The 56,983-nt window shown below is 74.8% G+C and carries 47 protein-coding genes (2 of these 47 only partly in view); 22 read left to right on the top strand and 25 right to left on the bottom strand.

The genetic code is table 11. The features are described 5' to 3' along the window. Positions 1-1,072, top strand: the 3' portion of a protein-coding gene (locus ABTY56_RS01855) for an MFS transporter (RefSeq protein WP_350625445.1). The gene continues 311 nt to the left of window position 1, outside the view; the window shows 1,072 of its 1,383 coding nt (coding positions 312-1,383); the start codon falls outside the window, past its left edge; its stop codon occupies positions 1,070-1,072. On the opposite strand, the gene ABTY56_RS01850 is transcribed toward ABTY56_RS01855, so the two are convergent. Together ABTY56_RS01850 and ABTY56_RS01845 are read right to left on the bottom strand one after the other, a co-directional pair. Further along, positions 1,059-1,586, bottom strand: coding sequence for a DinB family protein (locus ABTY56_RS01850; RefSeq protein WP_350625443.1), 528 nt, complete (start codon positions 1,584-1,586; stop codon positions 1,059-1,061). The genes ABTY56_RS01855 and ABTY56_RS01850 overlap by 14 nt on opposite strands. Before the next feature lie 167 nt (positions 1,587-1,753). Continuing rightward, positions 1,754-3,202, bottom strand: coding sequence for an MATE family efflux transporter (locus tag ABTY56_RS01845; RefSeq protein WP_350625441.1), 1,449 nt, complete (start codon positions 3,200-3,202; stop codon positions 1,754-1,756). Positions 3,203-3,355: 153 nt separating this feature from the next. Between ABTY56_RS01845 and ABTY56_RS01840 the strand changes: the two genes are divergently transcribed. Next, positions 3,356-3,907, top strand: coding sequence for a PadR family transcriptional regulator (locus tag ABTY56_RS01840; RefSeq protein ID WP_350625440.1), 552 nt, complete (start codon positions 3,356-3,358; stop codon positions 3,905-3,907). A gap of 213 nt (positions 3,908-4,120) precedes the next feature. Continuing rightward, complete coding sequence (locus tag ABTY56_RS01835; RefSeq protein WP_350625438.1) at positions 4,121-4,990, top strand: class I SAM-dependent methyltransferase; 870 nt, start codon at positions 4,121-4,123, stop codon at positions 4,988-4,990. A gap of 58 nt (positions 4,991-5,048) precedes the next feature. Here the strand turns inward: ABTY56_RS01835 and ABTY56_RS01830 are convergent, their stop codons facing one another. Beyond that, the gene (locus ABTY56_RS01830; RefSeq protein ID WP_350625436.1) at positions 5,049-6,443 is read right to left on the bottom strand and encodes an MFS transporter; all 1,395 of its coding nucleotides are present in this window, start codon (positions 6,441-6,443) and stop codon (positions 5,049-5,051) included. Positions 6,444-6,565: 122 nt separating this feature from the next. On the opposite strand from ABTY56_RS01830, the gene ABTY56_RS01825 reads away from it, so the two are divergent. The 4 genes from ABTY56_RS01825 to ABTY56_RS01810 all read left to right on the top strand — a co-directional run bounded on the left by ABTY56_RS01825 (position 6,566) and on the right by ABTY56_RS01810 (position 10,189). After that, a complete protein-coding gene (locus ABTY56_RS01825) occupies positions 6,566-7,645 on the top strand; it encodes an Lrp/AsnC family transcriptional regulator (RefSeq protein WP_350625434.1) in 1,080 nt (359 codons plus the stop codon). A gap of 194 nt (positions 7,646-7,839) precedes the next feature. Continuing rightward, positions 7,840-8,727 carry an isocitrate lyase/PEP mutase family protein gene (locus tag ABTY56_RS01820; protein WP_502893005.1) on the top strand — a complete coding sequence of 296 codons (888 nt, stop codon included), beginning with the start codon at positions 7,840-7,842 and terminating at the stop codon, positions 8,725-8,727. Beyond that, positions 8,724-9,041, top strand: a complete 318-nt coding sequence (locus ABTY56_RS01815; protein ID WP_350625432.1) for a hypothetical protein — start codon at positions 8,724-8,726, stop codon at positions 9,039-9,041. The genes ABTY56_RS01820 and ABTY56_RS01815 overlap by 4 nt, the downstream gene beginning before the upstream one ends. Positions 9,042-9,136: 95 nt before the next feature. After that, on the top strand, positions 9,137-10,189 hold the full coding sequence (locus ABTY56_RS01810; RefSeq protein ID WP_350625430.1) for a bile acid:sodium symporter family protein: 1,053 nt from the start codon (positions 9,137-9,139) through the stop codon (positions 10,187-10,189). Here ABTY56_RS01810 and ABTY56_RS01805 read toward each other — a convergent pair. The 6 genes from ABTY56_RS01805 to ABTY56_RS01780 all read right to left on the bottom strand — a co-directional run bounded on the left by ABTY56_RS01805 (position 10,155) and on the right by ABTY56_RS01780 (position 15,864). Beyond that, the gene (locus ABTY56_RS01805) at positions 10,155-10,715 is read right to left on the bottom strand and encodes a hypothetical protein (RefSeq protein ID WP_350625428.1); all 561 of its coding nucleotides are present in this window, start codon (positions 10,713-10,715) and stop codon (positions 10,155-10,157) included. The genes ABTY56_RS01810 and ABTY56_RS01805 overlap by 35 nt on opposite strands. Positions 10,716-10,746: 31 nt before the next feature. Continuing rightward, a complete protein-coding gene (locus ABTY56_RS01800) occupies positions 10,747-11,406 on the bottom strand; it encodes a ribonuclease FAU-1 family protein (RefSeq protein WP_350625426.1) in 660 nt (219 codons plus the stop codon). Beyond that, entirely contained in the window at positions 11,403-12,245 is an 843-nt protein-coding gene (locus ABTY56_RS01795) for a hypothetical protein (RefSeq protein ID WP_350625424.1), read from the bottom strand. Before ABTY56_RS01795 ends, ABTY56_RS01800 begins: the two co-directional genes overlap by 4 nt. Next, a complete protein-coding gene (locus ABTY56_RS01790; RefSeq protein WP_350625422.1) occupies positions 12,242-14,044 on the bottom strand; it encodes a GMC family oxidoreductase in 1,803 nt (600 codons plus the stop codon). Before ABTY56_RS01790 ends, ABTY56_RS01795 begins: the two co-directional genes overlap by 4 nt. Beyond that, complete coding sequence (locus tag ABTY56_RS01785; RefSeq protein WP_350625420.1) at positions 14,041-14,469, bottom strand: hypothetical protein; 429 nt, start codon at positions 14,467-14,469, stop codon at positions 14,041-14,043. The genes ABTY56_RS01790 and ABTY56_RS01785 overlap by 4 nt, the downstream gene beginning before the upstream one ends. Positions 14,470-14,817: 348 nt before the next feature. Next, on the bottom strand, positions 14,818-15,864 hold the full coding sequence (locus ABTY56_RS01780) for a TIGR03617 family F420-dependent LLM class oxidoreductase (protein WP_350625418.1): 1,047 nt from the start codon (positions 15,862-15,864) through the stop codon (positions 14,818-14,820). Between the two features lie 285 nt (positions 15,865-16,149). Between ABTY56_RS01780 and ABTY56_RS01775 the strand changes: the two genes are divergently transcribed. Next, the gene (locus ABTY56_RS01775; RefSeq protein WP_350625416.1) at positions 16,150-17,640 is read left to right on the top strand and encodes a carboxylesterase/lipase family protein; all 1,491 of its coding nucleotides are present in this window, start codon (positions 16,150-16,152) and stop codon (positions 17,638-17,640) included. A 39-nt stretch (positions 17,641-17,679) separates the two neighbouring features. Here the strand turns inward: ABTY56_RS01775 and ABTY56_RS01770 are convergent, their stop codons facing one another. Both ABTY56_RS01770 and ABTY56_RS01765 read right to left on the bottom strand, forming a co-directional pair. Continuing rightward, positions 17,680-19,254 carry an adenosine deaminase family protein gene (locus tag ABTY56_RS01770; protein ID WP_350625414.1) on the bottom strand — a complete coding sequence of 525 codons (1,575 nt, stop codon included), beginning with the start codon at positions 19,252-19,254 and terminating at the stop codon, positions 17,680-17,682. A gap of 165 nt (positions 19,255-19,419) precedes the next feature. Continuing rightward, the gene (locus ABTY56_RS01765) at positions 19,420-20,091 is read right to left on the bottom strand and encodes a type 1 glutamine amidotransferase domain-containing protein (RefSeq protein ID WP_350625412.1); all 672 of its coding nucleotides are present in this window, start codon (positions 20,089-20,091) and stop codon (positions 19,420-19,422) included. Positions 20,092-20,273: 182 nt separating this feature from the next. On the opposite strand from ABTY56_RS01765, the gene ABTY56_RS01760 reads away from it, so the two are divergent. Beyond that, positions 20,274-21,182 (top strand): LysR family transcriptional regulator, encoded by a 909-nt coding sequence (locus ABTY56_RS01760; RefSeq protein ID WP_350625410.1) that lies wholly within the window; start codon positions 20,274-20,276, stop codon positions 21,180-21,182. 132 nt (positions 21,183-21,314) lie between these two features. Here the strand turns inward: ABTY56_RS01760 and ABTY56_RS01755 are convergent, their stop codons facing one another. The 8 genes from ABTY56_RS01755 to ABTY56_RS01720 all read right to left on the bottom strand — a co-directional run bounded on the left by ABTY56_RS01755 (position 21,315) and on the right by ABTY56_RS01720 (position 29,796). Then, the gene (locus ABTY56_RS01755; protein ID WP_350625408.1) at positions 21,315-22,151 is read right to left on the bottom strand and encodes an ABC transporter permease subunit; all 837 of its coding nucleotides are present in this window, start codon (positions 22,149-22,151) and stop codon (positions 21,315-21,317) included. After that, positions 22,148-23,170 (bottom strand): ABC transporter ATP-binding protein, encoded by a 1,023-nt coding sequence (locus ABTY56_RS01750; RefSeq protein ID WP_350625406.1) that lies wholly within the window; start codon positions 23,168-23,170, stop codon positions 22,148-22,150. The genes ABTY56_RS01755 and ABTY56_RS01750 overlap by 4 nt, the downstream gene beginning before the upstream one ends. A gap of 226 nt (positions 23,171-23,396) precedes the next feature. Next, positions 23,397-24,833, bottom strand: coding sequence for an RtcB family protein (locus ABTY56_RS01745; RefSeq protein WP_350625404.1), 1,437 nt, complete (start codon positions 24,831-24,833; stop codon positions 23,397-23,399). Positions 24,834-24,925: 92 nt separating this feature from the next. After that, on the bottom strand, positions 24,926-25,399 hold the full coding sequence (locus ABTY56_RS01740; RefSeq protein ID WP_350625403.1) for an archease: 474 nt from the start codon (positions 25,397-25,399) through the stop codon (positions 24,926-24,928). A gap of 223 nt (positions 25,400-25,622) precedes the next feature. Next, entirely contained in the window at positions 25,623-26,867 is a 1,245-nt protein-coding gene (locus tag ABTY56_RS01735) for a styrene monooxygenase/indole monooxygenase family protein (RefSeq protein WP_350625400.1), read from the bottom strand. A 96-nt stretch (positions 26,868-26,963) separates the two neighbouring features. Then, positions 26,964-27,716 carry a thioesterase II family protein gene (locus ABTY56_RS01730; protein ID WP_350625398.1) on the bottom strand — a complete coding sequence of 251 codons (753 nt, stop codon included), beginning with the start codon at positions 27,714-27,716 and terminating at the stop codon, positions 26,964-26,966. A 317-nt stretch (positions 27,717-28,033) separates the two neighbouring features. Further along, positions 28,034-28,624, bottom strand: coding sequence for a ricin-type beta-trefoil lectin domain protein (locus tag ABTY56_RS01725; RefSeq protein WP_350625396.1), 591 nt, complete (start codon positions 28,622-28,624; stop codon positions 28,034-28,036). 152 nt (positions 28,625-28,776) lie between these two features. After that, positions 28,777-29,796, bottom strand: coding sequence for a helix-turn-helix domain-containing protein (locus ABTY56_RS01720; RefSeq protein ID WP_350625772.1), 1,020 nt, complete (start codon positions 29,794-29,796; stop codon positions 28,777-28,779). A 227-nt stretch (positions 29,797-30,023) separates the two neighbouring features. On the opposite strand from ABTY56_RS01720, the gene ABTY56_RS01715 reads away from it, so the two are divergent. Further along, the gene (locus ABTY56_RS01715) at positions 30,024-30,230 is read left to right on the top strand and encodes a hypothetical protein (RefSeq protein ID WP_350625394.1); all 207 of its coding nucleotides are present in this window, start codon (positions 30,024-30,026) and stop codon (positions 30,228-30,230) included. Positions 30,231-30,232: 2 nt separating this feature from the next. Here the strand turns inward: ABTY56_RS01715 and ABTY56_RS01710 are convergent, their stop codons facing one another. Further along, entirely contained in the window at positions 30,233-30,880 is a 648-nt protein-coding gene (locus ABTY56_RS01710; RefSeq protein WP_350625392.1) for an AAA family ATPase, read from the bottom strand. Positions 30,881-31,125: 245 nt separating this feature from the next. Between ABTY56_RS01710 and ABTY56_RS01705 the strand changes: the two genes are divergently transcribed. Both ABTY56_RS01705 and ABTY56_RS01700 read left to right on the top strand, forming a co-directional pair. Beyond that, a complete protein-coding gene (locus ABTY56_RS01705; protein ID WP_350625390.1) occupies positions 31,126-32,754 on the top strand; it encodes an AMP-binding protein in 1,629 nt (542 codons plus the stop codon). Between the two features lie 150 nt (positions 32,755-32,904). Beyond that, a complete protein-coding gene (locus tag ABTY56_RS01700) occupies positions 32,905-33,087 on the top strand; it encodes a hypothetical protein (RefSeq protein ID WP_350625388.1) in 183 nt (60 codons plus the stop codon). A gap of 24 nt (positions 33,088-33,111) precedes the next feature. Here the strand turns inward: ABTY56_RS01700 and ABTY56_RS01695 are convergent, their stop codons facing one another. The 3 genes from ABTY56_RS01695 to ABTY56_RS01685 all read right to left on the bottom strand — a co-directional run bounded on the left by ABTY56_RS01695 (position 33,112) and on the right by ABTY56_RS01685 (position 40,383). Further along, entirely contained in the window at positions 33,112-34,101 is a 990-nt protein-coding gene (locus ABTY56_RS01695; protein ID WP_350625386.1) for an ABC transporter ATP-binding protein, read from the bottom strand. A gap of 193 nt (positions 34,102-34,294) precedes the next feature. Further along, entirely contained in the window at positions 34,295-37,102 is a 2,808-nt protein-coding gene (locus tag ABTY56_RS01690; RefSeq protein ID WP_350625384.1) for a hypothetical protein, read from the bottom strand. Continuing rightward, entirely contained in the window at positions 37,099-40,383 is a 3,285-nt protein-coding gene (locus ABTY56_RS01685) for an ABC transporter permease (protein WP_350625382.1), read from the bottom strand. The genes ABTY56_RS01690 and ABTY56_RS01685 overlap by 4 nt, the downstream gene beginning before the upstream one ends. Positions 40,384-40,789: 406 nt before the next feature. Here ABTY56_RS01685 and ABTY56_RS01680 point away from each other — a divergent pair, with 406 nt between their 5' ends. Beyond that, the gene (locus ABTY56_RS01680; RefSeq protein WP_350625380.1) at positions 40,790-41,530 is read left to right on the top strand and encodes an ABC transporter ATP-binding protein; all 741 of its coding nucleotides are present in this window, start codon (positions 40,790-40,792) and stop codon (positions 41,528-41,530) included. Between the two features lie 283 nt (positions 41,531-41,813). Here ABTY56_RS01680 and ABTY56_RS01675 read toward each other — a convergent pair whose 3' ends face one another. Together ABTY56_RS01675 and ABTY56_RS01670 are read right to left on the bottom strand one after the other, a co-directional pair. Continuing rightward, positions 41,814-43,430 (bottom strand): alpha/beta hydrolase, encoded by a 1,617-nt coding sequence (locus ABTY56_RS01675; protein WP_350625378.1) that lies wholly within the window; start codon positions 43,428-43,430, stop codon positions 41,814-41,816. A 250-nt stretch (positions 43,431-43,680) separates the two neighbouring features. Then, the gene (locus ABTY56_RS01670; RefSeq protein WP_350625376.1) at positions 43,681-44,271 is read right to left on the bottom strand and encodes a TetR/AcrR family transcriptional regulator; all 591 of its coding nucleotides are present in this window, start codon (positions 44,269-44,271) and stop codon (positions 43,681-43,683) included. Positions 44,272-44,510: 239 nt separating this feature from the next. Between ABTY56_RS01670 and ABTY56_RS01665 the strand changes: the two genes are divergently transcribed. From ABTY56_RS01665 to ABTY56_RS01625, 9 genes are all read left to right on the top strand, one after another. Next, positions 44,511-45,686, top strand: coding sequence for an FAD-dependent monooxygenase (locus ABTY56_RS01665; RefSeq protein ID WP_350625374.1), 1,176 nt, complete (start codon positions 44,511-44,513; stop codon positions 45,684-45,686). A 105-nt stretch (positions 45,687-45,791) separates the two neighbouring features. Then, positions 45,792-46,313, top strand: a complete 522-nt coding sequence (locus ABTY56_RS01660; RefSeq protein WP_350625372.1) for a MarR family winged helix-turn-helix transcriptional regulator — start codon at positions 45,792-45,794, stop codon at positions 46,311-46,313. A 212-nt stretch (positions 46,314-46,525) separates the two neighbouring features. Next, a complete protein-coding gene (locus tag ABTY56_RS01655) occupies positions 46,526-47,014 on the top strand; it encodes a hypothetical protein (protein ID WP_350625370.1) in 489 nt (162 codons plus the stop codon). Further along, the gene (locus tag ABTY56_RS01650) at positions 47,011-47,877 is read left to right on the top strand and encodes an NmrA family NAD(P)-binding protein (protein ID WP_350625368.1); all 867 of its coding nucleotides are present in this window, start codon (positions 47,011-47,013) and stop codon (positions 47,875-47,877) included. Before ABTY56_RS01655 ends, ABTY56_RS01650 begins: the two co-directional genes overlap by 4 nt. A 418-nt stretch (positions 47,878-48,295) precedes the next feature. Continuing rightward, complete coding sequence (locus tag ABTY56_RS01645) at positions 48,296-52,186, top strand: Pls/PosA family non-ribosomal peptide synthetase (protein ID WP_350625366.1); 3,891 nt, start codon at positions 48,296-48,298, stop codon at positions 52,184-52,186. Then, positions 52,183-53,559: a M1 family metallopeptidase gene (locus tag ABTY56_RS01640; RefSeq protein WP_350625364.1), complete on the top strand. Its 1,377-nt coding sequence runs from the start codon at positions 52,183-52,185 to the stop codon at positions 53,557-53,559. The genes ABTY56_RS01645 and ABTY56_RS01640 overlap by 4 nt, the downstream gene beginning before the upstream one ends. A gap of 65 nt (positions 53,560-53,624) precedes the next feature. Further along, complete coding sequence (locus tag ABTY56_RS01635; protein WP_350625362.1) at positions 53,625-55,028, top strand: serine hydrolase domain-containing protein; 1,404 nt, start codon at positions 53,625-53,627, stop codon at positions 55,026-55,028. Positions 55,029-55,455: 427 nt separating this feature from the next. Beyond that, on the top strand, positions 55,456-56,307 hold the full coding sequence (locus ABTY56_RS01630) for a GNAT family N-acetyltransferase (protein WP_350625360.1): 852 nt from the start codon (positions 55,456-55,458) through the stop codon (positions 56,305-56,307). Further along, positions 56,304-56,983 carry the 5' portion of a lysophospholipid acyltransferase family protein gene (locus ABTY56_RS01625; protein WP_350625358.1) on the top strand. The gene runs 238 nt beyond the window's last position, so 680 of the gene's 918 nt are visible here — the first part of the coding sequence; its start codon is at positions 56,304-56,306; its stop codon lies beyond the right edge, outside the window. Before ABTY56_RS01630 ends, ABTY56_RS01625 begins: the two co-directional genes overlap by 4 nt.

Genomic DNA, 56,983 nt, shown 5'->3' with positions numbered 1-56,983 from the left:
GGTGGTGCAGGGCGTCGCGGGCGCCCTGCTGCAGCCGGCCACCCTCGGCATGCTGCGCGCCGCCTGGCCCGCCGACCGGCTGGCCGGCGCGATCGCGGCGCGCACGGCGGCGATCGGGCTCGCGGCCGCGGCCGGGCCGCTGGTCGGCGGGGCACTCACCGCGCACTTCGGCTGGCGGTCCGTCTTCGTGTTCGGCCTGCTCCCGGCCGGCGCCGCGCTGCTGGCGGCCCTCGCCGTGCCGGCCGCGGCACGTCCCGAGGCGGCCGTCCGGGGCGGCGGGCTCGACCTGCCTGGTGCGGCCCTGCTCGCGCTGGCACTGGCCTGCCTGGTGCAGACCCTGGTCGCCCTCCCGGACTCCGGCTGGTCGGCCGGCACGGCGCTCGGCCTCGCGGCAGCCGCCGCCCTCGCGGTGGCCCTGGCCCGGCACGAGCGGCGCACCGCCCGTCCGCTGCTGCCGCCCGCCCTGCTCCGCTCGTCGGCGGTCGCGCCGCCGCTCGGCGTCCTGCTCGCGGCCTCGGCGGCACTCCAGGGCGTGCTCTTCCCGGCGACGTACTACCTGCAGGACGTGCTGGGGCTCGACCCGCTGCAGAGCGCCCTGCGGGCGGCGCCGCTCGCGGTGGCGATGATCCTGACGGCGGCGACCTCGGCCCGGGCGGCGCGCCGGCACGGCGAGCGGGCCGTGGTGCTGGCGGGAACGGCCCTGGTCACCTCGGGTACGCTGCTGACCGCCCGGCTCGGGCCCGGTTCGGGGACCGTCGCCATCGCCGGCTGCTTCCTGCTGCTGGGCGCGGGCTTCGGCGCGGTGATGGCCACCGCCACCGCGTTGGTGGTCCGGGGTGCGGCCGCCGCCGAGGCGGGCGTCGCGGGCGGACTGCAGCAGACCATACTGAACATCGGCCCCGCCCTGGGCATCGCGCTGGCCACCACCGTGGCCGGCCGTGCGGAGCCCGGCGCGGCGCTGACGCCCTCCGCACTGGCCATGGCCGCGGTGGCGGCGGTCGGCATCCTGCTCGCGGCCCGGCTGCCGGGTCGGACGGCCGATCGGCAAGGGGAGTTCGTCACACGCCCGTGACCCCGTCGAGGCACTCGCGGAGCAGGTCGGCGTGGCCGTTGTGGCGGGCGTACTCCTCGATCAGGTGGACCAGGATCCAGCGCAGCGAGACGGTCTCCGAGCCGACCGCCGCCGCGGCCTGCGCGGAGAGCGGGCCGGCCGCGTCCAGGGACGCCCCGGCGGTCAGCTCGCGCCCGTGCTCGACCTCCGCCTGCCAGCGCGCGAGCGCCTCGGCCAAACCCCGTGCCCGGTCCAGTCCGTACCCGTCCGGGTTGTCCGCACCGTAGACCGGCGACACCTCCCGGCCGGCGAACACCCGCTGGTACCAGGTGCGTTCGACCTCGGCGAGGTGCTGGACCAGGCCCAGCAGGGTCATCGTCGACGGCGGCACGGCCGCCTGTCGCACCTGGCCGTCGTCGAGATCGGCGACCTTCGTGGCGAGCGTGGCCCGCTGGAAGTCCAACCAGGCTTCCAGCATGGCGCGTTCGTCGGCGTGCGCAGGCGGAATCGGCCGCCCGTCCGGAGTGGATGCCATGCCCGTTACTCTGGCACAGCCGAGGCACAGCCGAGGCACAGCCGAGGCACGGCCGAGCACGGCCGCCGGGTGCCCGCACCCGGGGTGGGCCCACGCCCGGGGTGGGCCGCGCGCGACCGCTCGGTGAACGTCCTTGCCGGCAGGCGTCATTCGACCGGTCGGAGCGCCTACGGCTCGTCGGAAACCGCCGGGAGTGACGTCGGTGCGGGCTTCGACGTCGACGTCGGCTTCGGCATCGAGTTCGGCATCGAGTTCGCCGTCGGCTTCGAGTCGGGCGTCGAGTTCGGCGTCGGCTTCGAGTTCGGCAACGGCGGTGGCGTTGCCCGGCGGCGGGTGAGGGCGGCGAGCAGTACGAGCTGCAGCGCCGCGCCCACCGCCGGTCCGAGCCACACGCCAGACACCCCCAACGGCCCCGACAGGGCTGCCGAGGTGGCGAGTTGGGCGCCGAGGCCGAGCAGGACGGAGAGCACGACCGGGCGGCCGGCACCGGCCGCCTGGTACACGCCGCCGAGGGCCACCACCAGTGCGTACGGGAGGAGGTAGAGCGCCGCCATCCGCAGGAACCCGACGGACTGCGCCGCCACCGCCCGGTCGTCGGTGAAGAGCGCGGCCAGCGGGGCGGCGAGCGTCGCGGAGAGCAGCGCCGCAACGGCGCCGACGAGCGCGGCGAGGCGTCCGGTGTCGCGGCTCAGGGCGCGCAGCGCGCCGCCCTCCCCCGCGCCGGTGAGGCGGGCGGCCTCGATCGCCGCGGCCTGGCGCAGCGCGTAGAAGGCCATGGTGACGACGAGCAGCACGCGGTAGCCGACCCCGTACCCGGCCACCGCCGCGACGCCGAAGCCCGCGACCAGCCCGAGCTGGGTCGTGCCGACGGCCATCCGGGCGGTGAAGTCCAGGCCGAACGGCGCTCCCGCGCGCACGATCCGCACCGCCGCCGCCCGCGCTCCCCTGGTGGCGTCGGCCGCACCCGGCCGCGGCCGTTCCCGCTGTCGCCCCCGCAGTCGCAGCGTGACGGCGAAGGCGATCGCCCGCGAGGCGGCGAGGGCCGACGCCGCGCCCGGTACACCCAGGGCGGGCAGCGGACCGGCACCGAGGATCAGCAGGGGGTCGAGGGCGAGCAGCAGCGCGTTGGAGAGCAGGGCGATCCGCATCGGGGTACGGGTGTCGCCCGCGCCCTTGAACAGTTCGTCGGCGACGCGCTGGGCGAAGAACAGCGCGAAGGCCGGGAAGGCGACGGTGAAGTACTCGGCGGCCCGGGCGGCGGCCTCGCCGTCCAGGAAGGCGCCCGCCAGCCGGTCGCGCAGCAGGAAGCCGGGGACGGCGAGCGCGAGGCTGCCGGCGGCGCAGAGCCGCCAGGCTGCGCGGGTGGTCCGGGCGGCCTCGGCGTGGTCGCCCGCGCCGAGGGCGTGGGAGAGCCGGACGCTGGTCCCGGAGCTGACCACCAGGACGAGCCCGAGCAGCAGGTTCTCGACGGTTCCGGCCAGTGTGACGGCGGCGACCGCGGCCCCGCCGAGGCCGGCCACCCAGAGCGTGCCGATCACCGAGGCGATCACTCCGGACAGCAGTTCCGCATAGACGGGTACGGCGAGCGCCGTGAGTCGGGACGTGTGCCCGCGCATTGGTTCCTCCCCTGTTCCGCCGTCACCCGGCCCCGGGCCTGCCCGGCCGGAGGCCTGGACGGCAACCTCGATGAGAGATACATCGTTTCGAGGTACATCGGCAAGAGGTAACATGACGCTCCACCGGGCGCACTCCGACGGAAGGGCTTCGACGTGCTGACCCTCGCGATCCTCGGCTTCCTGTACGACCAGCCGCTGCACGGCTACGAGCTCAAGTCCCGGATCACCGGCCTGACCGGCCACGTCCGCCCGGTCAGCGACGGTGCGCTCTACCCCGCCATAGCGCGGCTGGAGAAGGCCGGCCTGCTGTCCCGCCGCACCGAACCGGGCACCGGCTCCGCGCCGCGCCAGACCCTGGAGCCGACCGAGGCCGGCCGGGCCGAGCTGCTGCGGCGGCTGGCCGACCCGGAGCAGGCCGAGATCACCGACCAGATCCGCTTCTTCACGCTCATCACGTTCCTGCACCACCTCGCCGACCCGCCCCGCCAGGCCGCCGTCCTCCGCCGCCGCCTGGCCTTCCTGACCGCGCCGACCAGCTTCTTCTACGACGGCGACGGCCGGCCGGTCACCGCCGAACGGGAGCCCAACCCCTTCCGGCGCGGGATGCTGCTCGTCGCCCGGGCGTCCACCGCGGCCGAGCTGGCCTGGCTGGAGGAGACCATCGCGGAGCTGGAACAACCCGGACTGTCCGGACGGCCCCGCTAGCCGCAGCAGCCCCGGAGACCCCGGTGGCCCTGCCGACCCGGCAGCCCCCGCGGCCCCGCTCGCTCGAACGGTCGAGCGAACAACCGGAATACGGTCGTTCCGCACCTGGTTCCACCGGGCCCCGGCGTGGCTATGATGATCCGCCTCACGACCTCGGCGTCCCCTCCGCGGCGTGACCCGCCACCGCGCCCCGCCGTCCCCCTGGAGGCCGCCGTGCCCACTGCCGAGACCGCAGCCACCCGTCCCGCGCCGCTGAAGCGGGACGACATCCCCGGCTGGTTCTTCAGTCTCGATCGGGCCGCCTTCGGCCACCTGCTGTCCAGCCAGAGCTCGGCCGGGGTCACCGGCGACATCCTGGAACTCGGCAGCTACCTGGGCCGCAGCGCCGTCCTGCTCGGCGACCACCTGCGGCCGGGCGAGCGGCTGACGGTCTGCGACCTGTTCGACTCCGAGGCGGACGACGACGACAACGCCGCCGAGATGACCATGTCCTACCGCAAGACGCTGACCCGCAGCGCCTTCGAGTCCAACTACCTGGCCTTCCACCCCGAGCTGCCCGAGATCGTCCAGGCCCCCACCTCGGTACTGGCCGACGGCCGGATCCCGGCGGGCAGCTGCCGGTTCGTCCACGTCGACGCCTCCCACCTCTACGAGCACGTGGCCGGAGACATCGCCGTGGCACGGGCCGCGCTCGCCGAGGACGGCCTGGTCGCCCTCGACGACTACCGCTCCGAGCACACCCCGGGCGTCTCGGCGGCGGTCTGGGAGGCGGTCTTCACCGCCGGGCTGCGCCCGGTGCTGCTCACCCCGATGAAGTTCTACGGCACCTGGGGAGACGCCGCGGCCGCCCGGCAGGTCCTGCTGGAACGGGACTGGCGGGCCGAGGGCTACACGGTGGACGAGGACACCATCGCCGGGAGGCCCGTACTGCGCCTCAACTACCGGGTCAAGGCCCCCGTCCACCGCTCCGCCCCGCGCCGGCTGGCGCTGGAACTGCTGCCGCCGGTCGCCACCAAGGCGACCCGCCGGATGCTCCGCACGCTGCGCGAGCGGCGCGCCACCCCGCCGGTGCCGAGCACCTGAGCCCCGACCGGGCCGCAGCCCTCACCCCGGCCGGAACCGACCGGCTCCCGCCCGCGCCTCAGCGCGGGCGGACGGGCGTCGGCGCCGGCTCCACCGTCGGTAGCGGCGCCGGCAGTGCCCTCGGCACGAACACGTAGGCGAACACCGCGCCGATGAGCCCGGCCGCCGCGGCCGCGACCAGCACCCGGGTCAGGCCCTCGGACGGCTCCCCGCCGCCCTGCCGGAACAGCACGCCGAAGGCCGCGACGCCCAGGGTCTGCCCCAACTGACGGAAGGTCGCCATGACGCCGGCGGCCGCACCCGCCCGCTCCGGCGGCAACGCCGCGAACACCGCCGCACCCATCGCCGGGCCCGTCAGTCCGACGCCGACCCCGGTCAACGCCAGCCCGGCCACGAGCGAGGCGGCGGAGGATCCCGCCCCAAACCCGGCCTGCAGCGCGCAGCCGATCCCGCTCAGCAGCAGACCGGTGCCCAGCACGGCGCGCGGCGAACGGCCGTGCAGTCGACGGCCGCTCACCAGCGAGGTGACGAAGGAGGCAAGCGCGAGCGGCATCAGCGCCAGCCCGGCGCGCACCGGCCCGAGGCCCGGACCGGACTGCAGCCAGATGGAGGTGTAGACAAGCGCCGCGAAGGCGGCAGTGGCCGCGACCACACACGTCAGCACGGCCGAGAAGGACGCCCGGGTGAACAGGCGCAGCTCCAAGAGCGGTGCGGGGCTGCGCAGTTCGACCCGGACGAAGACGGCCAGCGCGATTCCGGCGACGGCCAGCAGGCCGAGCACGCCCGCCGAGGTCCGACGTCCCTCACCCAGCAGCGACAGGGCGGAGGTCAGCGAACCCGCGCACAGGGCGAAGGCGAGTGCGCCCGGCAGGTCGACGCGGGCGCCCGTGGTCCGACGCCCCACCGGCACCGGCAGCACCCGCCGGGACAGGACCGCCGTGACGGCGACGAGCGGAAGGTTGAGGAAGAAGACCGCACGCCAACTCGCGTACTGGGTGAGGACTCCGCCGAGCACCGGGCCCACCGCCGCAGCCAGCCCGGTCACCGCGCCGAAGGCTCCCATGGCCCGGCCCAGGTCGGGCCCCCGGTAGCCGGAACCGAGCAGGGCCAGGGCGGTCACCGCCATCGCCGCGCCGCCGACGCCCTGCACGCCGCGGGCGGCGATCAGGATGCCCGTGTTCGGAGCCAGTCCGCAGGCCAGCGAGGCGGCGCCGAAGACCGCCAGACCGAACAGGTACACCGTGCGCGCACCGTACCGGTCGGCCACCGCTCCCACGGTGAGCATCAGCACGGCCAGCACCAGCGTGTAGACGTCGACCACCCACGGCATCACGGACACCGGGGCGTTCAGCCCCGACCCGATGTCGGGCAGGGCGACGGACAGCACCGTCGTGTCCAGCAGGAACAGGAAGGTGCCGAGACAGACCGCCACCAGCGGCCACCACTTGTGCACGGGGCTTTCCTCCGCAGAGCTTGTTCGGAGAGGTACTTCGGACGCACTCACCGTCCGGCTCGGGGCCATCGGCCCGCCACGCATACCTCCGAAGGCTGCGGGAACTGGCACACTGGCGGCCCATGAAGACGGATACCGTCACGCTGGACGAGACCGACCGCGCCCTGGTGCACGCGCTGCAGATCGACGGGCGGGCCCCGTTCCGCCTGATCGGCAAGGCTCTCGGCGTCTCCGAGAACACCGCCGCCCGCCGCTACCGCCGCCTCCGCTCGGCCGGGGTCCTCCGCGTGGTGGGCGGGCTGAACGGCGCCCGCCTCGGGTACCACGCCTGGACCATCCGGCTGCAGTGCACGCCCGACGCGGCCACGGCCATCGCCGGGGCCCTCGCCACCCGGGCCGACACCGCCTACGTCCACCTGCTCTCCGGCGGCACCGAGATCTCGTGCACCGTCCAGACCTCGACCGCCGACGAGAGCGAGGTGCTGCTGCTGCACAAGCTTCCCCGGACCGGCCGGATCACCGCCGTCTCCGCCCACCTGCTGCTCGACAGTCATGTGCTGCCGAACAGTTGGGCCGGGCCGGCCCGGCTCGGCCCGGATCAGGCCGCGCTGCTCGCCCCGCCCGTCGAGGCTTCCGAGCCCGTCGAGGCTTCCGAGCCCGTCGAGGCTTCCGAGCCCGCCGACGCTGCCGACGCCTCGGGTGCGTCGGACGCTGCCGGGCTCTCGGACGCTGCCGGGCTCTCGCTGGGGCCCGCCGACCGCCCGCTGCTCGACCTGCTGGCACGGGACGGACGGACGGGCCATGCCGAGTTGGCCGTCGCGACCGGCTGGTCCGAGTCCACCGTGCGACGCCGGCTCGCCCTGCTGCGCGCGGCCGGGGTGCTGACCCTGCTGGTCGACGTCCCGCCCGCGGCGCTCGGCTTCCGCGCCGAGGCCCGGCTGTGGATGTCCGTACGGCCCGCGCGGCTCGCCGCCACGGCCGCTGCGCTGGCCGGGCATCCGGAAGTGTCGCTGGTGGCCCACACGACCGGGCCCACCAACCTGCTCGCGGCCGTCAACTGCCGGGACTCGCCGCACCTCGGGCGCTACCTGAGCACCCGGATCGCCGCGCTGGACGGAATCCGGGCGATCGAGACGGCACCCGTCATCCGCACCGTGAAGCGCGCGGGCGCGCTGCTTCCGTTCGACCGCCGGGCTCGGTGAGTCTGCGCTTTCACGACCATGTGAGACGTGACGCCTTTTACGACATTCCTATTGTCACCATCCATTCACTCCAACGGGGGAATCTCCTTTAAAGATTTGCCCACGGAACATTAAAGGGCGCATAGTGATGACACCTCAGTTTGGTCTAGCGGACACCAAGTTCAGGCAAAGTCATCCCAGGTGAGGAGAAGGCCTTGTTCCACGGAACCACGACGGCGGGCACCCCCGGGCAGCGGCTCCGGGCGGAGATCGCGGGCGCCGGCACCACGCCCCTGATCGGCGTCTACGACATGTACTCGGCCTCGATCGCGGCCGAACACTACGACGGCATGTTCGTCTCCGGGTTCGGCTTCGCGGCCTCCTACTACGGGCTGCCCGACATCGGCTTCATCGCCTGGCCGGACATGGTCGGCTTCGTCGAGCGGCTGCGCGGCGCGTTCCCCCGGCACCACCTCCTGGTCGACATCGACGACGGCTACGTCGATCCCGAGGTGGCCTGCCACGTGGTGCGCCGGCTCGAACGCATCGGCGCCTCGGGCGTGATCCTGGAGGACCAGAAGCGGCCGCGCCGTTGCGGGCACGCGGACGGCAAGCAGGTCCTCCCGCTGGAGGAGTACCTGGAGAAGCTGGAGCTCGTCCTCGCCAACCGGACGGACCTCGTGGTCGTCGCCCGGACGGACGCCACCGAGGAGGACGACATCCTGCGCCGCGCCCGGGCGCTGGCCGCCACGGACGCGGACGTGGTGCTGGTCGACGGCGTGCGCAGCGAGGAGTGGATCCGCCGGATCCGCGCGGTGGTCGGCGACAAGCCGCTGCTGTTCAACCAGATCGCCGGCGGCAAGTCCCCCCGGCTGTCGCTCTCGGAGCTGACGGAGCTGGGGGTGGACGTGGCCATCTACAGCACGCCGTGCCTGTTCGCCGCGCACCGGGCGATGGAGGAGGCGCTGGCCGGCCTGAAGGTCGCCGACGGGCGGCTGCCCGCGTCCGCCGGGGAGAACCGGCAGATCGGCGTGCGGGAGTCCACCGAGCTGCTGGAGCGGAACATCTCCCGCTCCCGGGGGCTGACGGCGGTGACGGCATGAGGGCGGGGCGGCGCGGGCCCGCACCGCCCTCGACGGCGGCCGTCCTGCGGGCCGGTGCGCTGGGGGTGGCCGGAGCGTGCGCCCTGCTCGCGGCCGGCGCCGCACCCGCGGCGGCAGGCGGCTCCCTGATCTCCGTCGTGGACAACTCCAACGCCGACTCGTGGCTGGAGGTCGACCGGACGGCCAATCTCCAGAACGGCAGCGGCTCGGCGGGCAGTGACCACGACGGCGCGGGCTCGCTGGTAGGCGGCCTCCTGGGTCCGGCGCCGTCGGCCGGGCCCGCACGCCGCCAGGTGACGGGGGGCGGTCCGTGACCGACCGTCCGACACACTCGGACCAGCCGGAGCGACCGCCCGGGCAGAACCGGTTCGGCCAGAGCCGGTGCGGCCGGCGCCGGCACGGGCCGGGCGTGCGCGTGCCGGTGCCCCGGTGGCTCGATCCGTACGTGGCGGCGTTGGCCGGGACGGTCGGCCTGGCCGCGCTGTTCCCGGCCTCGGGCGGAGCGGCGCGGGTCGCCGAGGCGGTCTGCGACCTCGCGGTGGCACTGCTGTTCTTCCTCTACGGCGCCCGGCTCTCGACCCGCGAGACGCTGACCGGTCTGCGACACCTGCGGTTGCACGGGCTGGTCCTGGCCGCCACCTTCGTCCTCTTCCCGCTGTTCGGGCTCGCCACCGCGCTGCTCACCCCGGTGCCGCTGAGCGGGCAGCTGCAGACCGGGGTGCTGTTCCTCTGCCTGGTGCCCTCGACGGTGCAGTCCTCGGTGGCGCTCACCGGCGCCGCCGGGGGCAACGTCCCGGCGGCGATCTGTGCGGGCACCTACTCCAGCCTGGCGGGGCTGGTCCTCACCCCGCTGCTGGCGGCCCGGCTGTTGGGCTCGCACACCGAGCTGTCCGCCGACGGACTGCTGCGGATCGGGCTGCAGCTCCTCGCTCCGTTCCTGCTGGGGCAGGTGCTGCGGCCGTGGATCGGCGGACTGCTGGCCCGCCACAAACGGGCGCTGACGCCGGTGGACCGCGGTTCGATCCTGCTCGTGGTCTACACGGCGTTCAGCGCGGCGGTGGTCCAGGGCATCTGGCGCCTGGCCACGCCGGCCGCCCTGCTCGGGCTCGTCGCGGTGCTGCTCGCCCTGCTCGCCGCCGCTCTGGCGGCCACCGCGCTCGGGGCGCACCTGCTGGGGCTCGACCGGTCCGCGAGCATCGCGGCAGTGCTGTGCGGTTCGCAGAAGAGCCTGGCCAGCGGCCTGCCGATGGCCACCGTCCTGTTCGGGTCGCAGGCGGGGCTGATGGTGCTGCCGCTGATGCTCTACCACCAACTGCAGCTGGTGGTCGGAACGGTCCTCGCCGGGCGCTGGTCCCGGGCACCGGCACCGGCCGCAGCCGCGGGTCGGCCCGTCGCGCAGCAGGCCGACGGGCAGGCGCCGGCCGCGCTCACCGGTCCGGGCGTGCCGCCAACGCCCGGGTGACTCCCCGGCGCAGCCGGGCCGAGGCCCCGGGCAGGTGCGCCAGCCAGTGCAGCCGCTCGGCATTGGGCTCCGGCCTCCGGGCCAGTTCCAGCACCGCCGCGTAGGGGCGCGCGTCCTCCCTCAGCCGCACGGCCAGGAGATCGATGAACCCGTCCAACGCCTCGCCTGTGAGGGCGGGGTGGGCGGCGATCAGTTCGAGCAGTTGGTTCTCGTTCGAGGTGGTGTTGCGCCGGACGGACAGCGAGACCAGCAGGTCGGTGGGCGTGGCGGCGTTCCTGGCAATCGCGTGCCAGACGAACGGGTACAAGCCCTGGGCCAGCCGGCGCAACACGTCCGGGTTCGAGGTCCGTTCGGCCAGCCGCCGGTAGTCTCCGCCGTCGTGCAGGTGGTTGAGAGCCTCGATGTCGTCCATCGCGTCCATCGCGTCCATCGCGTCCGCGGCGTTCACCGAGGCGCTCGCCGCGGTGCCTGCCGTGTCCACGGTGCCCGTCGGGTCCGCGGTGCCCGTCGGCTTGGTGTCGTCCATGTCGAGGCGTGACCCTAGCAGGCCCGCGGACTCACCCCGCAGGGGTGCTGAGGGTCGCGGCCGACAGGACGGGCAGCGAGCCAGGGAGCGGCATCGTCCAGGCGTCCGGAGCCGGGGCGAACGGTCCGCTGCGGTCGAGGAGTTGGGAGAGGGCGGCCTCACGGGCACGCTCCACCTGACGGTGGGTGGCCTCGTCGATCAGACCGAGGCGCCTGGCCTGGGCGTACTCGTCCTCGTCCTTCCAGGTGTGCGTCGTCAGATCGGGGGTGATCACCAGGTCCAGAAAGAGGTCGAGGGTGTCGATGCCGATGGCCGTCCGCCGGTGGGGACGCTCGAAGTTGACGTACCAGCGCAACGGCCGGCCCTCGGGCGTCAGGAAGCGGTGCACGCTGTACGGCTCGCCGGCGACGAACCGGCTGAGCACCACGGTGTCGCGCCAGATCCAGTGGTCGAGTTCCCACTGGCCGGCGGCGAGGTCGTCGATGCCGCGCTTGCGGACCGCGACATCGCCCGCCCGCCGCGAGGTGGTCCAGCTCGACGGGGCCAGCATCGCGGTGCCGGGGCGGGCGGTCAGGGTCAGGGTGGTGCCGTCGTCCGCGAGGACGGTGTACGGCATGGCCGTCCAGACCCGGCCGTAGGCGATGTCCCGGCGGACGGCGGTGCTCCCGGGAGTGAAGCGCTCGGCGGTCACCGGACGTAGTAGGCCCGGTTGTGGGCGGCGACCGGCGGGGACTGGTAGGTCCAGACCCCGGCGGCCGGGGCGTCGGCGATCAGGTGGGCGAGGTCGCGGGCGGACTCCTCGGCGGGGTTGCCGAGGTCGAGCCGGACGCGCTCGGCGGTGCGGTCGTCCAGGGCGTAGTAGCGGTAGGGCTGGTACACGTTGAGCGGACCGGCGAGCAGCTTGCCCTCCTCGTCGGTGCCGTAGCCGGTGATCGGGGTGTTGTTGACCGTTTCGGGGGTGAGGCCGACCAGGTTCACGTCCAGGGCGAGGAGTTCCTCGTCCTGGCGGTCCAGCCCGTCGGGCCCGAGGGTGGCGCGGCGGCAGGTGACGGCCCAGCGTTCGCGCACGGCGGGCGCGTTGAGGGAGGGCAGCGTGGTCTCGAACCAGCCCGGGTGCTTGGGCTCGGCGTAGAGCCGGCGCCCGGCGTCGATGGCCAGCGGGTTGTCGCAGAGCACGTGCAGTCGGGCGATGCCGAGCAGTTTGGTCTGGTCGTAACCCCGGGCGTACTGGCCGTAGTTGACCACCGGGATCCGGTCCTCGGCGAACACCGGGTGGGCGATCAGGTTGATCTCCAGCTCCTGGGTGATGCCGCCGCCGTTCGGGTACTGGGCGAAGTAGAGCTGGTAGTTGAGCGACACGCAGGCCCCGCCGTCGAAGGCGGCGACGTTCAGCCCGGGGTGGCGCTTGCCGAGCAGTTCGCGCGCCCGCTCACGGTCGACCAGGTAGTCGACACCGATGTTGTGCAGCGCACCGTAGTGGAACGGCAGGTGGTACGGCTCAGGTACGGGCGGCAGCGGCAGGCCGGTCATGAGGTCTCCGGGGACGAAGGAGGTTCGGGGGTACGGAAGGAGGGGACCGGGGACGTCACCGGGGCGGGCCGGTGCAGCTCCAGGAGGTCCCGGTGCATCCGCTCGGCGCTGCGCAGTGCGAGCGCGGCCATGGTGAGCGACGGGTTGGAGGTGCCGAGGGAGGGCATCGAGCCGCAGCCGACGGCGTACAGGTTGGGGTGCTCCCAGCAGCGCTGCCAGTGGTCGACCACGGAGGTGGCGGGCGAGTCGCCCATGATGTGGGTGCCGCCGGCGTGGCCCGCGCCCCGGTAGCCGTGGACGGCTCCCCGGTGTTCGAGCCGACCGGGCCAGCCCTCCGCCGGGTAGGCGGTGTGGTCCTCGGCACCCAGCACGGCGAAGAGCTGGTCGGAGACGGCCCGGGCGGAGGCCATGCCCTCGCGGACGTAGTCGGAGAGGTCGTAGCGGACGGCCGGGGCGGGGAGGCCGAGCGGGTCCCGGCGCTCCGGGTCGAGGGTGACCCGGTTGGCCGGGTCCGCGGGCTGCTCCAGCTCGAACTGGAGCGAGAACTGACGGCCGAGCCGGTCACCGAGGCGCTCGCGCAGTTCCTTGCCGCGCAGTCCGCCGGCGAGCAGCGCGGCGGCCTCCGCCTCCGGCGCCCGGCCGGCCCAGGACCAGCCCCAGTTGCCGATCTCGATCCGGAACGGCGCCCGGCGGTCGCGGCCCGGACCGAAGCGGAAGGCCTCCAGGCCGCTGGTGGAGCCCGGTCCCCGGTAGGGGCCGACCGGGCGGGGCATCAGGCCCCAGGTCAGCAGGGCCGGGTGGTCCATGAGGTTGCGCCCGACCTGGTCGCTGCCGTTGGCCAGGCCGGACAGGAGCAGCAGCCGGGCGTTCTCGATCGCGTGCGCGGCGAGCACCACCAGGTCCGCCTCCACCCGGTGGGTGACGCCGGCGGACCGGTACTCGACGGCCCCGGCCCGTCCGGTCCGCGGGTCGGCGAGCACCCGGCTGACGACGGCCTCGGTGCGCAGTTCGACCCCGGCCGCCCAGCGGGCCTGGGTGCGCAGCGGGGTGTACTTGGCGCCGGTCGGGCAGGCCGGGACGCAGCCGGCGCTGCCCGCGCAGAGCGGTCCCTCGGCGGAGCCGGGGCGGGTCGGTGTCCCGTTGCGGGCGTGCGGGGTCGCGGTGACGGAGAGTCGGGCGGGGCCGGGCACGGCGGGGTCGCGGACGGTGCGGCCGTCGAGGGCGTCGGCGAGCTGCCGGTCGAGGAAGCTGGCGGGGATGGCGCGCATCGGGAAGGCGTAGTCGTCCGGGATGGGCAGTCCGACGGCGCTGCGCTGCTCCTCGGCGTCGGCGGCGACGCCGAGTTCGCGCTCGGCGGCGCGGTAGTGCGGCTCCAGGTCGTGGTAGCCGATCGGCCAGTTGCGGCCGTGCCCGAGGTCGCCGGTGCGGAAGTCCTCGGGGTGCATGCGGGGAGTGAGTCCGGTCCAGAGCAGGCCGGTGCCGCCGTTGGCGCGCAGGTAGCCGCTGGCGTAGGGCAGCGGCCCGTACTGGCGGAGGTGGCCGGTGGCGGTGAAGCCGCCGCCCGGCAGTCCGGTGAGGTCGGTGACGTCGGGTGACGGCGCCTCGGGGCTGTGCGGGTAGGGCGAGGTGGGCGGGCCGCCGCCGGCCGCGCGGTGGGCGGCGGAGGTCTCGGCTCCGGTGGGCGCGGCCCGTCCGGCCTCCAGGACGAGCACCCGCCAGCCCTGCGCGCCGAGGCGGTGGGCGACCAGCGAACCGGCGAAGCCCGCGCCGACCACGACGGCGTCCCAGCGCGCGCTCATCGGCCCTCTCCGCCTCGGGGCGCCCCGGCCCGGGGGTGCCCGGCCGTGGGTGTCCCGCCCGGGGGTGCCTCGGCCCAGCTGCCGTGCCCGGGCGCGGCGGCGCCGGGCGGGGTGGCGCGGAAGGTCCGCCAGACCAGGCCCTGGTCGTGGGCGCGGGCGGAGCTGGGCGCCTCACCGGGCCAGGCGCCGACGTACCAGAGGTGGACGAGGGCATGCTCGTCGCGGACCCGGTGGGCCAGCACGGTGCGGTGGTGCTCGTCCGCCATGCCGGTGGCGCGCAGCTCGGGCACGTCGAATCCGGTCAGCTCGGCGCAGACGCGCAGGAACTCGTCCGGGTCGGCCAACTCGTCGGCCTCGTCGGCCTCGACGGGGTCCCAGCACTCCGCCAGGTCGTAGTCGGCCGGAAGGTCGTCGGACAAGGACACGGGGGCACCCCCACGATCGGCAGCGGCTGGCCGGGGAATGGATGGCCAAGACATGACAGGCCCGGAGCTCCACGCCTCGTCGCACGGCCCGGCCTGCCATCGCGATCCTGCCTCCCGCCCTCACCACCGGAAACCTGTTGCACGAATCTGCCCGGACTTGATCATCCGTTGCCCGGTCGAGCGCCTGTTGCGTTCACAGAGCACCCTTTTCCGTCCGACTACGGGCGACAACCACCGGGGGGCTACGAGCGGAAACCGCCGAGGCCGGCGGGAGGGACCAGCCGGGGACAGCGGGAGGGACCAGCCGGGACGGCCGGCGGGGCGGGGACGGGCGGCCGCACCCGCGCATCAGTCCAGGGCGCGCACCGCCGCCAGGACGTCCAGCCCCAGCTCCGGATCGGCGTTCTCGTGCTGGCTGACCGAGAGCCGGGTGACCAGGCCCGCGTACCGGCGGCGGATCTCCCGGGCAACCTCCTCGACCGGCCCGGACACCGCGAAGGTGTCGAACACCTCGTCGTCGACCAGCGCGGCCATCTCCGCCCAGCGCCCGCGCACCGAGTGGGCGTGCAGTTCCTCCTGCAGTCCCTCCCAGCCGTGCTGCGCCAGCACCGGTCGGTAGGCGGGCGTGGAGGCGTAGAACGCGAGCCGCTCGCGGGTCGCGGCCCGGTTGGCCGCCAGCTCCTCCTCGGTGCGGCCGGTGGCGGTGAGCACGTTGCCGACGATCTCGAACGGCCGCTGCGTCCACACCGCGCCCTCCGCCTCGGCCCGCGCCCGCTCCTCGCGCACCCCGGGCAGCACCTGCTCGGCCAGGTAGGCGGTGGAGGAGAACGGGTGGCTCAGAAAGCCGTCGGCCACCGCGCCGGCGGTGCGGGTCATCAGCGGCCCGACGCCCGCCAGCAGGATCCTCGGCACCCCGGCCGGGACCGGGTCCGGCGAGAAGACCGGCGTCATCACCGTGTGGGTGTAGAACTCGCCCCGGAAGCGCAGCCGTTCACCGGTCTGCCAGCTGTGCCAGATCGCCCGCACCGCGTGCACGTACTCGCGCATCCGGGCGGCCGGCCGGTCCCAGGGCATCCCGAAGCGCTTCTCGATGTGCGGCTTCACCTGCGAGCCCAGCCCGATGACGGCCCGTCCGCCGGAGGCCGCGTGCAGCCCCCAGGCCTGGTAGGCCAGGGTCATCGGGGTGCGGGCGAAGGCCACCGCGATGCCGGTGGCGAGTTCGATCGACGTGGTCCGGTCGGCGGCGCGGGCGAGCTGGAGGAACGGGTCGTACGCGGTCTCGGCGACCACCAGCCGGTCCATGCCCCGGCGTTCGGCCCGCTCGGCGGCGGCCAGGATGCCCGCCGGGTGTCCGAAGTCGGTGGCGTCGAGGCGGAAGGTGGCGGGTCGGTCCATGGTGGTGCTCCTGGTCGCGGGCTGCGGTGCTACCCGGGTAGCCTGCCACGCCGTCGGCGCCTCCGCCCCCGACGCCCCCAGCGCCCCCAGCACCCCCAGCACCCTCAACCTGGTGTTCCGAGCGCCGACCGCCCTGCTCCGAGCCCCGACCCGGCCCCTCCGAGCCCCGACGCGGCCGTCGCACGCGTCCGATTCGCCGCCCGCGCGGAGGCGCGCGGTGGCAGCATCTCGACCAGCACCGCCCGCGGCACCTCGCGGGCGGCATTCCGAGGGAGGAGTGTCCACATGCTCACGCAGCCCGTCGCCCGCACCACCGGGGGGACCGTCCGCGGCTTCCTGGACCGGGGGCTCGCGGTCTTCCGCGGCATCCCGTACGCCCGGCCGCCGGTCGGACCGCTCCGCTTCGCCGCCCCCGAACCGCCCGAGCCCTGGGACGGCGTCCGTGAGGCGTTCGAGTTCGGCCCGGTCGTCCCGCAGTCCGGTCCGCTGCCCGCGCAGCGGTCGGAGGGCACCGACTGGCTCACGCTCAACGTCTGCACCCCGCACCCGGACCGGGCGGGGCTGCCGGTCCTGGTCTGGATCCACGGCGGCGGGTACATCTCGGGCACCGCCAACGACCCGCTGTACGACCCGGTCGAGCTCGCCCGCGCCGGACTGGTCGTGGTGAGCGTCAACTACCGGGTGGGCGCGGAGGGTTTCGCGCTGCTGGAGGGCGCACCGGCCAACCGGGGCTTCCTCGACCAGATCGCGGCCCTGGAGTGGGTGCGGCACAACGTCGCCGGGTTCGGCGGCGACCCGGACCGGGTGACCGTCGCCGGCCAGTCCGCGGGCGCCGGCTCGATCGCCGCGCTGCTCACCGTGGACGCGGCGCGCGGCCTGTTCCGGCGGGCCGTCACCCACAGCGTGCCGGGCCGCCTGTGCACCGCGGCGCTGGCCGCCGAGGTCACCGCGGAGCTCGCGAAGCTGCTCGGCACCGCCCCCACCGCCGCCGCCTTCGCCGAGGTCGACCCCTGGCGCCTGGCTGCGGCGGTCACCGACCTCGGTACGGCGCTCCCGCAGCACCTCGCACGCTGGGGGCGGCTCGCCCAGGCCGGCATCGCCACCGTCCCGGTCGTCGACGGCGAGCTGCTGACCGGCCCGCCCTGGTCCGTCCTCGCCTCGGGCCGCGCCGACGGCATCGACCTGCTGGCCGGTCACACCCGCGACGAGTTCCGGCTGTTCAGCGTCCTCACCGGCCGGCACGGCACCTTCACCGAGGAGGAGGCCCGCCTCGCCCTGGAGCTGTCCGCCCCGGCGCCGACCGGGCCGGACGACTACCGCGCTGCGTACCCGGGGGCCACGGCCTCGGACCTCCTCGAGGCGGTCGGCTCCGACGCCCTCTTCCGGATGCCGTCCCTCCGGCTGGCCGAGGCCAACGCCGCGGTCGGCGGCACCTCGTACCTGTTCGAGCTGGCCTTCCCCGCCCCCGCGGCGGGCGGCGCGTTCGGCGCCTGCCACGGTCTTGACCTCCCGCTGGCGTTCGGCACCCTGGGCAGCCCCACGGCCCGGCACTTCCTCGGCGACCTGCCCTCCCCGGAGGCCGTCCGGGTCTCGTGCGAGCTGCAGGAGGCCTGGGTCCGGTTCGCCACCACCGGCGACCCGGGGTGGCCCGCCTTCGATCCGGAGGAGCAGCTCACTCGTGTCCTGGACGTCCGCTCGGAGACCGTCCGCTACCCCGAACAGGCCGCCCGCCGGATCTGGGCGGGGCACCCCCTGACCGCCTGCGACCTCGGCTGACGCAGGCCCGGCAGCAGGAGGCGCCCCGGTGGGTGGCGGTCAGATGTCGTTCCGGCGCACGGCCGCCTCGAACTCCCGGAAGCCGCACTCCTGCTGCCACTCCTGCTCGGCCTTGGGGCTGGCCGCCAGCAGCGCCTCGCACCCCGCGCTCGGGTGGTCACCGCCGAGCACGTCGGACGCGCACTCCGGCACGGGCTCGAAGCGGTCCCGGTCCTGCCAGAGGCTGCGGCCGGACAGGAAGCCGTACTCCAGCGAGGTGCGGGCCAGGTTCTTCAGGTCCCGGTAGCCCAGCGCGTAGCGGGTGGTGGCCTTCTGGTACTCCTCGGTGATGTCGCCGCGCGAGACCCCGGGGTCGTCGGTGGCCAGGGCGGTCGGCACCCCGTGCCGCCGGTAGAGCGGGAACGGGTGGTCCGGGCCGGAGACCTGGAGGATCTGCTCGTTGCTGGTCAGCGGCACCTCGATCAGGGTGTGCCGCTCGGCCAGGGTGTTCAGCAGCTCCGCGGAGTCGTCCTCGTGCACGACGTCCACGCCGTGGCCGATCCGCTCGGCGTGGCCGGTCAGCACGGCCTCCCGGATATGGAAGCGCAGGTCCTCGGGCTTGACCAGGCCGGGGACCAACTCACCGGCGTGCAGGGTGATGTGGGCCTTCGGGTAGAGCGGGTGCAGGAAGTCCAGCATCCGCATCTGCAGGTCGTAGTTCTCCAGCGAGGCCGGGGCGTCCTCCGGCTGGACGAGGTTGACCGCGACGAACCGGTCGTCCTGGCCGGCCAGTTCCATGCCGAGCATCAGCTGGGTGAACACCCGGGCGGGCGTCGAGGTGCGCGAGGCCTGGGAGATGAGCCGGACGGTGACGGAGCAGCCCTTGGCCGGCCGGTCGGAGTCGCAGTTCTCGGTGTCCTGGTACTCGGCGAACATCCGGTCGGCCTCGGCGCGGGCGTCGGCGACGACCTTCGCCATGCCGCCGTCGGCGAGCAGCTTCTCGCGCATCGCCGCGAAGTCCGGGTCGAAGCCGACCTTGGCGGCGAGCGCCGAGCCGCTCACCGAGGCCGGGGTGAGCATGGTCTCCAGGTAGCCCTGCTGCTGGTCCGCCATGTTGTCGGTGACCTCGGCGAGCATCCGGCCCGGGTGGCGCCAGCTGGCCTCGCCGAACTTGACGAAGGTGGCGAAGAAGTGGTCGTGCCCGGACTCGGCGCCGGGCACGAAGTCCTGCATCGACCAGGCCCGGATCACCTGCTGACGGAACTCCGGGTCGGACTCCGCGTCGGCGGCCGGCCGGGCGGTCGCCGAACACGGCCCCTCCTGCGCCGTGAGGGTCGCGGTGTCGATGCAGAGCCCGTCCTCGGTGGCGAGCCGGATCAGCAGTTCGGTGGAGGCGGCTCCGGAGAGGTGGTTGTGCAGGTCGCCGCCCTTGGGCAGCTGGTAGAGGAAGCGCCGCAGCGCCTCCGGGTCGTTGCGGACGCTGTCCAGGTAGGCGTCCACCCGGTGCTCGGCGGCGTCGCGCACGATCCGGGCGGCGGGCAGCGGTGCGGCCTGGGCGGCGGCGGGGAGCAGCGGTGCGACCAGTGCGGCGCAGGCGGCGACCGCGGCGACGGTGGTACGGCGTAGCGTGATCATGGCCGTATGCTCGCGGGCGGCCTCCGCCCCCGTCGGCGTCTGCGGAGCCTGTCCCGGACACACCACCCGGACGGGCGATCGGTGGGTACGTACGGTACGACGCGCACGTACGGACCCCCGCTCGTCCGTCCGGGGCGGTCCGGGGTCGGTCCGGGGCTGCCGCCGCTACGCCTGCAGCAGCTTCAGCAGCCCGGCGGCCACCAGGGCGGAGGAGGCCGGGTTCTGACCGGTCACCAGGTTGCGGTCGACGACCGAGTGCGGCGCCCAGGCCTCGCCCTCCTCGTAGTCCGCGCCGAGGGCGACCAGCCGGTCCTGGAGCAGCCAGGGCGCGCGGTCCGCGAGGCCGGCCTGGGTCTCCTCGGCGTTGGTGAAGCCGGTCAGCCGGTACCCGGCGAACGGCGAGCCGCCGTCCTCGGTGCGGGCGGCGAGCAGCGCGGCCGGGCCGTGGCAGACCACGCCGAGCGGACGGCCGGAGGCCAGCGCGGCGGTCAGCAGCCGGCCGGAGTCGTCGTCGACCGCCAGGTCCTCCATCGGGCCGTGGCCGCCGGGGTAGAAGACGGCGTCGTAGTCGGCCTGGTCGACCTCGGCCAGCACCAGCGGCCGGCGGATCTCGTCGATCCCCTCCAGCGCCCTGGCGATCCCCGGGTCGGTCAGGCTGGCCCGGTCGGCGACCGGGACGACGCCGCCCGGGGTGGCGACGGTGACCCGGTGGCCGGCGACGGTGAAGGCCTGGTACGGGACGACGGCCTCCTCCGCCCAGAAGCCGGTCGGGTGCTTGGTGCCGTCGTTCAGCGTCCAGACGTCCGAGCCGGTCAGGACGAACAGGATGTCGGCCATGGTGGGTGCCTCCAGTGGCTCCGGTGGTGCGGTCCCCGCCGCGACGACCCGCCGCGGCGCTCACGCCGTCGACGCTAGACCGGGTGAGCCCACGGGAACCAATGGGCCACGCGATACGAGGCATCGGAATCCCGATGGCTCCCACGGGCGGCCCAGCCATCGGGATCCCGTAGGCTCGCGATATGAGCGATCGGCTGCCGCCGGGCTCCGGCCCGCTTGACCTCAACCAGCTGCGGACCTTCCTCGCGGTGCACCGCGCGGGCTCCTTCACCGCGGCCGCGCACCTGCTGGGCCTGTCCCAGTCCACGGTGACCGCGCAGATCCGCGCGCTGGAGCAGCGGCTCGGCCGGGAGCTCTTCGAGCGCCGGGCGCGCGGGGTCAGCCCGCTGCCGTACGCCGACGACCTCGCCGCCCGCCTGGCGGAGCCGCTGGACCGGCTGGCGGGTGTCGCCGACGGGCGTGGCGGCGGCGTGCCGGAGCCGGTCCACCTGGCCGGGCCGGCGGAGTTCCTGGGCACCGTCCTGCTGGCGGAGCTGGCGCCGCTGGTCGCCGAGGGTGTCCGGCTGCGGGTGACCGGCGGGCTGACCGACCCGCTGCTGGAGGAACTGCGGGCCGGGCGGCACGACCTGGTGGTCGCCACCCGCCGCCCGCGCGGCCGGACGCTGCTCGCCGAGCCGCTGGCCGACGAGGAGTTCGTGCTGGTCGCCGCCCCGGTGTGGGCCGACCGGCTGTCCGGCCGGGAGCTGCCCGAGGCCCTGGCGGAGGTGCCGCTGCTCAGCTACGCCGAGGACCTGCCGATCGCCCGCCGCTACTGGCGGCACGTCTTCGACCGGCGGCTGCACGCCCGGGCGGCGCTCACCGTGCCGGACCTGCGGGCGGTGCTCGCCGCGGTGACGGCGGGCGCGGGCTGGAGCGTCCTGCCCGGCTACCTCTGCCGGGCCGAACTCGCCTCCGGGGCACTGCGGTTGCTCCACGAGCCGGCCGACCCGCCGATCAACACCGCCTATCTGGTCCGGCGCCCGGCCGGCTCGGCCAACCCGCACGTCGCGCTGGTCCGCGAACGCCTGCTGGCGGCGGCCCGGTCCTACTGAGCCCCAGCCGCCGACCCGGCCGCCCCTGCCGCCCGCCCAGCAGAATGATCATCGCCGCCGGTCGGCGGGGGTGCAGCGTGGCGGAGGGGTGATCCGGCCGGTGGGCCGGAGCACGGTCGACCGCAGCCGCGCTCAGATCGCCAGGTCGCGCCGTTCCAGCAGCCGGAACGCCGCCAGGAGCCCGAGCAGGCCGACGCCGGTCAGCAGGCCCAGCGCCGCCCAGGGCACCCCGCCGTGGCCGAGCACGTCGCCCGGGGCGTAGTAGTGGAACGGGCTGAGGTAGCGCAGCGGCCGGGCCGGGGACCACGCCAGCGCGACGAAGTTCAGCGCGAAGCCGACCGCGCCGAAGGCGACCGCGGCGCCGATCACGTACGCCCGCCGCCGGCTGAGCGCGGACACCGCCAGCACCGGCCCGGTCAGGCAGAAGGCGAGGGCGCAGCCGAGCAGTCCGGCGGTGAACACCGCGCCCTCCGGGACGGCGGCGCGCAGCTTCGGGGAGAACGCGACCCCGAGCGCGATGGTCAGGGTGGCGGCGGCGTTGAGCAGCACCGAGGCGGCGACCATGGCGCCGGCCCGTTCAGCGAGCAGCCGGCGTCGGGAGACCGGGCGGGTCATCAGCAGCTCGATGGTGCCGGACTCGACGTCGGCCGCGACGGCGGCGGCGCCGAGCGAGCCGATCACGGTGAGCTGGAGGGCGATCCAGAACGGGTGGGTGAGCCCGGCGCCGAGCAGGCCGGGGTAGCTGGCGATGGAGACGTCACCGTTGGAGCCGCTGAAGGCCCGGAACGCGCCGGGCGGGTTTCGGCGGGCGGCGCCGAACAGGTCGCCGGGCGCGATGGTCCCGGCGATCACCACGATCAGGGTCTCGAAGACGACCATGCCGAACAGCAGCGAGAGCAGCATCCGGCGCCGCCGGTGCAGGGCGAGCCAGACCAGTGGGAGGCGGCGGCTGACGGTACCCGGGTTCACGGCTTCTCCTCCGTTTCCGGGCGGCGGTCGTCGCCCGCCGCATCGTGGCCGCGGTCGGATGCCGCATCGTGGCCGCGGTCGGACGCCGCCGCATCGTGGTCGCGGTCGTCCTCCGAGCGGTAGAGGTCGAGGAAGGCCTCGTCCAGGCCGGCCTCCTCCACGGTCAGGTCGGCCACCGGCAGCTCGGCCAGCAGGGTGCGCACGGCCTGGACCACCTCGTCCGGCGGCACCAGCAGCTCGACCCGCGGGCCGTCCCAGCGCGGGGACCACCGCTCGGCGGCGCCCAGCGGCCGGGCACCCAGCTCGTCGGCGAAGACCAGCCGCACCCTGCGGGCCCGCGCCTGGCGCAGTTCGGCCACCGAGCGGACGGTCACCAGCCGCCCGTGGCGCACGATGGCGACCCGGCCGCAGGTGCGCTGCACCTCGGGCAGCACGTGGCTGGAGAGCAGGACGGTCCACCCGGCCGCGGCCTCCTCGGCGAGCAGTTCGTAGAAGGTCTCCTGGACCAGCGGGTCCAGCCCCTCGCTCGGCTCGTCCAGCACCACCACCGGGGGCCGGTGCTGCAGCGACTGGACGAGGCCGAGCTTCTGCTTCATGCCGCGCGAGTACTCCCCCACCGGGCGCGCCAGGTCGGCGCGGGAGAGCGCCAGCCGCTCGCACAGCTCGTTCCGGCGCGGCACCGGGGCGCCCTGGAGGGCGGCGAGCAGGTCGAGGGTCTGCTGCCCGGTGAGTTCGGGGTAGAGCCGCAGTTCGCCGGGCAGGTAGCCGATCGAGGGGGCGACCCGGCGGTGGTCGGCCACCGGGTCCAGGCCGAGCACGCGCACCTGCCCGTCGCTGGGGCTGAGCAGGCCGACCAGGCAGCGCAGGGTGGTGGTCTTCCCGGCGCCGTTGGGGCCGAGCAGGCCGAACACCTCGCCGGCCTCCACCGACACGTCCAGCTGCTCAATGCCGACGGTGTCGCCGTACCGCTTGGTGAGCGACCGCAGTTCGATGACCGGCCCGGTTCCGTTGCCCGGCATGGCCCCACCTCCTGTCACGGGTGCGTCGGACATCAAAGCGCTCGCGGCGGAGCCTGTCGAGAGACCCGGCCGGGGCAACCGGGTGCGGCTCGGCCGCGGCCCGTCGGGCGGCCCACCCCTCCCGTACGGCAGGACTGGCCTCGGCTCCGTGCGGACGTCGGCTCCGTGCGGGGTGTGGGCTCCGTGCGGGTGTGGGCTCGGACTCCTGCTCCGGACCCGCGCCGCGTCACCCCTTGCAAACGCCGAGCGGCACCAGGCACACGACCCTCCGGGCCAGCCCGGCGGCCTCGGTGACGGCGGCCACCGCGTCGACGTCCTTGTAGGCCTCGGGTGTCTCCTCGGCCAGGGCCCGCCACGAGGCGGGGCGCACCGCGATGCCGCGCGCCTCCAGGTCGCTCTTGAGCCGTTCGCCGCGCACCGTGCGCAGCGCCTGGTGCCGGCTGAGCACCCGCCCGGCGCCGTGGCAGGCCGAGCGGAAGGCCTCGTTGTCGGGCAGGCCGACCATGACGTACGAGGCGGTGCCCATGGTCCCCGGCACCAGCACGGGTTGCCCGGCGTCGGCGAGGTCGGCGGGCAGGTCGGGGTCGCCGGGCGGCAGCGCGCGGGTGGCGCCCTTGCGGTGGACGCACAGCTTCCGGGGGACGCCGTCCACCTCGTGGGTCTCCAGCTTGGCGAGGTTGTGCGAGACGTCGTAGACCAGCTCCAGCCCGATGCCGAGCGCGGTGGCGAAGGCGCGGCGGGCCGCCTCGGAGAGCAGTTGCCGGTTGGCCCGGCCGTAGTTGGCGGCGGCGGTCATCGCGCCCAGGTAGGCGCGGCCACGTGGCGAGTCGACCGGGGTGCAGGCGAGTTGGCGGTCCGGGAGGTCGATCCGGTAGCGGTGCAGTTCACGGTCCATGGCGCGCACGTGGTCGGTGCAGATCTGGTGGCCGAGGCCGCGCGAACCGCAGTGGATCATGACGCAGACCTGGTCGGGCCGCAGTCCGAAGGCTGCCGCGGTGTCCTGGTCGTACACCCGGTCGACCGCCTGCACCTCCAGGAAGTGGTTGGCCGAACCGAGGCTGCCGACCTGCTGCAGTCCCCGTTCGACGGCCCGGGTGCTCACCTCCCCGGGGGCCGCGCCGTCCAGCACCCCGCGGTCCTCGCACCGCTCCAGGTCGCGCGGCACGCCGTGGCCGTGCTCGACGGCGTAGCGGGCGCCGCCGAGCAGCAGTTCGTCCAGTTCCTCCGGTCCGGAGAGCTGCCAGAGGCCACCCCGGCCGAGGCCGCGCGGGACGGTCTTGTCCAGCAGGTCCATCAGGCGGCGGATCCGTTCGTGGTCGAGTTCGTCCCGGGTGACGCCGGCCGCCAGTAGCCGCACCCCGCAGGAGATGTCGAAGCCCACCCCGCCGGGCGAGACCACCCCGCCCTCGTCGACGTCGGTGGCCGCGACCCCGCCGATCGGGAAGCCGTAGCCCCAGTGCACGTCGGGCATCGCGTAGGAGGCGCGGACGATCCCGGGCAGCGTCGCCACGTTCGCCACCTGCTCCAGCGCCTTGTCCCCGCTCGCCTGCGGCAGCAGTGCGTCGGAGGCGAACACCAGCCCGGGCACCCGCATCGGCGGGCGCGGCTCGATCCGCCAGCGGTGGCGGCCCGCCTCGGTCAGTGCGATCTGCACCTCGCTCACCCCGCTCCCACTCCCGCTCCCGCTCCCACTCCCGTTCCCGTTCCTGGGATGCTCCGGCGCTCCGGCCGCTCCGGCATCCGGTGCTCGGACGCTCAGACGTCCACGGTGACCAGGCACGTCCAGCCGTCCGGCCCGGAGCGCAGGTCCAGGTCGTGCAGCGAGACGGCCTTCGGCACGGCGCCGACCAGGGCCGCGGTGGTGGCGTCGGCCATCCGGAAGCGGACCGCCACGGTCCGGGCGCCGTCCAGCCCCTGGATGCGGTCGATCGCCAGCGCGACGGGCAGTTCGCCGTCGGCGTCCATCCGGTAGATGACCTCCTCCAGGACCCCGGCGAGCAGGTCCGCGTCGCTCACCCCGAGGACGGTGCAGCCGCGCTCGCCGACGACCCGCGCGCCGCTCAGGTCGGCGAAGCTGCCCACGACGGCGTGCACCAGCTCGCCGATGCAGCCCTCGGCTGTCGGCGCCCAGGCTTCCACCCGCAGGTCCGCCGTGTGCGGCACGCTCCGGTGACCGCGCCCGGACCGGCCGGCGGGCTCGCGTCCGTCCACGAGCGACGCCTCCCGCATCCGTTGCCGTCCTCCCTCCAGCGTCGTCCCGCGGGCGGTCCGGCGGCAAGTGCGGCCGTCCTCGGCCGACCGGGGCGCTGCTACGAACCCTCGTCGGCCGCCCGGAGCACGCGCGGAGCACGCGCGGAGCAGCGCCGGGATGCGTGCATCGCACCCGGAGCGGAGCAGCCCCCGGCCGACGGCGGGGCCCGTCGGCCCACGGGCGGGGGTTCGAAGCTTGCCCCTACCGCGGGCTTCCCAGCGAGGCGAGGTAGGCGGCGGTCAGCTCGGGGGTGGCCAACCAGGCGGCGTGGTCGCTCGGCTCGGCGTAGGTGTTGGCGAGGCGGCGGGCGACCTCGTCATGTGCGGCGGCGGCCGCGAACACGCCCTGCAGGTGGTCCGGCATGGTCAGCATCGCGGCGGTGAACTCGACGGTGTGGCAGGCGTGTTGCTGCCAGAAACGTTCGGCGGTCCGGCACATCCAGTCGGCCGTGAACGGGGCGTTACCGTGCTCCACGACGGCCCGCCGGTAGGACTCGGCCGCACGGGCGGCGCTGTTGGCGCCCTGGCCGGTGATCGGGTCGTTCACCACCACCGCGTCGCCGAGGCCCAGCACGTGCACGGCGTCCACGCCCGAACCCAGCTCGGCCACCGCGCGCCGGACCGTCGGGGTGACGGCGCCGAAGAGCCCGGCCCCGGCGTCGGTCGGCTCGGCCTCCGTCCACAGCTGCGCCTCCCACGGCAGGTACTCGCCCAACAGGGCACGGATCCGCGCCAGTTGGACGTCCGGCGGCGGGCTGTCGCCGAACGCGTCCAGCGGGCTGCCGGGCAGCGCCTCCCACAGCAGGATCGCGCAGGGGCCGGAGAGCGTGAGCGCCGGCTGCAGGTACAGCTCGCCCAGACCGGGCAGGGCGTGCATCCGCGCCCGGGGCTCGGCGGCCGGGTCGGGCGCGCCGACGCCGTGCGCGTAGAGGCAGGACAGCACCCGCTGCGGCCGGTCGAAGGGCGACCGGGCGGCGTCGCGGCCGAAAATCCCGGCCAGTTCGCCGCGACCGGCGGCGACCACCGTCAGCTCGTGCCGACGGGCCAGTTCGCGCAAGCCCTCCCGGTCCAGCGAGCGGTACTCGACCCGGGCGCCGCGCTCGGCCAGCAGGTCCAGCCAGCCGGCCAGTTTCAGCCGCTGGTCCACCGACTGGGCGGGCTCGTCGAGCGTCATGGTGAACTCCAGCGCCCGTACGGCGGGCGGCGCCGCCAGCACCGCCTCGACCGAGGAGACGGCCGGCGCCCGGTCCGCCCAGAGGTCCAGTCCGGCCGCCGCCTCCAGCCGCAGTGCCGGGCCGAACATCGCCTGCGTGGACAGCACCCGCCCGCCGCGCACCTGCTCCGGGGTGCGCTCGGCGACCAGCGTCACCTCGTACCCGTCCGCCACCAGCCCGAGTGCGAACTGCAGGCCGGCCTGACCCGCTCCGACGACGGCGATCCGGCGCAACACGGCCTCCCGGTGGTCTGTTGACGACTCGTCAAGCTCGCACAGTAGCCGAGCGGGCGGGTTCGGTCACCCGTGCGGGCGCCGGTCCCGGCGGGCTCAGCCGCGCAGGTGGGCGACGAGCAGCCGAACGACCTCGGCCGTCCGGTCGGCCAGGTAGAAGTGCCCGCCCGGGAAGATCCGCAGGTCGAAGCCGCCGGTGGTGTGCCGGTCCCACTGCCCGACGTGCTCCGCCGTGGCGTTCGGGTCGCTCTCCGCCACCAGGCCGGTGATCGGCACCGACACGGTCGCGTCGGGGGCGCAGCGGTACGTCTCGATGGCGGTGTAGTCGGCCCGCAGGGCGGGCAGGACCAGCTCCCGCAGCGCGGGGAGTTCGAGGATCCGCTCGTCCGTGCCGCCGAGTTCGACGGTCCTGGCGAGCAACCCGTCGTCCGACAGCTTGGACAACTCGCTGTCCCGGGGCAGCGAGGGCGCACGCCCGGCCGAGACGAACAGCCGCTCGGGCCCCCGCCCGCCGTGGCGCTCGAAGCGCCGGACGGTCTCGAAGGCGACGGCCGCACCCATGCTGTGGCCGAAGAAGACGAGCGGCCGGTCCGTCCAGTCCAGCAGCTCGCGGTACAGCTCGTCGGCGAGCCCCTCCACGGTGCTGATCGGCGGCTCCTGGAAGCGGTTCTGCCGGCCCGGGTACTGGACGGCGAGCACATCGGCGTGCGGCGCCAGCGCGTTGGCGTACCCCAGGTAGTAGCTGGCCGAGCCGCCGGCGTGCGGGAAGATCACGACCCGGGCGGGCGCGGAGTCGGACGGGTTGAACCGGCGGAACCACGGGTTGTCGACGGCAGCGCTGCTGGGCATGCGGGGTGGGGCCTCTCTCCGTGACGGACTCTGCTGGCCCCAGTCTGGCAGCGCGGGGAGGTGGCTGCGGGGTGTTGTGGTGATCACGCGTGCCGGTCGTGGCGGTCGCGACCGGCGACGCGGCGGGACACCCCTTCGGTGCCCCGCCGCGCGTTCGCCCCGCTGTTCGTTCCTCCGGCCCGCGGCTCGGGCGCCGATGGCCCTGCGGCTCAGCTCAGGCGCCGACGAGCCCGCGGATCACGCGATGAGCCCGCGGACCAGGCGATGAGCCCGCGGATCACGCGATGAGCCCGCGGATCACGCGATGAGCCCGGAGATCAGGCGCCGGTGATCTGCCACCACTGCTGGGACTGGAAGTTCTTCGCCCACAGTTGCGTCCGGGCACCGTCCCCGCGCACGTTGGTGTCGCGGTCCACCACGGTGTTCAGGTTGTTGTTGAACCGCTGGTTGTAGATCGCCAGGTCGTTGGCGCGCATGAACCACTTCTGCTGGGTGCTGCCGTTGCACTGCCACAGCTGCATCCGGGTGCCGTTGTTGCCGCCGCCGTTGGTGTCCGCGTCCAGGCACATCCCCCGGAAGCGGACGCTCTCGATGCTGTAGTCGTCCCAGGAGATCCACTCCTGCTGGGTGGTGCCGTTGCAGCCCCAGACCTGCACCTTGGTGCCGTTGCCGCCGGCGTTGGCGTCCGCGTCCAGACACTGGCCCGGGGTGACCTGGTAGAGGCTGTGGATGCGGATGTAGCCGCTGGCGAGCGCGGGCGCCGCCCCGGACGTGCGCGCGGCGCTCTGGCCGAGCGTCAGGCGGTCGGCGGGCGCGGCGGGCGCGGCCGCCGAGGCGGCGGTGGGCAGCAGCGGCACGGCGAGCGCGGCGGCCGAGGCCAGCACCGCGGCAGTGGTGCGGATACGCATGGTTCCCCCTGATGCATGAGACCGCGACCGGGCCTGTTGCCCGGTGTCGCGGACGAGCGGCACCCAACCTAGGCGGGCACCGACGGCATCGGAATCCTTTGACCGTACAGGTCAATTGTCGTCGGACAAACCGGAGTTGACACCTGAACGGGTCACGGTGCCAGACCGGACCGGCCCGGGCCGCCGGCCAGCGACTCGCCCAGCGGGGAGCGCCGGTAGAGCACCGCCCGGCCGCTGCGGGTGCGCTCCAGCAGCCCGGCCGCCGCCAGCGCCCCGAGGTGGCGGCTGACCGCACCGGGCGTGACCCCGAGCCGCTGCGCCAGGGCGGTGGTGGTCGTCGGCGTGTCGAGGAGGCCGAGCACGCGGGCGCGGGGTACGCCGATGAGGTCCGCGAGCGCGGCCGAGGCCGCCGCCGCGCCGGTGTCCGACCCCTCGGCCATGGTGCCGCGGCCCCGGGCCGGGTAGACCACCACCGGGGCGCCGCCCGACGAGGCCTCGCACAGCGCCCGGTCGGCGAACAGCGTGGGCATCAGCACCAGCCCGCGCCCGGCCACCGGCTCCCGCCGGGCCGACGCGGGCGCCCCGCGCACACCGCCGCGGATCCGCAGCGCACCGTCGGCCCAGGAGACCTTCGGGTCCAGGTCGGCGAAGAGCCCGGCCGCGCCCCACTCGGCGAGCCGCCGCCCCCGGTAGGCGAGGTCGGCCTCCAGCACGGTCCGGGCGCGCGGCCACCAGGCCGGCTCCAGGCAGCGCGTCCAGTACTCGCCGAGCGCGGAGACCAGCCGGCCGCGCAGCGCGTACGGATCGTCGAGCAGCAGGTCGAGCACCGGCGGCAGCGGGCTCCCGTCGCACGCGTAGGCCGTCCGGAAGCCGGCGGGCAGCCGGTCCGGCGGTACGGCGGCGAGCAGCGGCAACTCGTCCTGGATGCAGGGCCGGCAGCCGCGCGGGCGCGGGGTCAGCACGTCCGGCGCGAAGCCCTTCGGGGTCACCAGGGCGTCCAGCAGCTCGGTGTCCAGGCCCGCGTAGTCGCGCGCCCAGGAGGCCGCCCAGCCGCGCTGTTCGGGGAACCCGCCGGGCCGGCCGCGTAATCGCAGACTGCACACCGTCTCGCGCAACGGGGAGTACCCGCACCGGGTGACGGCGAGGTCCTCCACCCCCAGGAGATAGACCATCACCGGATCCACCCTAGGTGGGCACCCGGGGCTTGGGAACGCCCGCGCGACCGCCGGTCCTCCCCCGGAAATCCCCTACCGTTCCCGCCCGAACCGGTGGCATCATGGCTCCCATGAGCGAGCCCGACACCGACTGGATCACCATCGCCGGCTACCGGAGCCTGCCCGGCCGTCCCACTCCGCCGGCCGCCGTCCGCGCTTGACTGCGTGACCGGGGCATCGACTGGATGCCGTTCTCCCCGGACTCCGTACGCTACGGCCTGACCTGCGGGATCGGCCCGGACGGCCGCTGGCAGTGCTGGGTCGACGTCCAGGTCGCCGCCGACGCGCTGCGCCCGCTCGGGCTCCACCCCGAGCAGCCCTCCGCCGCCGTCGACGGACCGTCCCCGCCCGGCTGGTGGCACGCGGAGGCCGAGCGCCGCGCCCACCGCTGAGGTCAGCCCTGCTCCCGGCCGAGGCCCTCGCCGACGTCCTCCGCCTCCTCCTCGCCGAACCGCACCGCCGCCGCCCTGGACCGGGAGACCGCGTCCAGCAGCAGCACGGACGAGGCCTCGGGCGTCGGCGTCGGCCCGGCCGACCGCCCGTACCGGGTGAAGGCGGCCAACAGCCGTGCCAGGCCCCGGTGGTGGCGGGCGAACACCCGGGCGGAGGCATGGCGGCCGCGGGCCCGCTGGCCGTCCAGCGCGGTGGCCGCACCGACGTCCAGCAGCACCAGGTGCAGCTCGCGGCTCCGGCGGCCCGCCTCCCGGGCGAGCCAGCGCCGCATCCAGGCGCGGCTGCCGCAGTCGTGCACCAGCAGCGGCCCGCCGCGCCGCACCGAGGAACGCAGCAACCGGACGTGCTCCAGCCTGGCCCACGGCCGGTACACCGCGTACGGCAGACCCGCCGGCATCACCGCCTCGCAGGCCTCGTGCACCGTCCGCGGGTCCACCGCGCGCACCGCCGCCCCGGACCACCGGCGCAGCAGCGTGCTCTTCCCGGCGCCCGGCAGGCCCGACACCACCACCACGGCACCGGCCGGGTAGGCCACGACGAACCCCGCCCCGGCCTCGCCGCGCAGGTCCACCACCCCACGCGGCTCCACGACCGCATCCACTCCGCTGCTCACCGGTCTCCCCGTTCACGTCCGACCGGGAACCCTAACAATCCCGGCCGGCCCGACCCACCACCCCCCGCGGCACCCACCACCGGCCCGTGCCCGGACCCGTACGGCGCCGGCGCACCCCGCTCGCGCCGGGCGGCGGTGGCCCCGGGGCTCCGGTCGACCGCCGTGCACCTCCGGGACCGCCGGTCCACTAGGCTGACGCACCGTCAGACGGGAGGCAGGCCATGGCCGAGGCGGGTCCGACGTACACCGGACTGGTGCTGGACGGGCTGGCGCGGGATCCGGGGCGGGTGGCGATCCGCTACGGGGACGGCGGCGCGCTCACCGCGCAGGACTGCCTGGACGCGGTCCACCGCGGCGCCCGGGCCCTGGCGCGGATCGGGCTGGGGCGCGGGGACGGGGTGACGGTGCTGGCCGGGAACCGACCGGAGGCGCTGCTGGTCCGGCTGTCCGCGAACCTGTTGGGCTGCCGGGTGGCCATGCCGTACCCGGACGGGCCGGTTCGGGAGCAGGTGGCGCTGGCCGAGTTCGCCGGGACGTCGGCGCTGGTCTTCGATCCGCTGCGCTGCCGGGCCGCGGCCGACGGGATCGCGCGCGCCGTACCGGGAGCCCGCCTCCTCGCGCTCGGCCCGGCGCCGCTGGGGCTCGGGGAGGACCTGCCGGCCCTCGCCGCCGCCTGCTCGCCCGCCCCGCTCGAACCCCGGTACCGGCCGGAGGACGTGATGGCGGTGCGCTTCACCGGCGGCACCACCGGGCGGCCGAAGGGCGTGCTGCGCCGCTTCGCCCGGCCGCCGCGTCCACCGCTGCTGTCCGGCTCGACCTTCCTGCTGTGCACGCCGCTCTGCCACGGCGGCGGGACGACGGCGGACCTCGCGCTGGCGGCGGGCGGCACGGTGGTGCTGCAGGACGGGTTCGACGCCGGGGCCGTGCTGGCGGCGGTCGAGCGGTACCGGGTGTCCCGGATGTACCTGCCGCCGCACCTGCTCTATCGGCTGCTGGACCACCCGCTACTGCCGGTGACCGACACCGGCAGTCTGCGCCGCGTCGGCTACACCGGCTGCCCGCCCTCGCCCCGGCGGCTGGCGGAGGCGACCCGGCGGCTGGGCCGGGTGCTGCACCAGACCTACAGCCTGACGGAGTGCGGGCCGGTCGCCCGGCTGGGCCCGGACGAGCACCTGGACCCGCGGCTGCTGTCCACCGCCGGCCGCCCGTACCCGGACACCGGGGTGCGGATCCTGGACGAGGACGGTGCGCCGCTGCCGCCCGGCCTGACCGGGGAGATCTGCGTCCGGACGCCGACCGCGATGGTCGGCTACTGGCGCGACCCGGACTCGACCGCCCGGGTGCTGCGCGAGGGCTGGCTGCACACCGGCGACCTGGGCAGCCTGGACGCGGCCGGCTATCTGACGGTGGCCGGGCGGCGGGATCCGATGGCGATCATCGAGGGGCACAATGTGTTCCCCCGCGAGGTCGAGGAGCCGCTGCGCGCCCACCCGGACGTCCGCGAGGCGGTGATGTTCACGACCACCGACCCGGACCGGCTGGAGCGCGTCCACGCCGCGGTGGCCCTGGCGGACGGCTCCCGGACGACGGCGGAGCAACTGCGGCGCTGGAGCCGGGAACACGGCGGCACCCGGTGCACGCCGGACACCGTCCTGCTGCTGTCGGCCATCCCGCTGAACGGGCTCGGGAAGCCGGACCTCGGTCTGCTGCGCGCCTTGACGGCCGACGCAGCCCGTAAGGAGTCCGGCGCCCGCACGGGGGGCGACGCCCGCACGGAGTCCGGCGCCTGCACGGAGGATGACGGCGCCGGCCGGGCCGCCGCCACCGCGGGGGCGTGCGAGGGGGCGTGACGCGCCTCGCGAGTGCTTCGAGCGCCCACGCGGGCGGCCTCTTGCACGGTACCCGGCGGGAAGAACCGTCCGTGGGCACTCGACCGTGCGGGCCCACCTGCCGATACCTCCCTGGCAGCGTTCCCCGCACCGTCCCCAGGAGGCACTCCCTTGACCTGGCTACGCGTCCTGACCGCACTGGGCATCCTCGCCGTGGCGGCCAGTGCCCTGCTCGTCTTCGCCCTGTGCACCGCCACCTCCCGCGGCGAGCGGGCCGCGCAGGGGACGCCGCCCGATCTCCGGGCGGACGCCGAGGGAAGCGGCCTCTTCCGGCGGACGGGCGGCGACGGCTGACACCGCCCACCCGCCGGAAGGCGGTCAGTGCCCCGCGATGTCGTCCGGGCGCACCGCGATGTGGTCGGCCGCGAGGTCGACCGCGACGCGGTGCTCCATGCCCAGCGCCTCCAGGAACTTGACCGGCAGCTGGACCCGGCCGGTGCGGTCCAGCATCACGTACTCGCGCTCGTTGACCGACTCCTCGCCGTGCTCGTCCGTCACGGTGCGGCGCAGCACCTCGCTGCTGGTCCGCCCGTCCCGGATGGCGACCGTGCGGCGAACCTCGCCCGCGACCATCGGGTCGTGGGTGACGATGACGACGGTCGCGCCGAGTTCGCGGTTGACGGTGCGGAAGGCCTCGAAGATCACGCCCGCGGTCTCGGAGTCCAGCTCACCGGTGGGCTCGTCGGCGAGCAGCACCGGCGGGTTGTTGGCCATCGCCACCGCGATCGCCACCCGCTGCTGCTGGCCGCCGGACAGCTCGGCGGGGCGCCGGCGGGCGAGCTCCCCGATCTCCAGTGCCTCCATCAACTCGGCCACCCGGGCGGCCTGTTGCTTCGGTCCGCCGATGCCCGACCGGCGGCCGCGCAGCTGCATCGGCAGGGCGATGTTCTCGGCGGCGGTGAGGAAGGGCAGCAGGTTGCGGGCGGTCTGCTGCCAGATGAAGCCGACCACCTCGCGCCGGTAGCGCAGCCGCTCCCCGGCGGACATCTCCAGCAGGTCGCAGCCCGCCACGGTGGCGGTGCCGGCGGTCGGCACGTCCAGCCCGGCGAGGATGGTGAGCAGGGTGGACTTGCCGCTGCCGGACGCACCGACGAGGGCAACCAGGTCGCCCTTCCGGATGGTCAGTTCCAGTCCCTGGAGCGCCTGGACCTCGACGCCCTCGGTGCTGAAGATCCGCACCAGCCGGTCGCAGACGATGGCCGCGCCCTCGCCGTACGCCTTGGGCGAGGCGGCGGCGAGCGCCCGCTCCCGGAGCTCCTGCAGGCTGGGGGTCGCGACGGCCGTCGGCCCCTGGGGGGTGCTGTTCACCGCTCGTCTCCTGTCTCGACGGTCTGGCTGGTACCGACGGTTGCGCCGGCACGGACGGTCCCGATGGCACGGACGGTCCCGACGGCACGGACGGTCCCGGCGGTACGGACGGTCCCGGCGGTCTGCCGGCCCCCGGGGCCGGACCGGCTCCCGGTGTCCTCCACTGTCGCGGCCCGTGCCGCTGGTTCCGCTGTCACGACTGCTCCCCCGCCCGCAGTTCGGTGGCGATCTGGCGCCGGCCGGCGACCAGCGTCTCCAGCACCACCCCGAGGCCGACCAGCAGGGCCAGGCCCGCGGTGGGCAGCAGCACCGGCATCAGCTCGGGGGTGATCACTTCCCCGACCCTGGCGCCGACCAGCGTCGAGATGTCGAACCCGCCGCCCAGCAGGGCGACCGCCGCCATCGCGACCAGCCCACCCCCGACGGCGGCCGCGAGGGTCTGCGGCAGCGCCTCGATGACGATCAGCGCCAGGCCCTGGCGGGGCCGCAGGCCCATGGTGCGCAGCCGGGCGAGCAGGGCCGTGCGGTCGGGCGCGGCCCGGAACAGCGTCAGCAGCACGGCGAGCAGGGCGTACCCGGCTCCGGCGGCGGCCGCGTACCAGAACAGCCGCTCGGCGGCGTGCTGGAGCGGGTCGTCGCCGAGCGCGGCGGCGGTCTCCCGGCTGCTGTGCACCGTGTATCCCGCCGGCAGGCCGTGGGTGGCCTTGCCGACGGCCGCGGCGTCATCCGCGATCAGCTTGGCCAGACCGACCGGCCGGGCGCCGCTGTTGTCCCGCAGGGCCGTCCTGACTCCTTCGGGGTCGACGTCGCCGACGGCGAACCACTCGTTCACCCGCTTGGCATCCGGCAGTCGCTCCCAGGCCGGGCCGGCGGGAACGACGACGAACGGCTTGCCCGGGTCCGGCAGTGCGGGGGTGGCGCCGACCGTGCCGGTGACGGTGAGGCGCAGGTCGTTGCCGTTGGGCGTGCGCACCTGGGACGACCCTTCTGCCAGGCGCTTGGCCAGGTCGCGGCTGACCAGGGCGGGCACCGGGGTGTCCCGGCCACCGGAGGCCCCGGCCAGCTTCGCCGGATCGAACTCGCCGACCCCGAGGGTCCGGGCGATCTCGGCGTACGCCGCCGGATCGACCACCATCACGAGGTAGGCCTCGGTGTAGGTCTGGTCGGCGCCGAGGATGCGGGTCTTGGGCTCGACCCAGACCGCGGTCGAGGCCCGGACGCCCGGCAGGGCACCGGCGGCCTTGGTGAACGGCTCGGTCAGGGTGGCGTAGCCCGGGAGGGAGACGCCGATGTCCCCGCCCGTGGCGATGCGCGCGGCGCGGGTCCGCACGTGATCGACGGTGTCGAGCACGGTGGCACCAAAACCGGTCGTGGTGACGGCGATCAGCAGGGCGAGCAGCGGCAGCACGGAGGGCTTGCGGCGGCCCGAGCTGTCGCGGGCGGCCCGGGCCAGGCCGAGGAAGCCGATCAGGCTGCGGCTCCGGCCGGCCAGTGCCGCCAGCCAGCCGACCACCACGGGCTCGATCCGCGCCAGTAGCAGCCCGCCGGTGACGGCGAGCAGGAGCGGGGCGGCGACCAGCAGCGGATCCAGTCCGGCGCCGGTACCGACGCCCCGGCGCCGGACCTCCGCCACGGCCGCGGCGGTGACCGCCAGGACGGCGATCTCGCCGACCAATCGGCGTCGGCCGCCGGCCGCCGGCCGGCGCGCCCACAGCAGGGCCGCGCGGGCCGGGAAGGCCAGCAGCGCGATCAGGGTCGCGGCCAGGGCCGCCAGCACCGAGCGGTCCCACCGCGGGGTGGGCAGCAGCACCAGGGCGAGGGCCGTTCCGAGCACGGCGGCCGGCAGGACGGTGACCGCGCCCTCGCCGATCAGCCGTCGCAGCACCCCGGCAAGGGAGCCACCGCGGGCCTGGAGCAGCCTGATCTCGGCGGTGCGCCGGTCGGTGGTGAGGGCGGCGGCCAGGAACAGCACCACGGTGGCGACGCCCGCCACGCCGGCCGGGCCGATCGCGCTGAGTGGCAGCGAGGCCTGGTAGCGCGCGTCCGCCCGGGTGAGGATGTCGGGCAGGTTCGAGCTGGTGTGCAGGTCGGCGCGCCCGGTCGCGGTGACCAGGGAAGTGGCGTCGCGCCCGGCCAGGAAGGAGCTGATGACGCTGCGGGTGCGGTCGAGCCGGTCGGCGTGCAGCGAGGCGGGGTCGACGGGCAGCCGCCAGAAGATCTCGGCGCTCGAACCCCAGTGGGCCATCGCGGGCAGACTGCCGCCGTCGACGAACCCGCTGGTGGTCCAGTGCTCGAGGTCGGGGTCGGTCCTCAGGCAGGCGCGGACCGAGCAGCCGAGGTCGTCCCAGAACGGATCCAGGGGGTCGTTGGCCTGGTAGAAGCCGACCACCACGGTGGCCCGCTTGACTCCCGAGCCCTCCTCACCGTTGTCGATGACGTCACCGAGCTTGATGTGGATGGTCTCGGCGGCCTTCTTGCTGATCACGATCGGCAGCGGGCGGCCGGTGGCACCGGGGGTCGGCCAGGTGCCGTCGGTGAGGGTGGCCCGGCCCGGCAGATCGTGCAGGTAGAGCAGGCTGAGGTCCGGGAAGATCTTCTCCGCGATCCGGGCGTACCCCGGATTGCCCATGATGCGGGAGGTCAGGGCGCGGGCTCCGTAGGCCTCGCCCGACCGGGCCGGTGTCAGCTCACGGCCGACGGTCTCGCCCAGGGTCTGCTGCACCCGGTCGAGTTTGACCGCGTCGTCGTCGTCGCGGACCTTGGAGGTGGTCAGCAGGCTGCTCTGGACGAGGCCCTTCTGGCGGACGAAGTCCTGGAGCGCCGCGTCCGCGCCCCGGTCCGCGATGCGGGGGAAGGCCGCCGCCAGGAAGACGGTGACGAACGCGAGGGCCGCCATGAGCAGCGCGGCGAGCGGATTCGCCCGCAGCCTGGTGCGGACCCAGCCCGCGGGGCGGTGGGCGGTGTCGGTGGTGGGCACGCGGGTGCCGGCCTGGGTGGTCACATCTCCTCCACGTGGCGCAGCCGGTTGGCCACGTCTCGACGGCGACGTCCGATGAGGAAGGCCGACAGCAGCGGGGCGACGGCGATCGCGGCCGCGAACAGCAGTGCCTGGCCGACGGGCAGCTCGATCAGCGCCTCGGGCATCGGGCGGCGGGCGGCGGGCGTCAGGACGACGAACGGGACGATCAGGTGGACGAGCAGCGCGCCGAGGGCCAGCCCGACGGTCCCGCCGAGTCCGACCAGCAGCGCCTGTTCGGCGGCGACGGTGCGGGTGACCTGCTTGCGCGGCGCGCCCAGGGCGAGCAGCAGCGCGGAGTCCCGGGCGCGCTCGTGGGCGGAGCCGGCCACGGCGGCGACGAAGCCGATCGCGGCGAGCAGCGCGGTGACCAGCGCGATGGCCATCAGCGCGTTCTGCGGGGCGGCGCCCACCGGGTCGCTGAGCATTCCCTCGGCGACCTCGTCGTACAGCTGAACGTCCTGGGAGCCCGGGGCGGCCCGCAGTGCGGCGGCCAGCTCGGCCGGAGCGTGGTCGCCCGGCCCGGTGGCGGGCAGCCACCACTCGGCGTGGCTGGGCAGGGTGCGGCCCTGAGCGGCCAACAGTCGCGCGGTGGTCGCCAGGTCGACGACCAGTGCGTTGCGACCGGTCGCGGGCAGGGCCTGGACCACCGCGGTGATCCTGACCTGGACGACGGCGCCGGCGATCGGCACCCGGACGACGTCGCCGACCGATGCGCCGACGAGCTTCAGGTAGTCCTGGGTGGCGACGCCGCTCACGACGTTCGGCGTCTCCGTTCCCGCGATGCCGAGGACGGCCCGCAGGGGGACCTTCTCCGGGGCGTAGCCGACGGTGAACAGCCGCCCGGCGTCGGCCGGTTCGGGCCGTACGGTGACCGGCGGCGCGGCCCCGGGCCGGAGGGCCGGCCCGTCGACCACGTCTCCCTTCCAGGAGAGGCCGGCCGGCACCTGAACGTCGGTCGCGGGCCCGTCCGCGGTGTCCGAGACGGCCAGCCGGCCGACGGTCACCTCGCCCACGGCCCGGTCGCGGAAGGAGACGGTCGCCCCGACCAGGGTCAGCGGTGCGGCGACGGAGCCCACCGGGGCGTCGACCAGCGTGCTCAGCTGGGCCGAGGCCCGCTGATCGCCGCTGGCCGGGAGGTCGGCGAACGGGGCCTTGTGGACGTAACCGAAGCGGTCCCGCAGCAGCAGCGTCACCTCCGGCGGGGACGGGAGCGGCGTGAACGGGCCACTGTTGGCGAACACTTGCCGGACGGCCAGGTCGGCGTCGATCCGCAGCGGGCGGCCGGGCAGCGTGACGCCGGCCTGCGCGCCGGTCGGCGCCGGCTGGGCGAGCGTGCCGAACACCTTCGCCCGGTCGCCCCCGCCGAGCAGGTCGTCGCGGAACGGGACCCGCTCGGCGAGGGCGGCGGAATCCACCGCGAGGATCTGCCCGGTGCCGTTCGACAGGTTCTGGTCCTCGCGGTCCACCGGGATCAGCCGGTCGCCGCCGGGCAGTGCGCCGTAGTGGCCGCCCTGGCCCATCAGCGAGCTGTGCGCGGCGGAGATGCGCAGGCCGCCGGCCGTGTCGAAGGAGGCCTGGTCGTACTGGGAGGCGGTCCACGTGGCGTGCTGGCCGAGCGCGAGCACTCCGGTGGCCACGGCCATCACCAGCAGCAGCACGGGTCCGGTGGCGCGGGCGGGCTGACGGGCCAGCTGCCAGCCGACCATGGCCGGGCCGAGGCCGTTGCCCCGGGCGGCGACCCGGGCGCCCAGCCGGGCGACCAGGGGCAGCAGCCGCAGCACGATCAGGGTGCCCGCGCACAGCGCCAGGGTGGGGGTGGCGACCAGCAGCGGGTCGACGCCGAGGTCACCGGAGGAGTCGGCGGACAGCCCGCCGCCGTACTGGTCGAGCTGCTGGTAGGCGAGCACGGCCAGGCCGAGCACCGCGAGGTCACCGCCGTTGCGGGCGATGCCGGAGACCATCGCCTGGCGGCCGCCGGCCCGGCGGCGCAGGGCGGCGCCGGCCCCGCGCAACAGGCTGGGCACGGTGGTCAGGACGATGCAGCCGAGGGCGCAGATCAGGGCCACCGGCCAAAGCGTCCAACGCAGTTGGGCATCCATGGCGACCTGGTGGGATCGACCGAGGCCGGCCAGGACGCGGACCAGGAACGGCGTGAGCACGGGGGCGAACACCGCGGCCGGGAGGGCGAACAGCACCGACTCCAGGGCGGTGAAACCGCCGAGCCGGGCACCGGAGGCACCGCGGGCGGCGAGCAGTTCGTTCTCCCGCTCCTGACGGGTCGAGATCAGCCGGACGACCAGCAGCAGGGCCGCCGCGGCGAGCACCGCGAGTTGCAGGGCGCCGATCAGCAGGGTGGACCTGGCAACCATCAGACTTGCCGTCAGTTCACGTACCACGTCCGGAAGTTCGGTGCTCGCGGCGAGGCTGGAGGTCTTCCGCAGATCGTCGGCCAAGAGCTGGGCGCGGTCGCCGATGGCCTCGGCCGTGTCCTGGTCGACTCCCGCGAAGTCGGCGTCGAGCAGCCAGCCGCGGCTGCTCTGCGGCAGGCCACCCGTGGTGAAGGCGCTCTGGTCGACCATCATCGGGCCGTAGGTGGTGAACCCGCCGCTCTGGATCTCGTGACCGCCGACCGGGTCGAGGTGCCAGTACGGGGCGAACGGGTCGGCGGCCCGGTAGGTTCCGGTGATCCGGACGGTCAGCGGTTTGCCGTCCACCCGGTCGGCGAGCCGGACGTCCACGGGCAGCGCCTGGGCGGTCAGGCCGAGGCGGGCCAACACGGCCTGCGGGGCGGCGACCTGCGGAACGGCGGACTGGACGGGTCCGCCGACGGCGTCCGGCCAGGCACCGGCGGTCAGCCTCACCTGGTCGCGGTCGAGATCGGCGAGGACCGTCAGGTCGGCCTTGGCCGTGCCGGGCTGACCGGCCGTCGCGGTTCCGGCGGCGTCACCGCCCGGCAGGCCGTAGGAGCGGCTGCGCAACAGGCTGTCGGTGCGTACGGGCAGGCCCCCGAAGAGCTTCTGCCGGTAGGCGGCGAGCGCCGCGTCGTCCTTCTGCCGCTCTTCGAGGCCGTGTTCGGCGGTCACCACCACGGTGGTCCGGGCATGGCCCGGACCCTGGAGCGTTTGTCGCAGACCCGCCTGACCGACGCCGCTGTTGAAGGTCACCAGGGCGGTCAGCACCGCCGTGGTGATCAGTACCGTCAGCAGGACGGCAGCAGCCAGCGGCAGTCGCCCGCGCAGTCTGCGCACGACGAAGCCGAGCATCGAGATTCCTCCCCCGGATTACGTCCCCGGTAGCGTCGACCGGCCCCGCCCATCGATCCGGTCCGGGCACAAATCGGCCACGGGCGGACACTTCGAGAGCACTCCGGCGCATTGATCACCGGCATTCGGTCACCGGATAGCGGACGATGCTGTCAGAAACAGTCCAGAAACGGAAGGGACTTGCGCGAATCAAGTAAGCAGTGAGCAAATTCCATCATTGATAGCATCCCGGCCGGGATGCCCCATTGAAATGCCATGCACACTTCACAACTCCGGTTCCATCGCGCTCCTTTGGCCGACGAGCTCCGTCCGCACGGATTCCTTCCCGGGATCCTGAACCGGCGGAGCCGCCGTACCCGTAGAGCCGAATGGAACCGGGCAACCACGCCCACTGGGGGGACGACGCATGACGCAGGACCAGGCCGCCACCGTCACCACCACGACCACGGACGCCGAGCCGATGGTGGCCGTGACCGATCTCCGACGCAGCTTCGGCACCGGCGAGCGGGCCGTGCACGCCCTGCGCGGCGTCTCCTTCACGATCGGCCGCGGCGAACTCACCGCGCTCAAGGGCCGATCCGGCTCCGGCAAGACCACCCTGCTCAACCTGGTCGGCGGCCTGGACTCCCCGACCGCAGGCGGCATCTCCCTCGACGGCATCGACCTCGGCGGACTGAACGAGGACGGACGACTCGCCCTGCGACGGGAGCGGATCGGCTTCGTCTTCCAGTCCTTCGGACTGATCCCGATGCTCACCGCCGCCGAGAACGTCGGCGTACCGATGCGGCTGCGCAAGGTCGCGGCGGCGGAGCGCGAGGAGCGCGCGCACGCCCTGCTGGCGCTGGTCGGCCTGGCCGACCACGCCAACCAGCGCCCGGGCGAACTCTCCGGCGGTCAGCAACAGCGCGTCGCCATCGCCCGTGCGCTGGCCAACGAGCCGGGCCTGATCATCGCCGACGAGCCGACCGGTCAGCTGGACTCGGAGACCGGCCGCTCGATCATGGAGCTGCTGCGCGCGGTGGTGCGCAGCGAGGGCGTCACGGTGCTGGTCGCCACCCACGACCCGACGCTGATGGAACTCGCCGACCGCGTGATCGAGCTCCGGGACGGGCGGGTCGTCGAGGCGGAGTCGGCGCAGGCCGCGTAATTCGCGGAAAACCGGTCGGCCGCACGCCGACCGGTCATTCGACTGCGGAAGGCCCGAATGGGAGAGCGTGACGATTCGTCACCTCGGATGGGTTCGGCGACGATCTTCCGCCGATTTCCCGGGGAGTTCCGGGAGTTCCGGGACCGGGAGTTCCGGGAGTTCCGGGAGCGATTCGAGCCGGAAACACGGTTGTGGTGGCCGGCACCGCCGACCACCACAACCGTCACCTCGTCCGTCAGGCCTTCAGGCCGTCAGAGCGTCAGACATTCAGAGCTTCAGAGCTTCAGACCGCCGGGAAGATCTCCGCGTCCGGCTTCAGCAGCTGGCCCGGCTTCGGCGCGGTGCCGTCCACCAGGTAGCGGGTGACCAGGTCGTTCAGCGCCTTGCTGCGGCCGACGGCGCAGTGCTCGATCGAGTCGACGCTGACCAGCACCGCGTTGCCCAGCTCCTGCTGCATCCGCTGCGCGAACTTGTACTGGGTCGCCGGGTCGTAGAGGTTGCCGATGACCATCACGGTGTTGGAGGTCTTCTTGTTCCACGGGCCGGAGAAGCGCTCGGCGTCCCGGGCCGGGGCCGGCCAGCTGGCGCACGCGGGCGCGTCGAAGGCCTGGTAGCGGCCGAAGGTCGGCGACTCCTGCTCCCAGGTCTTGGCCACGTTCGCGAACACCCGGTCGTTCGACGGGTACGGCTTGTCCTGGCAGTTGACGCCCATGTAGGAGTCGTCGGCGGTGTACTCGGAGTCCGCCGGGGCCTCCCGCAGCGCGCGCGGCAGGTTCACGGTGAGGAGGTTGGCGTCCTCCTCCGAGACGTTCGCCTTCGGGGCCAGCAGGTTGGCGGCGTTCGGCTTCTGCAGCACCTGGTACGTGGCCTGCAGCGACTTGGCCAGCGGGGCCAGCTTGGCCTGCGAGTACAGGGCGCCGGCGACCTCGCTGGTGAAGCTGGACAGCGTCACCTGGGAGCCGTTCGGCAGCGTGATCGGGCTGGTCCGCAGGTGGTCGCGGAGCCCGTCGAACTTGGCCCGGGTGTCACCCTCGCCGAAGGCGCAGCGCGGGGCACCCGCGGCCTGGCAGCGCTTCAGGAACTCGTCCAGGGCCAGCTCGAAGCCGCCCGCGCGCTGGCGGTCGTACTCCAGGCCGTTGTGCAGGCGCAGGTTGGGGTCGACGTTGCCGTCGATGATGACCGCGCGGACCTTGTTCGGGTACATGTTGGCGTACGTCGAACCGATCAGGGTGCCGTAGGAGAAGCCGGCGAAGGTGAGCTGGGAGTCACCGACGGCGCGGCGCATCCGGTCGAGGTCGCGCACCACGTTGATGGTCGACATGTGCTCGATCAGCGGGCCGGCGTTCTTGCTGCAGGCGTCCGTGTAGTCCTGGTCCGCGTCCAGGGTCTCGTTGACCTCGGCCTTGGTGACCGGAACGCCGACCATGCGGTTGTTGACCGCGTCGGCGTCCTCCTGGGTCTTGAAGCACTTGAGGGGGTTGCTCCGGGCCACACCGCGCGGGTCGAAGCCGATCAGGTCGAACTTCGACTGCACCTCGGGGCCGAAGCGGCTGGTCGTCGCCCACAGGTAGCCGCTGCCGCCCGGGCCGCCCGGGTTGAGGAACAGCGAGCCGATCCGCTTCGACGGGTCGCTCGCCCGGCGCCGCATCATCGCGATGCCGATCTTCTCACCCGACGGGTTGTCGTAGTCCAGCGGCACGGGGTAGACGGCGCAGTCGTAGATGCCCGGGTCCGGCTTGGTCGGGTCGGGGTTGCACGGGGTCCAGGCGACGGGGTCGACCTTCGCCTCGGCCAGACCCGGGGCCGGGTCGATCGGCGCCGCCGACGCGGCGACGGCGGAACCGGTGACAAGTGCGAGGGCGCAGGCGACCGCTCCGGCCATCGTGGATATGCGGGACAAGGAACCTCCTCGGTCCTGAAAAAGGGCTGCCCCAGCCTGTCAGCCGGAGATCTCCGTGGGAAGACCTCGGGGCAGCGCAAAGTTCTCCGCACACCATTCCGCGGACCGCAGAATATTCTGTGAATGAACAGACTTGACGGTCGGTTGACCTGACGATTGGTCATCCGATGCCGATCCGCCGCAGCCGTCGACGACGCGGGTATGGCGACGCGTCGGAGCAGTGCTTCCACCGGACGACGGAGAAGCGGCGTCAGCTACCGCCCGCCCCGCGCAGGGCCGCCGTCACCAGTCCCTGGATCTCGTCGGCCCCGGGCTCTCCCCCGCCCACCAGGCGGTCGAAGACCAGACCGTCGATACAGGCGAGCAGCGTGCCGGTCCGCCCGTCCGGGTCCGGCACGCCCCGCTCGGCGAGGAAGGCCCGGACGGCGGCGCGCCCCGCGTTCTCCCGTGGCACGAGGATCTCCCGCAGTTCGGGATCACGGACGCTCTCCACCGCGCACGCGTACCGAGCCAATGAGCGTCGCCGTCCCTCACCGGAAAGCCGATGCCGCATCAACTCCCCGATGCCGTCGACCAGTTCTGCCACCGAGCGGACGGGAACCAGCTCGCCCATGGTCTGCAGCTCACCCTGGTCCAGCTCCACGAGCCGGCGCACCAGTGCGGTGAGCAGCGCCTGCCGGGTCCGCAGGTAGGCCGAGGTGGTGCCGGCCGGCAGCCCGGCCGCCGCGTCCACCGCCCGGTGGGTCAGCCCGCGCACCCCCAGGTCCGCCAGCACCCCGATCGCCGCGTCCGCCAACACCGTCCGCCGGTCCGGCCGCCCCTGCTCCTCGTCTCTGCGCATCCCCCTTTTCTACCGGCACCGCCCCCGTGGCCAGTACCGGCGCCGGACCCTCCCGGCCGCTGCCGGGGGCAGCCTCTCCGGTTCGGGATACGACCGGCCGAGGGCTCGGCGTGCGGGCCCTCCCCGCCTTCTCCGGGCCCCACCCCACCGCCCGCCCCCGCCGCCCGGGCCGACGTAAGGCCGCAGTACCCTCCTTCTACATCTGTAGAAAGCAGCGTGTGACACGGGAGGGACCGGGCATGGGCAGCAACAGCGCGGTGGTGGTCGGGGGCGGGATCGGCGGGCTGGCGGCCGCGATCGGGCTCCGACTGGTGGGGTGGAACGTGACGGTGATCGAGCGGGCGACCGTCCTGGACGACGCGGGGGCCGGCATCTCGCTGGCCGCGAACGGGATGCGCGCGCTCGCCGCCCTGGGCGTCGGCGCGGCGGTCGAGGCGGCCTCGCGCCGCCAGTACACCGGCGGCACCCGCACGCCGGACGGCCGCCGGCTGGCGGTGATGGACGGGCGGGCGCTGGAGCGGGAGCTGGGCGCGCCGATCGTGGGCATTCCGCGCGCGGCCCTGCACCGGATCCTGCGCGAAGTCCTGCCGCCCGAGTGCCTGGTGACCGGCGCCGAGGCGACCGAGGTGGACACCGCGCACCCCTCCCGGATCCGGGTCACCCACGGGGACAGCACCCTGGACGCCGACCTCCTCGTGGCGGCCGACGGGGTCAACAGCCGCATCCGGCGCCACCTCTTCCCGGGCCATCCCGGGCCGGTGTACAGCGGCTCGACGGTGCTGCGGGCGATCACCGAGCGCCCGGTCGACGGACTGACCGCCGACTTCGAGATCACCTGGGGCCACGGCGCCGAGTTCGGCCACCTCGCCTTCCCGGACGGCACGGCCGAATGGCACGCCGTCCTCAACGCCCCGGCCGGGGTCCGCTACCGCGACCCGCTGACGGAGGTCCGCCGCCGCTTCGCGCGCTGGCACGAACCGGTCCCCGCACTGCTCGCCGCGACCCGCCCGGAGGCGGTTCTGCACCATGACGTCAACGAGCTGGCCACCCCGCTGCCCTCGTACGTCGCGGGCCGGACCGCCCTGCTCGGCGACGCGGCGCACGCCATGACGCCCCACCTCGGCCAGGGCGCCTGCCAGGCCCTGGAGGACGCGGTGACCCTGGCGGCGGCCCTCGCCGGGGAGCGGACGGTCGAGGGCGCGCTCGCCCACTACGACGCGGTCCGCCGGCCCCGAAGCCAGACCGTCGCCCGCGACGCCCGCCGGGCCGGCCGGATGGGCCAGCAGCTGGCGAACCCGCTGGCGGTCGGCCTGCGCAACGCCGCGATCCGGCTCACTCCGCCCGGCGTGATGGTCCGGACCGTCCTGAAGCACGCCGACTGGACGCCACCCCGGATCGCGCCCCGCACCGCCTAGATCCCGCGCGCCCGGGGCCCCCGCCCCCCGAACCCCCGTACCACCCGGGGGAGGGCCGCCTCCCACACTTGACGACCCATCCGATTAGGCGCCATATTACTTCTCGTGACACAGCACCCCGAGCCCGACCAGGGCGCCCCCAGCCTCGACCAGGCCCGACGCCAGATCGCCCGCTACGGCCTCACGGCCGACCCGCAGGCGGTCCTGGTCGCGGCCCGGCTGATGGCGGCGGGCGCCCGGGTCGGCCAGGCCGGCGAAGTGCACTTCGGCCGCTTCGGGCTCTCCACCGGCCGCTACCGCCTGCTGGCCGACCTGGAGGACCACGGCGGCGAGAAGTCGCCCTCCCAGCTCGCGGCGAGCCTCGGCGTCACCCGGGCGACCGTGACCGGCCTGGTCGACGGCCTGGAACGGGAGGGCCTGGTGGCCCGCCGGCCGTCCACCGAGGACGGGCGCGGCAACGTGGTGATCCTCACCGCGCGCGGCGCCGACAAGCTGCGTGACGTGGCGCCCGAGCACTTCGCCCGGATGCAGGCGATAATCGGCGGCCTCTCGGTCGAGGAGCGCACCACCTTCCTCGACCTGCTGGCCCGGGTGGTCGCGGGGATCGACGCACTGACCGCGGACTGACTCCGGACTGATCGCGGACCGATCGCGGACCGACCACCGGCCGACCGCGAACCCGCCCGGACCGCACCCCACACCCCGCACCTCGCACCCCGAAGGCGGGCCGCCCGACGGCCCGCCTTTCCTCAAACCCCACTAGTTAGGCACCTAAGCACAAATACTTAGGCGCCTCATCGGATTCACCGGAACCGCAACCCCGAATGTGAGGACACCCCATGAGCAAGAAGGCCCCCGGCGCTCCCCCGCCATTCGTCCTGTGGCGGGAGGTCTTGGTCGCCTACCTCATGCCCGCCGTCACGGCCGGCCTCGGCGGAGCCGCCACCCGGCAGCAGCAGCTGGTGGTTGCCGCGCTCACCACCATCGGCGGCACCTCGGCCCTCGTGGCCGCCGCCCTCGGCGCCGTCCTGCGCCGCCGCCCGGTCCGCATCCGGCCCGTCCGGACCCCGCGCGCCGTGGCGGCCGCCATCCTCGGCCTGGCCGCCGCCGCGCTCGGCCTCGCCGTCGGCCTGGCCGCCGCGCGCTGGCTCCCGCACGTCCCGGCCCTCGCCGACAGCCCCTGGCCGAAGCGACTGCCGGTCGATCTCCCGGTCTCCGCCGCCATCGCCGCCACCATCACCACCTGGCGCTGGCGCGGGAGCCGCCGCACCCGCGAGCCGCAGCACCGACTCCACACCGCACCCCGACCCGAAGGGCAGACATCATGATCGTCATCATGGGAGCCGCCGGCGCCACCGGCGGAGCCACCCTCCGCAGCCTCGCCGCCCTCGGCGCCTCGACTCGCGCGCTCAGCCGCGACCCCGCCCGCCTGGCCGCCGGACTGGACGAGCGCACGCTCGCCCGCACCGAGCCGTTCCAGGCCGACGCCGCCGACCCGGCCTCCCTCCGCACGGCCTTCCACGGCGCCCAGCAGCTCTTCCTCACCATGGCCAACAGCCCGGACCAGGTCCGGTACGAGCTGAACGCGATCGACGCGGCCCTCGACTGCGGGGTGGAGCACATCGTCAAGGTCTCCGCACCCGCCGCCGAGCCGGACTCCCCGGTCGCGGTCTCCCGCGGCCACCACCTGATCGAGGAGCGCCTGCGCTCCTCCGGCGTCACCACCACCGTCCTGCGCCCGTACGCGTTCATGCAGAAGCTGCTGCTCCTGGCGCCCGGGATCGCCGCCGCCGGGGTGGTGCACGGCGCGACCGGCCTGGCGCGCTGCAACTACGTGGACGTCCGCGACATCGGCGACCTCGCCGCCGACACCCTCACCCGCCCGGATCTGGCGGGCGGCACCTACCCGCTCACCGGCGGGCGGGCCTACAGCCACCCGGAACTCACCACCCTGCTGGGCGAGCTGCTCGGCCGCCCGGTCCGCTACGTCGACCTGCCCCCGGCCGAGCTGCACGCCCACCTGGTCGCGCGGGCCGGGATGCCGGCCTGGCTCGCCGCCCACGTGGTGGAGATCCAGCGGCTCGCCGTGCTCCGCCGGGAGACCCCGGACGGCACCTTCACCCACGTCACCGGGCGCAGCCCCCGTACCCTGGAAGCGTTCCTCCAGGAGCATCTGCACCGCTTCCGCTGACCGTCCCGCCTCGGTCCGGCCCCGCCCCGCGGCGGGCCCGGACCGACCGGGACACCGGGCCGAAAGGACCGCGAAAACGGCCGAAGCGCCGGACCCGCCACCCGAAGGGAGCAGTATTCGCTGTGGTGTGGATCACGAACGAAAATGCGAACTGACGAACCGTCAACTCGACTGACCGGTCGTCACTCCGGTTCCACGAAGCCTCAGTTGTCGACTGATGCGACGTCAGATTCGCTCCGCCTCGGCCAAGTTGGCCACACACCTCCCCCTGCGCCGCCGAAGATCCGGAGCTACCATCGGTCAGGTTGTCCGCTCCGGCCCCGGAGTGGGGTCACCCGGTTACGGCGAGTGGTCCCACCGCCCCCAAGGGCCGGGCATCGATCGGAACGGGGCGAGGACGAGGAGCGCACGGGCTGCCATGACAGCTGAACCGAGCCAGTCGAACGAACCGAGCCGACCGCTGCAGACCGCCCAGCCGCCGCACGCCCTGTTCCCGGGCCGCCCGGCCGCCGCGCCGCGCACCCTGGTGGACGTCCTGGACGCCACCGTGCGCGCCCATCCGGACGAGCCGGCCCTGGACGACGGCCGCGCCGTGCTCAGCTACCGCGCGCTGGCCGCCGAGGTCGAGCGGCTGCGCCGCCGGCTCGCCGCTGCCGGGATCGGCCCCGGCGACCGGGTCGGCGTGCGGGTGCCCTCCGGCACCAACGACCTGTACGTCTCGATCCTCGCCGTGCTCGCCGCCGGGGCCGCCTACGTCCCGGTCGACGCGGAGGACCCGGACGAGCGCGCCGAGCTGGTCTTCGGCGAGGCCGGCGTCGCCGCCGTGCTGGGCGCCGAGCGCGCCCTCGCCACCACGGCCGAGCGCGCACCCGCCGCCGAACGCCGTCCCACCCCGGCCGACGACGCCTGGATCATCTTCACCTCCGGCTCCACCGGCAAGCCCAAGGGCGTCGCCGTCAGCCACCGCAACGCCGCCGCCTTCGTCGACGCCGAGGCCGCGCTCTTCCTCCAGGACGAGCCGATCGGCCCCGGCGACCGGGTGATGGCCGGCCTGTCGGTGGCCTTCGACGCCTCCTGCGAGGAGATGTGGCTGGCCTGGCGGCACGGCGCCTGCCTGGTGCCCGTCCCCCGCTCCCAGGTGCGCAGCGGCGCCGACCTCGGCCCCTGGCTCGCCGAGCAGGAGATCACCGTGGTCTCCACCGTCCCGACCCTGGCCGCGCTGTGGCCGGCCGAGGCGCTGAACGAGGTGCGGCTGCTGATCTTCGGCGGCGAGGCCTGCCCGCCCGAGCTGGTGCAGCGCCTGGTCACCGAGGGCCGCGAGGTGTGGAACACCTACGGCCCCACCGAGGCCACCGTGGTCGCCTGCGCCGCGCTGCTCACCGGCGACGGCCCGGTGCGCATCGGCCTGCCGCTGGACGGCTGGGACCTCGCCGTGGTGGACGAGGCCGGCGAGCCGGTCGCCCCCGGCGGCACCGGCCAGCTGGTGATCGGCGGGGTCGGCCTGGCCCGCTACCTCGACCCGGAGAAGGACGCCGAGAAGTACGCCCCGCTGCCTTCGCTGGGCTGGGAGCGCGCCTACCGCAGCGGCGACCTGGTCCAGGCCGACCCGGCCGGCCTGCTGTTCCTCGGCCGCACCGACGAGCAGATCAAGCTGGGCGGGCGCCGGATCGAGCTCGGCGAGGTCGACGCGGCGCTGCAGGCCCTGCCCGGCGTGGCGGGCGCGGCCGCCGCCGTGCGGACCGCGCGCGGCGGCAACCAGCTGCTGGTCGGCTACCTGGTGGTCCAGGACGGCTTCGACCGCGAGCAGGCCGTCGAGCGGCTGCGCGCCGAGCTGCCCGCCGCCCTCGTCCCGCTGCTCGCGACGGTCGGGACCCTGCCGACCCGGACCTCCGGCAAGGTGGACCGCAACGCCCTGCCCTGGCCGCTGCCCGACCTGGAGGCCGCCGGCCCCGGTGAGCAGCTGTACGGCACCGAGGCGTGGCTGGCCGAGCAGTGGTCCGAGATCCTCGGCATCAAGGTCGGCGGCCCGCGCGACGACTTCTTCGCGATCGGCGGCGGCAGCCTGGCCGCCGCCCGGCTGACCACCCTGCTGCGCACCCGCTACCCGAGCGCGGCCGTCCTCGACATCTACCAGCACCCGACGCTGCGCAAGCTCGCCCGACACCTGGAGCGCACCGCCGCGGACCGCACCGAGGCCCGCACCGTCACCCTGGTGCCGACCAGGGCCAAGCTGCTGCAGTTGCTCCTGCTGATCCCGCTGTTCACCGTGGTCGGCCTGCGCTGGACGGTCGCCCTGCTGGCCGCCGGCAACCTGCTCACGCACCTCGGGGACTACCCGTGGGCGCCCACCGCCTCCTGGTGGTGGGTCGGCGCGGGCGCGCTGGCCCTGTACACCCCGGCGGGGCGGCTGGCGGTCTCGGCGGGCGGCGCCCGGCTGCTGCTGCGCGGCCTGCGCCCCGGCAGCCACCCGCGCGGCGGCGCCGTCCACCTGCGGCTCTGGGCGGCCGAGCGGCTCGCCGAGCTGAGCGGCGCCACCTCGCTGTCCGGCGCCTGGCTGGTGCGCTACGCCCGTGCGCTGGGCTGCAAGGTCGCGTCCGACGTCGACCTGCACTCGCTGCCGCCGGTCACCGGGATGCTCAAGCTCGGCCGCGGCTGCGCGGTCGAGGCCGAGGTCGACCTGTGCGGCTACTGGCTGGACGGCGACCGGCTGCTGATCGGCCAGGTCAAGGTCGGCTCCGGCGCCGTGGTCGGCACCCGTTCGACGCTGCTGCCCGGTGCCCGGGTGGGCAAGCGCGCCCAGGTGGTGGCCGGCTCCAGCGTCACCGGCCAGGTGCCGACCGGCCAGCGCTGGGGCGGCGCGCCCGCCGCCAAGCTGGGCCGCGCCGAGCGCACCTGGCCCAAGGAGCGTCCGCACCGCCAGGCCCGCTGGGCCGCGCTGTACGGCGCCAGCGGTGCCGTGCTCGGCCTGCTCCCGGCGCTGCCCGCCCTGGCCGGCCTCGCCGTGCTCTCCGGCTTCGTCCACCAGGGCGACTCGCTCGCCGCGGCCCTCGGCGGCGCGCTGCTCGGCCTGCTGCCCGCGACCCTCGCGTACGGCGCGGTGTACGCGGCGCAGCTGCTGGCGCTGGTCCGGCTGCTCAGCATCGGCCTGGTGCCCGGCACCCACCCGCTGCACGGCCGGGTCGGCTGGCAGGCGTGGACGGTCACCCAGCTGATGGACCGGGCCCGTGAGGTGTTGTTCCCGCTGTACGCCGGGCTGGTCACGCCGCTGTGGCTGCGGGCGCTCGGGATGCGGATCGGCCGGGGCGCCGAGGTGTCGACGGTGCTGGCGCTGCCCAGCCTGACCACGGTGGGTGACCACGCTTTTCTGGCCGACGACACGCTGATCGCCCCGTACGAGCTGGGCGGCGGTTGGGTCCGGCTCGGCGAGGCGAAGGTCGGCGACCGGGCCTTCCTCGGGAACTCGGGGATGACCGCGCCGGGCCGCTCGGTGCCCAAGCGCGGCCTGGTCGGCGTGTTGTCGGCGACGCCGGCGAAGGCGAAGAAGGGCGGCTCGTACCTGGGCATGCCCCCGATGCGGCTGCCGCGCTCGGCGGACCAGGCCGATCAGAGCCTGACGTACGAGCCGCCGGCCCGGCTGCTGTGGGCGCGCGGGCTGGTCGAGGTGGTCCGGGTGGTGCCGGTGCTGGCCTCGGGCGCGCTGGGCCTGCTGACGGTGGCGGCGCTGTCCTGGCTGGCGGCGGGCTCGCCGCTGACCGCGGCGCTGCTGTCGGGCGCGGTACTGCTGGGCGCCGGTGCGGTGGCCTGTCTGGTCGCGGTGGCGGCGAAGTGGCTGCTGGTCGGGCGGTTCCGGGCGGTGGAGCACCCGCTGTGGAGCAGCTTCGTGTGGCGCAACGAGCTGGCGGACACCTTCGTGGAGATGCTGGCGGTGCCCTGGCTGGTCGGCGCGGTGCCGGGCACGCCGGTGCTGAACCTGTGGCTGCGCGGGCTCGGCGCGAAGGTCGGGCGCGGCGTGTGGTGCGAGAGCTACTGGCTGCCGGAGGCCGACCTGGTCACCCTCGGTGACGGGGTCAGCATCAACCGGGGCTGCGTCGTGCAGACCCACCTCTTCCACGACCGGATCATGCGGATGGATACTGTGGTCCTCCGCGAGGGCGCCACCCTGGGCCCGGGCGGGATCGTGCTGCCCGGCAGCACGGTGGGCGCGCGCAGTACGCTGGGCCCGGCCTCGCTGGTGATGCGCGCCGAGTCCGTCCCCGCCGACACGCGGTGGCTGGGCAACCCCATCGAGGTGTGGCAGACCACGTCATGACCGCCTCGACGACCACCCGTCCCGGCCCGCAGGAAGCGCTCGTCCCCGTGAAGTCCAAGCACGCCCCCGCGGCCGCCGGCGCCCCGGACCCGTACTTCCCGAACAGCGGCGACCACCGCTACCGGGTGCACCGCTACGAACTGACGCTGGACTACCGGCCCGGTCCCAACCGGCTGGCCGGCTCGGCCCGGCTGAGCGCGGTCGCGGACACCGCCCTGGCGGAGTTCGCGCTCGACCTGGCCGAGTTCCGGATCGGGCGGGTGCTGGTCGGCGGCCGGGCCGCCCGCTACACCCACCGCGCCGGCAAGCTCCGCATCCGCCCGGCGAAGCCGCTCGCGGCGGGCGCCGCGTTCACCGTCGAGGTGCACTACTCCGGCAACCCGCGCCCGGTGCGCAGCCCGTGGGGCGGCCTGGGCTGGGAGGAGCTGACCGAGGGCGCGCTGGTGGCCAGCCAGCCGGTCGGCGCGCCGTCCTGGTTCCCGTGCAACGACCGGCCGGCCGACAAGGCGACCTACCAGATCGCGGTCACCACGCCGTCCCCGTTCACCGTGGTGGCGGGCGGCCGGCTGCTGACCCGCACCACCCGGGCGTCCAGCACCACCTGGGTGTACGAGCAGAGCGCGCCGACCCCGACGTACCTGGTGACGGTGTCGATCGGCCACTACCGGGCGGTGCCGCTGGCCGCCCGGCCGGCCGTGCCGCAGACCGGGTACGTGCCGGAGCGGCTGGCCGACGGGTTCGCCCGGGACTTCGCCCGGCAGCCGGAGATGCTGAGCTACTTCGGCGAGGTCTTCGGGCCGTACCCGTTCGGCGAGTACGCGGTCGTCCTCGCCGACGAGGAGCTGGACGTCCCGGTGGAGGCGCAGGGCGTCGCCACCTTCGGCACCAACCACCTCGGCGGCGGCTGGGAGCGCGAGCGGCTGATCGCGCACGAGCTGGCCCACCAGTGGTTCGGCAACAGCGTGACGATCGCCGACTGGCGGCACATCTGGCTCAACGAGGGCTTCGCCAAGTACGCGGAGTGGCTCTGGTCCGAGCACGCCGGCGGCCCCGCCGCGGCCACCCGCGCGGCCGTCGCACACACGCTGCTGGGCGGGCAGCCGCAGGACCTGACCCTCGGCGACCCGACCCGCAAGCTGATGTTCGACGACCGGCTGTACCAGCGCGGCGGTCTCGTCGTGCACGCGCTGCGGCGGACGCTGGGCGACGACGCGTTCTTCGCGATGCTGCGGGACTGGACGAGCCTCAACCGGCACGGCGTGGTGAACACCGCCGACCTCCGGGCGCACGCCTCCCGGTACACCACCACCCCGCTCGGCCCGCTCTTCGAGGCCTGGCTGGAACGGCCGGAACTGCCGCCGCTGCCGGGCTGAGCACGCGGCGGGGCAGGCCGGTGGTCCGGTCGGACACGGGGCCGGACTGGGCTACTGTCCGTCGGATGTCGACGACTTTCGAAGGCCACATGACCGACCTGCCCCCCGAGCTGCTGCCGGGCACCCGCCGCGCCCTGCTGCACCGGGTCGCCGTCACCCAGGCCGAGGGGCGCGCGCCCGCCGTGGTCGCCGGGGTGGTGCGGGACGGGCAGCCGGTGTGGAGCGGCGCCCGCAGCATGATCGACGGGCACGCGCCCACCCCCGACGTCCAGTTCCGGATCGGCTCGCTCACCAAGACCTTCGTCGCCGTACTGGTGCTGCGGCTGCGCGACGAGGGCCTGCTCGACCTCGCCGACCCGCTCTCCCGCCACCTGCCCGGCACCGCGGCCGACGACGCGACCGTCGCCCAGCTGCTCTCGCACTCCTCGGGGCTCGCCGCGGAGACCCCCGGCCCGTGGTGGGAGCGGACCGAGGGCTCGCTGCGGCCCGGCCTCGCCGACCTGCTGGAGGCCGAACGCCCGCTCAAGCACCCGGCCGGCCGCCTCCTCCACTACTCCAACCCCGGCTACGCGCTGCTCGGCGCGCTGGTGGAGAAGCTGCGCGGCGAACCCTGGGGCGAGGCGCTGCGCCGCGAGGTGCTGGCCCCGCTCGGCATGGACCGCACCACGCTGCTGCCCGAGCACCCGCACGCCGGGGGCTTCGCCGTCCACCCGTGGGCCGACGTCATGCGGCCCGAACCGCTCACCGACACCGGCCTGATGGGCCCGGCCGGCCAACTCTGGTCCACCGGCACCGATCTGGCCCGCTGGGCGGCCTTCCTCACCTCGGGCGACGACAAGGTGCTCTCCACCGGAACCCTCGCCGAGATGCGCCGCCCCGTCGTCGCCCCGCTCGACGACGCGTGGACCACGACCTTCGGCCTCGGCCTGCAACTGCTCCGCCACGAGGGCCGGTTGCTGTACGGGCACTCCGGCTCGATGCCCGGGTTCACGGCGGGCCTGTGGGTCAGCGCGGCCGACGGACTGGCCGCTTACGCGCTCGCCAACGCCACCAGCGGCGCCAACACCCCGCTGCTGGCCGCCCAGTTGATCGCACTCACCGCCGAGCAGGAGCCCCGGCTGCCCGAACCCTGGCGCCCGCTGCCCGAGGTCGACCAGGAGCTTCTGGCGCTCACCGGCCCCTGGTACTGGGGCGCCGCCCCGAACGTGCTGCGGCTGCGGCCCGGCGGCGTCCTGGAGCTCACCCAGCTCGCGGGCGGCACCCGGGGCTCGCGCTTCCGGCCCGAGCCGGACGGCACCTGGACCGGCCTGGACAACTACTACGCGGGGGAGACCCTGCGGGTGGTCCGGGGCTCCGACGGCACGGTCAGCCACCTCGACATCGGCTCCTTCGTCTACACCCGCGAACCGTACGCCCCGGCCGACGCCGTCCCGGGCGGCGTCGAGCCGGAGGGCTGGCAGGCGATGTGAGCAGGATGCACGAGAGCACCCGGTGAGCAGGACGGACAAGGGCACCGGGTGAGCCGGGTGGGTCGGCCGCGGTGACCGGGTCTGCGGGGATGACCGGGGTGACCGGGGTGACCGGGGTGACCGGGTCTGCGGGGGTGACCGAGGTGACCGGGGTGACCGGGTCTGCGGGGGCGTGCGGTGCAGCCGTACGCCCCCGTTGTCCACCCCTTGCGAACGACCGCCCGGTGCCGGTCGGATGACCGGCAGGCCACGGGTGGTCCCATTCAACAGGTGCACATCTGCGCTCCGCCGGGCCGCAACGTGAATGCCAACCGGCTCGGAGAGACATACCGAGACCGGTTCGCGTCCATGCCCAACCACCTGCGGACCGGGACGGTGCCCTGGCGATCCTCGGCACCGCCGATCGTGCTGCCCTGGAGGGTCCGCCATGACCACCGTCCCCACGTACGCTCCGTCCGCAGTAGCCCCCACCCACGACACCCCGGCGGTCCCCGCCCCCCGCCACCGCACCACCCCGGCCCCCGCGCCCACCGCCGCCCCCGCCTACACCGTCTCCCTCGCCCGCGACGAGGACGACGTGCGCGCCGCCCAACGGCTGCGTCACCAGGTGTTCGGCGCCGAGCTGGGCGCCGTCCTGCACAGCCCGGTCGCGGGCCTGGACGTCGACCCGTTCGACGAGTACTGCGACCACCTCCTGGTCCGCGAGAGCGAGCAGGGCACCGTCGTCGGCACCTACCGGCTGCTGCGCCCCGAGGCGGCCCGACGGGCCGGACGGATGTACTCCGAGGGCGAGTTCGACCTGTCCGCCCTGGCGCCGGTCCGCCCCGGCCTGGTCGAGCTCGGACGCTCCTGCATCCACCCGGACCACCGGGGCAACGGCGCCGTCATCAACCTGATGTGGGGCGGCATCGCCCGCTACCTCGCCGACACCGGCAACACCTGGGTCGGCGGCTGCTGCTCCATCGGCCTCGACGACGGCGGCGCCACCGCGGCCCGGGTCTGGGACACCGTCAGCGCCAAGCACCTGGCCCCCGCCGAGTACCGGGTCGCCCCGCACCGCCGCTGGGACGCCACCGGTGTGCCGCGCGCCGAGCGGGGAGCGCTGCCGGCCCTGCTCCGCGGCTACCTGCGGCTGGGCGCCTGGGTCTGCGGGGAGCCCGCGTACGACCCGGACTTCGACTGCGCGGACCTGTACGTGCTGCTCTCGCTGGAGCGCACCGACCCGCGCTACCTGCGGCACTTCCTCGCCGGGCTGCCCGGCACGGGCACCGCGTCATGAGCGTCTGGCTGCCCACGGCGACCTGCCGGCCCGAGACCTGCCTGGCCGACCCCTCCCCGGAGGTCTCCCACGCCCGGCGGGTGCTGCGGTTGACGGCCTGTCTGGCGGTGGTCGTGGCGGGCGTGGTGCTCAGCCTGCCGGTCCGCCTCTTCCCGAGCGACGGCCGGGAGCGGCTGGTCCGGCTCTGGGCCCGCGTCCTGCTGCGCACGCTCGGGGTGACCGTCCACCTTGCCGGGCCCGGCACCGGGGCCGGGGCCGGGGCCGGGGCCGGGAGCACCGGTCCCGGTGGCGGGCATGGCGGCAGGCATGGCACCGGACCCGGCGGCGGGCATGGCACCGGACCCGGCGGCGGAGGTGGCGGCGGGGTGCTCGTGGTGGCCAACCACGTGTCCTGGCTGGACATCCCGTTGCTGGCCGCCGGACGGCCCGGCCGGTCACTGGCCAAGACCGAGGTCCGGCAGTGGCCGGTGCTCGGCCCGCTGGTCGCGTGGGGCGGCACCGTCTTCCTGGACCGCGACCGGCTGCGGACCCTGCCGGACACCGTCGCCGCGGTGGCCGAGGAGCTGCGCGCCGGACACCCGGTGATCGTCTTCCCGGAGGGCTCGACCTGGTGCGGGCGGGAGAGCGGTCGGTTCCGGCCCGCGCTGTTCCAGGCCGCGGTGGACGCGGGCGCCTG

Source organism: Kitasatospora sp. NPDC097691, assembly GCF_040302665.1.
Taxonomy (GTDB): Bacteria; Actinomycetota; Actinomycetes; order Streptomycetales; family Streptomycetaceae; genus Kitasatospora.
This window is presented reverse-complemented; position numbering and strand designations above follow the sequence as displayed.

Bases quoted from the DNA above. Each gene is read 5' to 3' on its own strand.
- ABTY56_RS01850 (WP_350625443.1), bottom strand. From the start codon at position 1,586: ATGGCATCCACTCCGGACGGGCGGCCGATTCCGCCTGCGCACGCCGAC.
- ABTY56_RS01845 (WP_350625441.1), bottom strand. From the start codon at position 3,202: ATGCGCGGGCACACGTCCCGACTCACGGCGCTCGCCGTACCCGTCTAT.
- ABTY56_RS01825 (WP_350625434.1), top strand. From the start codon at position 6,566: ATGAAGACGGATACCGTCACGCTGGACGAGACCGACCGCGCCCTGGTG.
- ABTY56_RS01815 (WP_350625432.1), top strand. From the start codon at position 8,724: ATGAGGGCGGGGCGGCGCGGGCCCGCACCGCCCTCGACGGCGGCCGTC.
- ABTY56_RS01805 (WP_350625428.1), bottom strand. From the start codon at position 10,715: ATGGACGACACCAAGCCGACGGGCACCGCGGACCCGACGGGCACCGTG.
- ABTY56_RS01795 (WP_350625424.1), bottom strand. From the start codon at position 12,245: ATGACCGGCCTGCCGCTGCCGCCCGTACCTGAGCCGTACCACCTGCCG.
- ABTY56_RS01790 (WP_350625422.1), bottom strand. From the start codon at position 14,044: ATGAGCGCGCGCTGGGACGCCGTCGTGGTCGGCGCGGGCTTCGCCGGT.
- ABTY56_RS01780 (WP_350625418.1), bottom strand. From the start codon at position 15,864: ATGGACCGACCCGCCACCTTCCGCCTCGACGCCACCGACTTCGGACAC.
- ABTY56_RS01775 (WP_350625416.1), top strand. From the start codon at position 16,150: ATGCTCACGCAGCCCGTCGCCCGCACCACCGGGGGGACCGTCCGCGGC.
- ABTY56_RS01770 (WP_350625414.1), bottom strand. From the start codon at position 19,254: ATGATCACGCTACGCCGTACCACCGTCGCCGCGGTCGCCGCCTGCGCC.
- ABTY56_RS01765 (WP_350625412.1), bottom strand. From the start codon at position 20,091: ATGGCCGACATCCTGTTCGTCCTGACCGGCTCGGACGTCTGGACGCTG.
- ABTY56_RS01760 (WP_350625410.1), top strand. From the start codon at position 20,274: ATGAGCGATCGGCTGCCGCCGGGCTCCGGCCCGCTTGACCTCAACCAG.
- ABTY56_RS01750 (WP_350625406.1), bottom strand. From the start codon at position 23,170: ATGCCGGGCAACGGAACCGGGCCGGTCATCGAACTGCGGTCGCTCACC.
- ABTY56_RS01740 (WP_350625403.1), bottom strand. From the start codon at position 25,399: ATGCGGGAGGCGTCGCTCGTGGACGGACGCGAGCCCGCCGGCCGGTCC.
- ABTY56_RS01730 (WP_350625398.1), bottom strand. From the start codon at position 27,716: ATGCCCAGCAGCGCTGCCGTCGACAACCCGTGGTTCCGCCGGTTCAAC.
- ABTY56_RS01725 (WP_350625396.1), bottom strand. From the start codon at position 28,624: ATGCGTATCCGCACCACTGCCGCGGTGCTGGCCTCGGCCGCCGCGCTC.
- ABTY56_RS01720 (WP_350625772.1), bottom strand. From the start codon at position 29,796: ATGGTCTATCTCCTGGGGGTGGAGGACCTCGCCGTCACCCGGTGCGGG.
- ABTY56_RS01715 (WP_350625394.1), top strand. From the start codon at position 30,024: ATGCCGTTCTCCCCGGACTCCGTACGCTACGGCCTGACCTGCGGGATC.
- ABTY56_RS01705 (WP_350625390.1), top strand. From the start codon at position 31,126: ATGGCCGAGGCGGGTCCGACGTACACCGGACTGGTGCTGGACGGGCTG.
- ABTY56_RS01685 (WP_350625382.1), bottom strand. From the start codon at position 40,383: ATGCTCGGCTTCGTCGTGCGCAGACTGCGCGGGCGACTGCCGCTGGCT.
- ABTY56_RS01680 (WP_350625380.1), top strand. From the start codon at position 40,790: ATGACGCAGGACCAGGCCGCCACCGTCACCACCACGACCACGGACGCC.
- ABTY56_RS01670 (WP_350625376.1), bottom strand. From the start codon at position 44,271: ATGCGCAGAGACGAGGAGCAGGGGCGGCCGGACCGGCGGACGGTGTTG.
- ABTY56_RS01665 (WP_350625374.1), top strand. From the start codon at position 44,511: ATGGGCAGCAACAGCGCGGTGGTGGTCGGGGGCGGGATCGGCGGGCTG.
- ABTY56_RS01655 (WP_350625370.1), top strand. From the start codon at position 46,526: ATGAGCAAGAAGGCCCCCGGCGCTCCCCCGCCATTCGTCCTGTGGCGG.
- ABTY56_RS01650 (WP_350625368.1), top strand. From the start codon at position 47,011: ATGATCGTCATCATGGGAGCCGCCGGCGCCACCGGCGGAGCCACCCTC.
- ABTY56_RS01645 (WP_350625366.1), top strand. From the start codon at position 48,296: ATGACAGCTGAACCGAGCCAGTCGAACGAACCGAGCCGACCGCTGCAG.
- ABTY56_RS01640 (WP_350625364.1), top strand. From the start codon at position 52,183: ATGACCGCCTCGACGACCACCCGTCCCGGCCCGCAGGAAGCGCTCGTC.
- ABTY56_RS01635 (WP_350625362.1), top strand. From the start codon at position 53,625: ATGTCGACGACTTTCGAAGGCCACATGACCGACCTGCCCCCCGAGCTG.
- ABTY56_RS01630 (WP_350625360.1), top strand. From the start codon at position 55,456: ATGACCACCGTCCCCACGTACGCTCCGTCCGCAGTAGCCCCCACCCAC.